The sequence below is a fragment of the Streptomyces sp. NPDC002156 genome, assembly GCF_053593675.1.
Genome location: NZ_JBSFDA010000031.1, coordinates 1 through 56,267, shown reverse-complemented (window position 1 = coordinate 56,267; position 56,267 = coordinate 1). Strand labels below are relative to the sequence as shown.

Here is a 56,267-nt window from a genome sequence, read left to right as displayed (position 1 = left end):
CACCGCGAATCGGCAGAGAAATTCGATGAACTCATCAAGGCCAGAATTCACGATTTCAGCCTGCGGACGATCACCCTGGAAGGAAACAAGAACCACGTATCCCTCGTGAAGGTCAAGGAGGAAGCGCATCCTCTCGTCGCCGGGCGGTCCGCCTAGCGACAGAGCCTCCTTACGGCCGCTCGGAAAGTCGAATTCGGTCACGCTGAAAAGCTCGGACACTCCAGTCGTCTCGGTGGTGAAGAAAACCCCAACCCGCTTGGGCAAACCTACATATGCGAGAATTCCACGATCAACAGGCGGCACACCCAACTCTCCGGCAAGATCATGATCCAGATGGATCACATCCTCCCCGAATGCCTCATTCATTTGCCAGCGTGCAACCACTTGCTTCCTTCTTTCCAGGTAATGGAGTCCGTCGGTTACTCCCAGAAGATTCTCACAGTATAGAGAGTCCCGTACGGCGCCTTCGATTGGTTCAAATGCGGCGAATTCTTCACTTGCTGCCCCATCCTGTTATTCGTCACCGGATCGAGGAGTCGCAGGTTCTTGAAGGTGTCCTTTCCACCGGCCTGCAGGTCGATCACGTGATCCACCTGCATGGAGCCGATCATCTCTTCGATTTCGGCGTCAGTCGTCTTGAACTTCGTGGTCCGCCTGTTTTCCTTGCGCGCCCTGCTGAGCACCGCTTCCTTGAACTTGATCGTTTGATGGGTGACTCGGTCAGCTTCCTCCTCGGTGTACTTCTCACCGTTCGGTTTCTTCGTCCAGGTCGTCTTGTCACTCGGCGTCCGAGCAAGCTGGTCCTTACTTCCGGCCCGCTTGAGTGCCAGCGCTTTCCGGGCGAACTCGACCCGGTCCATGCTCGGGTCCCATTGGAGCGTAATCTGGCGTTGCGGAAGATCGGGATCTTGGGGCCGGGGTTTCTTGTCCTGGATTTCCGATACCCTGCTCACCTCTCTGAGACCCTCAGCCTCCTCCTTGTCCTTCCACTTCTGTTCTTCTCGTTCACCCGGCTTCGCCCGGTCCCCTGACTTCCAAGGGCGAACCCAGTTGGTAAGAGAATTCTGCACATGCGACTCAGCTTTACGGATGATCTGCAGCGTGTCGTTTGCGTTGTTCTTCTCAACTGCCGCGTCCAGATCCCTGAGGAGCTTGTCGAGGGACTTCTTGTCGAGTCCTTCGGCAACGAGCAGCCAGTCGCCCAGTCCCGACACATTCAATGCTTCTTCAAGTCTTTTCCTCCGTTCCGGATCGCTGCCCACGACGTCGAGAACGACCTTCGCCCGGTCCCCTTCATCCACGGTCCCTGACGGGTTGAGGGTTGCCTTGATGGTTACGGGACTGGTGCCGAGCGCATCCAGGCTCGAGAGCCTGTACCACGTACGCATCCCTGAGAGCACGCCCCTGAAGACAGTCGGCCGGACATTCCTGGCGAGCAGGCTGTGGACCCTGGGCCGCAGTCGGGCGATGATCTGGCGCAGGCGGGCTTCCTTGGACTCCTTGGACTTCTCGTCCTTCTTCCGCCGGTCCTGATCCCGCCTCTTCTGTTCCTGCTGGCGCCTCTTGTCGTCGCGCAGCCGGTCCTTCTTCTTCTTGAAGGCGTTCCGGAGTTTCGACGCGGCGTTCTTGAGCGCCTTGCCGACCTTGGTCTTCTTGAGCTTTCTGCCCAGGGTCTTCGCCGCGTTGCCGGCCTTCTTCAGGGCCGACTTGACCGCTCCCTTGGCCTTCGCGAGAGCCTTGCCCGCAGGCGACTTGGGCTTCTTGGGCTTGGCGGGCTTGGGGCCCTCGATCTCTTTCTTCTTCTTGGGCGTGGTCTCCGGGCCCTTGTCCTTGGCGGGAGCCTGGTCCTTCTTCGCCGGGCCCTGATCCCTGTCGGGTGCCCTGTCCTGGGCAGGCCGTTCCGCCACCCCGTCCTTCGGTTTCGCCGCCGCGGGCTCCTGCTTCGCCGGTCCCTTCGGCGTGGCCGTGTCCTTCGGCTTCACCGGGGACTTCGGATCCGGTGAGGCCTCGCCCTTGGGCCTGCGGGGAGTCGCCGGTTCCGCGACCTTCTGCTTCGCGTTGCGCATCGCCCCCCGCGCGCTGTTGACCGCGTTGCCCGCCGCCGACCTCGCGCCCTTCCCCGTCCGCTTCAGACCATCCATGATCTTCTGGGACATCGCCTTGAGCCGTTTGCCCACGCCCTTCGTCGCCGAAGAGAGCCTGATCATCAGGAAGTTGGCGATGAAGTCGAGGAGGGCCACCACGCCCGCCGCGACCGCCTCCGCGAAGAGGCATGCCGCCGGGCCCGCCTTCACCGCCTTCAGGTACGCCCAGAACTTCCCGAAGGCCGCCAGGATCGAGCTGATGGACTGCCAGGCCGCCATCAGGCCCTGGACGATCGTCAGGATCGCGCCGGCCGCCGGGACGATCATCGAGACGACCTTCTCGATGACCAGCGACGCGATCATCATCGGCAGCGACGCGATGATCGCGTCCCACGCCATCCTGCCGATCTGCTTGAGCGAGACGCAGCCCTTCACCAGGACGTTGATCACGGCCTTGCCGAGGCCCAGGATGCCCTCGACCTTGGTGTCGAACCACCGCTTCACGCCCACCTTGATGGCGCCCCACAGGTGGTCGGTGATGCCTGTCTTGGCCGAGCTGCCGGCCTTGCCTATCCAGCCGCCCGGGTCGGGCGCGATGTCGGCGACCAGCGCCGCGAACTTCCCGAGCGCCTCGATCGCCGCCTGCGCGAACTTGATCGCGCCCTCGATGACCGCCTGGTAGACCTTGATGACGCCCTTGATGCCCGCTTCCAGGACGTCGAGGAGCTTGTTCAGGCCCGCGGCGAGCACGTCGAGCAGCGCGTTGACCGCCTTCTTCAGGCCGTCCGCCAGCTCGTTGACCTTGGCGACGGCCGCGTCCCGCAAGCCCTCGATCGCGTTGCGGAACTTGTCCCGCAGTTCCGGGAAGGCGGCCAGGAGGACGTCCCCGATGGCGATCAGGGCATCGGCCAGCGCGTTGATCGCGCTGATCGCCAGATCACGTACGAAGTCGATGGCCTTGTTGGCCCACTCCTTGAACGTGTCGATGATCCCGTTGACCGCCTTGCGGGCGGCGTCGAAGACCGCGGTGACCGCTGCGAGCAGGCCCTCGAAGAAGTCGGCGACCTTGTCGGCGATCCAGCCGAACAGCCCCCCGGAGGGCTTCTCCTCCTCCTTCTTCTTCTCGGCCTCCTTCTCGGCGTTCTCGCGCTCGGTGTCGATCTGCGCGTTGTCCTTGTCCTTGCGCTCGCCGACCTCCTTGTCCTTGTCGTCGCGCGCCTTGACGATCTCCTTGTTCTTGGTGCCGTGCTCCTTCTCGGACTTCGTGTCCGCGTCCTCGACTTTTCTGTCCTGCTCGGCCCGCCACTCCTCGCGCTGCGCCTGCGTCTCGCGGGCGACCCTGCCCCGTTCGGAGGTCTGCTTCTCGGTGTTCTGGGCGACCTCGCGGTCGATCTCGGCCTGTTTCTCCTGCTTGGCCTGCTGCTCGCCCTGCCGGTTCTCCTGCTCCTTGGTGCCGATGTCGCCCTGCGCCTGACCGGCGGCGCCCTGGATCTCGGAGCCCTTCTCCTGCTTCGCGACGGCCCCCACGCCCGCCTTCGGCTTGGACATGGCCCTGATCCGGCCGCCCTTGCCACCCCCGGCACCACCGCCGGAGGCCTTCCCGGAGAGCTGTTCCGCGGGAGCGTCGGGGAAGATCTGGTCCTCGCCCATCGGCTTCGCCGCGTCGGCGCGGCCCGTCGTCTGCAGGTCGGACTGCTTGTCCTTGAGCGCCTTGGCCTGGTCGTCGGTGCGCTTGGGGTCGCTGGCACCTTCGAGCCGGATCTTGGGCGCCGGGCCGACCGTCTTGTTCTGCAGCTCGGGGTCGGTCGTCGGGACGGCGTCCACCGCGGCCTCGACGTTCGCCGCCTCGGCCTCGCTCAGCCCCTTGTCCGGCACGGCGGGCGGAGGCGGCGGCGGAGTGTTGTCCGTGGGCCTCTGCCCCTCGGCCTTCGCACTGCCCTTGGCCTTCTGCTTCTCGCCCTGCTCCTCCGGGCCCAGCTTCTCCACCCTGCCGGAGACCTGGGCCGCGGCGGGGGCCGCCTCGGGCGGCGCCGAACGTGTCTGCGGCGCGCCCGAAGGCCGTTCCCGGGTGGGCGGGTTGGCGTCGAGCCGCTGCTGCTCCTCGCCGATCTTCTTGTCCGCGGCCGCGTCGACTCCGGGCATGGCGGCGGCAGCCTGGTCGGGCGCCAGCTTGCTCACGGTCTGTACAGCGGCCTTGGGATCCTGCCCCGAGACGTCCGGCGGCTCCTGCTCCTTCTCCTCCGGCGCGGCCCCGCCGCCACCCCCGCAACTGCCCGCGCCACCGTCGTCCTTCTCGGCGGCGGGCTCGGGCGGCGCGCAGCCACCACCGTCCTTCTCCAGGGACGCCTCCGGCCTGGGCGTCCCACTCTCGGCGCTCTGCCCCGGTCCGGCGGTCTGTTCCGCGGCCGGGCTCACCGCCGCCTGCGCGGCGGACGGTGCGGCGCCCGGTCCGGCGGCGGTCGTCGGCCCGCTCTTCTCCGCGCCGCCCACCGCTCCACGCGGCGCCGCGCCAGGGCCACTCTCCTTGGGGATCCGGCTCTTGGCCGGGGGCGCCTCACGCTCGGACCTGGGCGGTTCCGCCCCGCGCCGGGCGGCCGGCGAGGGGTCGCGGTCCTCCACGGGCGTACGAGGAGTCTGCGCACCGGCGGGCCGCGACACGGCCGACGCCAACATGCTCGTGGTCGCCGAGGCCGGACCCACCGCGCCCGAAGCCGACCCACGCTCCCTCCCCGTACCCCTGGCCCGCTCCTGTCGTTCGCTCTTCTCGTCCTGCGCGTCCTTGGCGTCGGGCCGCTCGTCGGAACCGTCCGCCCCGGCCTCGCCCGCGTCGTCGGCGTCCTTGGCCTGGTCCTTCTCCTGCGCCTGCTCGGAGTCGGGTTTCTCGGCCTCCGGTTCGGGCCGCTCCTTGTCCTCGGTCGCGGGGTCCGGGCCGACCTCCTGGTCGAGCGGCTTCCCGGTCTCCTGGAGGTCCTTGGTGTTCCGGTCCTGGGCCTGCGCGGCGGGCCCGTTCTCCGGCTGCGGCGCCTCGCCCTCGACGGGCCCCTCGTCCTGACCGGGCGCCTTCGCCTCGGGCCCGGCAGAGTCCTCGTCCTCCTCCTGTTCCCGCTTCTCCCGCTCCTGCTCGATCTTCTCCGCCTTCGTCGGCGGCGGGGTGGGGAAGGTCGGCGGCGACGGTTCGGCGGCGCCCGGCTGGAGCTGGTCCGCGGTCGGTACGGCGGACAGGGCGAGGTCGGCCTCGGGCAGATGGTCCTCGGGCTTGATGGCGGGCTCGCGCTCGGCGTCCGGCGCACGCTCGCCCTCGTCCTCGCCGCCCGCGACCTCCTCGTCGGCGCCCGCTTCGAGGCCGAGCGGCTGCTCTTCCTCACGCGGATCGCCGTCGGCGCCCCCGGCACCCCCGTTTTCGTCCCTCTCGTTCAGCCCGTGCTCGGACAGGGCGGAGTCCGGCTGTTCGGCCCGCTCGTCGACCTTCTCCGGCCGTACGGGTCCGGGCTGACCCTTCTGCTTCGGGTCGAGCTCCTCGCGCCTGGCCCCGGCGGCCGGCTGCGTCTGCTGGTCCTTGCGCCCGCGCTTGTCCGCACCCGGGGCATTGGCCTGCTCGGGGTCGGCCTCCTCGCGTTCGCGCTGTTCCTTGCGCTCCTCCTTGGCCTGTTCGGCGCCCTCCTGCTGCCCCTGGACGCGCTGGTCGGCGGCCTCGTCGGTCCGTTCCCGGTCCGCGCCGGCCTTCTCCTCCTCCTGCTGCTGCTCCTGCGCGGCCTGCTGCCGGGAGGCGTTGCGCTCGTCCTCCTGCTCGGTGCGCCGGGCGGCCTCCTGGTCCTCGGTGGCCGCGTCCGCACGTGCCCGGCTGCGGTCGCTGCCGCTCTTCTCGTCACGGGCCCTGGCGTCCTGCTGCTCCTCACGGGAGTCAGCGGCGCGGCTGTCCTGGGAACCCCGGTCGGACTCCTGCTTCTTCTGCCACTGGGTACGTTCGACACCGAGGGCCTCGAAGAGGTCGATCTCGGGCAGCGGTACGTCGGCGGACTGCAGCTCGACCGGGCCGGGGCCGGCCTGATCCGCGAGGTCCAGGAGGCGTTCGTACTCCGGGGTGAGCAAGCGGGCTTCGAGCCGCTCGATGACGGAGTCCTCCAACTGCTCGGACATCCGGGCCAGTTGGAGACGGACCCGGCCGGAGGCATCGGTGGGGTCACCGCGCAGCGAGCGCAGCACTCCGCCCGCGAGCCGGTCGACGAGGGTCGCGGGGTCGACGGCCTCGGCCCGCATCCGGTCGGCGTCGACGGTCGCGTAGCGCAGCCAGCCCGGGGTGGCCTGCCCCTCCGCCACCTCCGGCGCGGCCTGCTCGTCCCCGCGTACGAGTTCCCGCGCGGCGGACTCCGCCTCCCGCTCGATCGCCTGCTGCGGCACACTCACCGCACCCAGGTCACGCCCGGCCCGCAGTGCGCCAAGACCGTGCGGGTTCTGGACGGTGTGCAGCAACTCGTGGGCGAGCAGGCGCTGTCCGTCCGCCGTACCCGGGCGGAAGGCGCCCTCGCGGAAGAGGATGTCCTGGCCGACGGCCACCGCGTCCGCGCCGAGCAGTTCGGTCAGCTGGGCGGCGTCCCGGCCGGTGTGCAGCCGTACGCGGCTCAGGTCGTGGCCGAGTCGCTCCTCCAACTCCCGTCGTACGCCTGGGTCGAGCGGTTGTCCGGCGCCGCTGACGACGTCCTTCGCGGCCGGGGTACGGGACTTGGCGCCCCGTTCCTTCCGCTTGCGCCGCCGCTGCTCGGCCGCCGACTGTTCCGAACGGGCGTCCTGGGACTGTGCGTTGCCGCTCATCGGGTCACCTCCCCCTGCCCGCTGAGGCCCTGGTGCACGGCGCGCGCCAGTTCCTGGCCGAGGCGGCGCGCGGACAGCCCGGCGGGCAGTGGTGGCAACCCGGTCAGCGCGTCGACGCCCACCGGGCCGTCGGCCGCGAGGGGCACGCCGGATTCCCGTACCAGGCGGGTGAGTTCGTGCTCGAAGGCGGCCGAGACGCGGTCGGGGTCGGCGCGGAAGCCGTCGAGGACGAGTTCCCCGATGTCCACGCGGATCGCCGAAGGCGCGGCCGGACGCCCCCTGTTGACACCGCTCACACCATTCATGCCGTTGACGCCGTTCACACCCATCCGCGGACCTCCGTAGGCGTCAGGGAGCGCTCCAGCTTGAGGTACTCGGTACGGGCAGCGGCGAGCATGTGCCGCATCTGGAGCCGGTCGCCCTCCTCGGCGGCGAGGAACGCGCCGGACAGGGCGATGTTGCGGATCGAGCCGCCCGCGACGGTGAGTTGGGCGAGGAGGGCGGAGTCGATGTCCTTCACGGGGGCCTGCGGGGGCAGTACCCGGCGCCAGATCTCGGCGCGTTCGTGCTCGGCCGGGAAGGGGAAGTCCACGACGAAGCGGATGCGCCGCAGGAAGGCCGTGTCCAGGGCCTTCTTCATGTTGGTGGTGAGGATGGCGAGGCCCCGGTAGGCCTCCATGCGCATCAGCAGATAGCTGACCTCCAGGTTGGCGTACCGGTCGTGGCTGTCCTTGACCTCGCTGCGCTTGCCGAAGAGGGCGTCGGCCTCGTCGAACAGGAGGAGGGCGCCGCCGCGTTCGGCGGCGTCGAAGACCCGGCGCAGGTTCTTCTCGGTCTCGCCGATGTACTTGCTGACGACCTGGGAGAGATCGACGATGAACAGGTCGAGACCCAGCTCGTTCGCCATGACCTCGGCGGCCAGCGTCTTGCCGGTGCCGGACCCACCCGCGAAGAGGGCGGTGACACCGAGCCCGCGTCGCAGGGTGGCGGCAAATCCCCACTCCTGATGGACAGTCGGCCGTTGCCGTACATGCGCGACGATCTCGCGCAGCACGCTCGTCTGCCGCTCGTGCAGCACGAGGTCGTTCCAGCCCGCCTCCGGCTCGATCCGCCGCCCCAGCTCGTCCATGCCGATCCGGGCCTCGTCGAGCCCGGCCCGCCAGGCGAGTTCGGCGGCGTCCAGCTCGTCCTCGCCCGGCAGATCACGCCGTACGACGGCAGCCGCCGAACGCACCACGTGCGGCGGCAGCTGGAACTGGGCGACCAGCGACCGCAGTTCACCTTCATCAAGGTCGGCGACATCCTCGAACGCATCGGCCCAGAGGGCGAGTTGCTCCTCGTCGTCCAGCTTGGGGACGGTCACCCGGGTGCCGTGCGGGCGATCCGTGCGGAGCGGGTCCTCGCTCGACACCACGACGGGTACGGCGGCCCCGGCCAGGAACGCCTCCGTCGCCGCCCGCTGGTCGCGGTCCACCTCGCCCACGTCGACGAGGAGCGCGGCGGGCAGCAGGATCGCCTCGCGCTGCCAGAGCCGGGCGAACCGGTCCCGTTCGGCGGGGTCGCCGGGGATGTCCTCGGCGCTCACCGAGTAGAGCCCGAGCCCGGCGCGGGCCGCGGCGGCGGCGCCGATGTCGGCCCGGCTGCGCAGATCGCCGCCGGTCACCTCGACGAGCAGCGGCGCGTCGGGGCTCGTCCCGGTCGCCCAGCCGGCCGCGACCCGGCTCGCGGCCAGGTCGTACGAGGGCGGGAGCCGGTCCGGCACCGGCGCGCGGCGCAACTGGCCGTGCAGCCGGGCGTCGAGGTAGGGCGAGCCCAGCAGGAAGTGCAGGATGCGTTCGTCGAGGCGGAGCCTGGAGGTCGTCAGCTGTGAGTCGTCGGCCGGCTCGACGATCCGCCAGCGGCGCAGCGGCGCGACCGGGGTGAGCGCGCTCCAGTGCGGCTCGGCGAGCGCGGCCAGGGCGAGCGAGAAGGTCGGGTACGTCCGCTCCGGGTCGCCGCCGGCCGCCGCGCACCGGGCGGCGGTGGTCGGCTCCAACTCCTGGGCGGCGGTGAGGAGTACGAGGTCGCGCTCGAAGGGGGTGAGGCCGAAGCAGGTGACCAGGGCGTCGAGGGGCGCGGTCGCGGGACCGGCGGGCACGGGCATGCCGGCGGACCGGGTGCCCTCGGCGGGCCCGGTCTCCTCGTCGGCGTGCGCCGCGTGGGCGTCGACGCGGGCCAGCACACGCCGGATCTCCGCCGTGAGCGTCGTCGCACCGCCCGTGGCGGGCGTACCCGTCGTGCCCGTCCCCTCGCGCATCCCCATGTGCTAACTGCCCCCGTTCGTCGTGTTCTCGGTGTCGTCGGGCGCGGCGGCGGTGCGCTTGGCCGTTCCGCGCGCGGATTTGCCACCCGCGCCCGGCTCCGTCGCCTTGGCCGGCTGTGCGGCCTTGCGGGAGCGGGCCGGGGTCGCCTTCGCCGGTGCCTTGGCCGCAGCCTTCTTGGCGGGCGCCTTCTCGACGGCCTTGCCTGGCTCGGGCGAGGGCGACGGCACCGCGTCCGCCTGCGAACTCCCGGCCTCCGCACCCTCGTTCACGGGCAGCGCCCGCCCACCAGGCACCGGCGCTCCCGGCGCCCCGAACGGCAGGACGCGCACATCGGAGCGCTGGACCGGCTTCGCCGGGACCGGAGTCTCGCGGCCCTCGATGAGGACGAGGGCGGCCTGGTAGACGACCGACAGCGAGTACGGCGTCTGGTAGAGCATTCCCCAGAGCTTCGACGTCTCGTCGATGTCCATCACCGTCGGCGTGAAGCGGACGCGCTGCGCCGATTCCAGCAGGTCGCTGCCCGCCAAGTACGGTTTCTCACCGGCCTGTTCGATGACGTCCCTGGGCAGGACCGGTATCTCGTGCAGGGTGCGCACGACGGACCCGATCAGCCGCTGCCCGACCAGTTCGTTCTCCTCGCCGTACGCGCTGATCAGGAAGTGCAGGTCCAGTGCGGCGGCGGGCCGCTTGACGAGCGTGCCGTCTCCGGCGCGGGTCGGCAGGTCGTTGTTGCGCTGGGAGGTGTTGGGCGTGACCTGGTACAGGAACACGGAGATGGTCGGTTCGCCGGAGGGTTCCGTCGGAGGTTTGCTGGGCTCGACCTTGACGGCCCGGTCGAACTCCGGGCCCAGGTTGTTCTCGATCAGCAGGGCGAGGGCCTGGGTGACGTGGGCGATGGCAAGTGCGTTGCTCATGACGTCGGTTCCTCGGTCCCTCTCGGCCTGCTGTGTGCTGTGTCGGTCCCGCTGTGCGTGCGGTTCACTCGCGCCCCCGGGCCAGATAGTCCGCGAGGCTCACGGTCGCGCCGGGCCTCTCGGCGGCCGTCGTACGCCGCCGCGCGGCTCCGGCGGGCGCCGCTGCCGTGACTTCGAGCCGCCCGATCCGTACCTCGACCACCTGTTCGGGGGCCCGTCCGGGCCGACGTGCGGCGGCCTGTCGTACGGCCTCGCGGGCCGCCGCCGTGTCCGCGGTGCTGGGGCGCAGGGACGCGGACACGGCGGCGCGGGAAGCGGTGTCCGGGCCCGGGGGGCTGGGCACGGGCACCGCGGTCCGGGTGGAGCCGTCCTCGGGCCGCTGCCCGCCCGCCGTGCGGCGCGCGGGTCCGGCGGCGGGACGCGGGCCGGCCAGCAGGGGCGTGACCGGCCGCAGCCGGGGCCCCTCGGGGTCGGCGGTGCGCGGCGCGGGAGCGGCGGGCCGACCGTCGTACACGCGTTCAATTTCGGGTACGGCGGTCCGCTCGCGTTCCGGGCCCGGGCGCGCCCCGGACACCGCGGGGCGCGGCCGGTCCGGGGTCGATGCGGCGGCCGCCGGTGCGGCGGTGGGCCACAGCGGGGCCTGGGCGTCCGGGTCGGGCGCCGGGGCCCGTACCGCCTCGACACGCTCGAACGGTCCGGGCAGCCGGGGCCGCACCCGGGCCGCGCCCGGGACGGTTCCGGCGGTGTGCCGGGCGATGAGCCGGTCGAAGAAGTCGGGAACCGGCGCCCCGTCAGCGTCAGACATCCGCACACAGCTCCAGGTAGTAGCGGCGCCGCAGCGGGCTGAGCGCCAGGATCTCCGGCTCGCTCCAGCCGTACGCGGTGGCGAGCAGATGGACATCGAGGAGCACGTCCCGTGCCCAGGCGTCCAGTTCGGTCCACAGGTAGGAGGCGATGTCGAGTTCGGCCCGCGTGGCCGCCCCGCACTCCGGGCAGGCCACGTTGAGCGCCAGATCGGCGCCCGGGTCAGCCGCCTCGACGGCATCGGCGATCCGACGCTGCACGGGCCCGGGCAGCTCGTCCGCGGCGACGGCGACCCCGTCATGCACCGCCGACACGAGGCACCGCGCGAGCAGCGCCCCACGCGGGTCGACGGCCCGGGCAGCCGCGGCCAGATCGGCGACCCCGGGCAGCCGGAACTCGACGTCCCAGCCGCCCTGTTGAACCCGAACGACGGAAGCGCCCGACCCGTGCACAACAGCCTGCCCGAGCCCGCCCGACGAACCACCCGGCGCCTCGGCCGAACCGTCAGGCCCGCCCGATCCGTCCGCCGAACCCTCACGCCCACCGTTCAACCCAGCCGCAACAACCCCGCCATGCCCAGCCGCCGAGCCACCCGACCCGCCCGCCGAACCCCCGCGCCCACCAGTCCCGTTCGCTTCGTCCGCCAAGCCCCCGCGCCCGCCCAGCGACCGCGCCAGCTCCCCGGCATCCAACTCGAACTCCATGTCCTCGCCGCACGCCTGGCAGCCGAGCCGTACCTGCATGCGCTCGCCGAACAGGGACCGGCGTAGCGCGAACAGGTCCGACTCCCGTTCGCCGAGTGGGAGTTGGCGCAGGCTCGCGGTGTCGGTGTCCGGGCGGGCCGTGCGGTGCAGCAGCAGTGCGCGGCCGGGCGGCGGCTCCGCGAGGCCCGCCTCCCAGGCGGCCAGCAGTCCGGCCGCCGAGGTGATCGCCATACCGTCCCCCGATTGTTCGCTCAACTACCTTCCGGTTACGCCGGGTTGACGAAGGACGGCTCCTGGGGCTCGGGCACCTCGTAGTCCCGCTCCCAGCCCTCGCACTCCAACTTCAGCGACTGGATGGCCACCGCGTTGGCGTTGGCGTCGAGTTCGCCGAGGACCTGGTACTCGCTCGGCCAGGTCCGGTACAGCTTGTGCGAGACCGCGACCTGGCCGGCCTCGTTGAGGACCTGGATCACGATGTCCTTGCGGAAGTCGGCCAGGGACACTTCGGAGCCGAGGCCCGCGCCCACCTGCCAGACCTTGTTGGCCCAGCGGTCGAACTCGGGGTCGTGGGTGACCCCGCGCTCCAGGGTGATGCCCTCGAACTCGGAGCGTCCCGGCGACTTGCGCGGGGAGGAGGGGTCGCCGCCGTGGCGGTGCTTGACGACCTCCGTGGTCCGCTTGAGCGGACTGATCTTGCTGATGCCGGCGACCGTACGACCGTCCCACAGGACCAGGAACTTGAAGTTCTTGTACGGGTCGAAGCGCTGGGCGTTGACCGTGAACTCAGCCATCGGATTCCTTCAACTCTCCACGATTCTCGGGGTCCTAGAGGGCGGACTGGCCCGACGTCTGCTGGATCCTCACGATCACGAACTCCGCCGGCCGCACCGGCGCGATGCCCACCAGGACGTTCACGACGCCGTTCGCGATGTCCTCGTCGGTCGTGGTCTCGTGGTCGCACTTGACGAAGTAGGCCTCGCGCGGCGTGCTGCCCTTGAACGCGCCCTGGCGGAACAGCGTGTGCAGATACGAGGAGGCGTTCAGCCGGATCTGCTGCCAGAGGCTCTCGTCGTTCGGCTCGAACACGACCCACTGCAGGCCGCGTTGGAGGCTCTCCTCGACATGCAGCGCGAGCCGTCGCACGGGGACGTACTTCCACTCGCTGTCGAGCGCGTCGGAGCCCTCCAGCGTGCGCGCCCCCCACACCAGCGGACCCGTCATCGGGAACGTCCGCAGGCAGTTGACGCCGAGCGGGTTGAGCAGCCCGGTCTCACGGTCGGTCAGGTCGACCGTGAGGGAGTGGACACCGGCCAGGCGCGCCTCTGTGCCCGCCGGTGCCTTCCACACCCCGCGCTCGGAGTCGGTGCGCGCCACCACGCCCGCGACCGCACCCGACGGCGGGAAGGCGCGCAGTCGGCCGGTGAGCGGGTCGGTGAGCTGGAGGTGCGGGAAGTACAGGCCCGCGTGGTTGCCCCGGACCGCGTCGAACGCGGCGAGCCCGGCGCGGGCCGTGTCGACGCTCACCCAGGTGCTGGGCGCGTCGACGAGCAGGAAGATCCGCCGTTCCTCGCACAGCCGCTGGGCCGCCGAGACGACGGTGAGCATGTCCTCGGTCTTCTCGTACGCGGCCAGCTCGGGGAGGGCCAGCAGGTTGACGTCGGCGACGCCGCGCAGGGCCTGGATGCCGGTCTTGGCGGCTTCGGAGCCGATGAGGTCGCGCGGTCCGGGCGCCTCGCCGTCCTCGCCGCCCTCCAGCGGGAAGACGGGCGGGTTGACGGACGCTTCGAGGCCCAGGTCGTTGGCGCACTGGCCGAGGAACCGGACGACGTCCTCAGGGTCTGTCGACCCCGCCACCACCTGCAACCGGCGCCCGAACGCGGTGACTTCGACGCCCGCGAAGGCGTGCTTGCCGGGCGCGTCGGGCAGCGCCCGCAGCTTGCGCTCGAGCAGCAGCGCCAACTCGGCGACGCTGCAAGGGGCTTCGCCGTCGCAGTCGGGGTCGTAGAGGGTGAACTCGCGCTCCACGTCACCGATCTTCACCGTCAGGTCGACGGCCAGATCCGGGAGTTCGGCACCGAAGGGCTTGGACACGGTCCCGGACGGATCCGGCCGCCCCTCGCCGACCGCCTCGACGCGGATGAGGCGCGAGCCGGCGTTGACGACGGTCGGCGCGTACCGCCCGTTGCCCTCGTCCATGGACAGCCCGGTGAAGGACTCGCGGGCGTCGCCCTTCGCGTCGTACACCCGCAGGTTGAAGGTCTCTTCGCAGTTCGGGGTGTCGTAGTCGACGGCGACACGCAGGCCGTTGCCCCACACGCCGGGTTCCTTGGCGTGCACTTCGAGGACACGGGATCCGCTGTGCCCCTCGGTGGACTCCAGGACGACACAGGCGGCCTTGCCGCTGCCCGCCTTCGCGACCCGGACGATCACGGCGACGGAGCCGCCGTTGCCGAAGAACTGGTGCACGGCGTAGGCGACGGCGCTCCGCGAGCCGAGCCCGCCGAACCGCCGCTCGAAGTCGGCGAATCCGGTGACACGCACGGGCTCGTTCAGCGGACCGCGCCGGGTGTGCCCCACGAACGCGGTCACCGACGTGGTCACGGCGGAGATGGTACGAGTGCTGCTGGGAAGTTCTTCGACGTAGACGCCGGGATATGTCGGCCTGGCCGCACCCACTGCTGTCGTCGGCATTCCCCCTCCAATCCCTTCTCGGGCACCGGGTCGGCACCAAGAGGCGGCAGAGGGAGAGACGTTCCGGATCCGGTGCGCACGGAAGTGTCCGGCACGCGAGAAAGCGCGCCGGCCCCGTGACACCGCATCAGATTTCCCCCGTCAGTGCCCCGGACGGACTGCCGCCCGGGCCAAGCAACACGCTTGTGACTCCTGATGCTCAAGTGCGTAATCCACCCTTGGGGGTACGGAGTTGAGCCAGCAAGACGTGTTCACGCCACCCATGAGGGAGGTTTGATGAACTCCGCCGCGCACGACTCGCACGCGATGTGCGCGTGTCGGGTCAGCGACTTCACAGAATGCACACAGGTGATGAGGGAGCCGGTGCAGCAGAATGGCGGTCATGTCCCGACGTACCGCGCAATCCCGGCGCCAGCGCCCTTCCGCCCCTGTTCAGAGCTCCACATGTCCGTGCGGTCTTGCGGAGACGTACGAGAAGTGCTGTGGCCGATTCCACCGGGGTGAGAGCGCACACGCCCCCTGGCGAGCCCGGTCGCGAACGGTCACAGCTTGCCAAACAGTGGGACGTTCGCGTCATCACGCCGATACGCTGTGCGACCAATCGGTCGACGGCAGCAGTGCCGCGGTCACCCATGTACCTGGACGGCGAGATGGTTCGCAGCAACATCACTTGGTGGCAACTCTCTGATCTTCACTGGCCGAGCGCCCCGGAGGCCGAACGCCGACAGTACGTATCGCTGTTGCTCGATCACCTCCGTGACGTACGCGAGGCCGAAGGAACACCGGACTTCGTCATCTTCACCGGCGACATCGCCCAGTCCGGGAAGGCGGAGGAGTACGCATCGGCCTCGGAAGTGCTCTTCGCTCCGCTGCGTGAGCTCGTCGAGGAGGGCACTCCGCTGCTCTTCGTCCCGGGCAATCACGACATGGACCGGGAGGAAGCGGGCATCAAGGCCGCACATCTGGTGACCGAGTTGAGCGACCCGAACGCCGTTGACACCTTCTTGGACCGCAAGCGGCACCGCGAGAACTTCGGGGACCCTTTTCAGAACTACCAGGCGTTCGCCCGGCAGTGGGGCCCCGAAGGCACCGACGATGTCTATCACTGGACGCACGACATAGTCGTCGCGGGCAGGCGCTGTCGCATCCTTGGCATCAACTCGGCGTGGTCCGGGTACTACCACGCGGCCGAGTCGGGCACCGACGACGACCGCGGACGGCTGCTGCTGTCCATCGCGCAGGTCCCTCGGCTGGGCGAAGAAGTCGACTTCGCTCTCTTCGCCCAGCACCACCCGCTCGACTGGCTGGACCAGCAGATCTCTGTCCCGGCCATGCAGCGCCTGCGGCAGGAGTACCAGGCAGGCCTCTTCGGCCACCTGCACGATCCGCGTGAACTGGGCAGGCTCCTCACCTCACACTCCCAGCTGCTGCGGGTACCCTCCATGCTCCTGTTCGGCCGTCCCCACGGAGACGACTCCGCGCAGTTCGTGCGTGGGTACGCACGAGGCGAGCTGATGCCCGAGCAGAACAGCTGCCGTATCCGGTACTTCAAGTACGACCACGTCCACAGCGGGCGCTTCCGCGAGTTCACCGACGTGTATCCGGTGGGCAAGGACGCGCCGCTGGAGTCACTGCAACCACTGCGTCACCGCTCCACGGCGCCAGCCGCACCCCGACCGTCCGGCACCCCGCTCGCCTCGCTCCTTCCCGTGATCAGACACCTGGAGTCACTCGTACCTGACCTCCACAGGCAGGGTCGGGACACGACCCACACGCTCGAGGTCTTCCGCAGACTCGTCGAACTGATCGACTCCCAGTCGCCGCTGACGGACTACGGAGACAGCGGACATGTCGCCCTGGCCTACGTCATGGCCGAACTGACCATCTCGCACGGGAGGGCCGGGACGACTCTGCCGGGGGAGGAGGCAGAGAGCAGGATGCGCGTAACACGTGAGCTGGGCGCGATGGCCGGAGCGGCACACGGCATCACCGAAGAGGACGTCGCCGAACTGTCCGGGCTCCTAGAACATCTCAGTCTCTACGACCCCGGGAAGATCAGGGGCGCGGGAGACCTGCGCAGGTGTCCGGCAGCCGATTGCTTCGCCTTTCTCTGGGGAGTGGCACGCCTGGCCCAGTTGTTGGACAACCCCGGGCTCCTGGACGCCGACACCATGCAGTCCGGCAGGTACTGCCGGAATGTGCTAGACGTGCACGAACGTCAGCCCTCGGACGGCACGCTGGTCTTCGACCTGGCGACGACGGACCGGCTCGCCTTCCGTCTCACCGCCGAAGCCCAGCACACCGTGCATCTGTACTTCATGGAGTTGGAGAACGTCCGACGGAGCTGGCAAGTGGTACGGCCGCCGGTCCGGTTCGAGCTCAACACGCCTCACTGGCGGGACCGTTCCCTGCAAAGCCATGAACTGCGGGTTGACCCGAGGCCCATCACCCGACTCCTGATGGGCTCGGCATTGTACGGAGACAGGCCGCACGTCTGGCTGCGCGAACTGATCCAGAACGCGGTGGACGCCACCGAGATGCGAGCCGCCACACACCCCGACGGCTACGTGCCGCGGATCGACGTGGACCTGGAAGACACCCACCATCTGGTGATTCGTGACAACGGCGTGGGCATGACCTATCAACAGGTGGTCAGCCAGTTGTCGGTGCTCGGTCGTTCCGGGTGGCGTGACACGGTCGACGAGAGCGCTGAGACCACCGCGGATGAGCCCTCGCTCTTCGGACGCTTCGGCATCGGGTTCGCATCGGTGTTCAGCGTCGCAAGCGCCGTGGAGGTGCGCACACGCACGGCAGACAGTAGGCCCGTCGACAGCATCTTCGTGCAGTTCTCCACGCCCGACCGCCCGTTCTACACGGACCACACGACGTGTGCCCCGGGCACGGAAATCAGGATCACGCTCAGCGATTCCCTCACCCACACCGCGTTCAGGGACGCGATGACCGACCTGTTCGCGTATCTGCCCGCCCAGGTTCACGTTTCGCCCGATCTGCAACTGCCAACGTCACTGGCCGAGTTCTCCCCCCTGGACCGCAAGCACAAGGAGCTCAACGGCTGGGAGGTGCTGCGGCGCACGGGCACCACGCACCTGGGCCCGTACCAGGCCCACTTCCAGTTGGAGGTCATTCACGATCCCCGGGCACACCAACGGGACTGGAATCATCTGTCGGACTACCACCGCGGCAGCGACCGTCGCGACAAGCGGCCCAATCACAGCGAACTCGGCCAGACTTCGGTGACGTTCTGCGTCGACGGCATCCGGATCACCGAACACGCGGGCCTGCACCCCTCTGACGGGCACCAGAAGTACCAGCCGGGCAAGAGCGGAGAGCACGGGCACCTCACCGGATGCCACCTGACCGTCGACTTCGGACGGGACAACGCTCCGGTGACGGCCTCCCGGAACGCCCTGGACGGTGCGGAAGAGCTGTACAAGGAGGTGGTGAGCCTGGCCCAGACGACGGTGGCCGACATGCTGGCCGAGCTGGTCCGGGCCGCCCAGACGAATTGCATCAACCCCGCGGCCAAGCGACGCGCGGCCTACCGCGCGCTGTGCGACACCCTCATCGGCTCGGACCCGTACCGCGTCGCGTCCTACAGCCGCTGGAGCGGCTTCCATTCGAGCCAGGAACTCTCCCGGGCCGCCGCCGAGGTCTACCTGAAGCACAGCCCGGCTATGGTGCAATCGGTCGGCGGCAGGTCCGTCTACGTTCCGCTCACCGACCTCAACCCGGTCAAGTGCTCCGTGGCGACGACCGCGAAGCTGGCACAGCACACCGTTTTCCCCGCGTTCGCCCGCGCCAACAAGGTGACCGAGTGGATCGTCGCCCTCGACGGCCGCGAGCTCAACCTCATCAGGGAGGCCTGGCCGCACGACACGCCTCTGCGGGTGGTCGACGCACCGGCGCAGCTCATGGAGGACTTCCAGCAGATCCTGCCCGAGGTTCGCGAGGGACACGCGTGGCAACTGCTGCGCTCGGACTACGCCCTCTCGGAAGGCCAGGTCTTCGGGGACGCTTTGGTAATTCCACTGCCCAACCGTGGCGGCACGGTGAAACGAGCCGAGGGGGTGGCACGACGACGGGCAGGCGCCGCGCCCGGGGAACGTCCCCGCAAGATGCTCAACAAACAGCATCCGGTCATGGAGGCGGTGGAGCGCCACTTGTCACTTGCCACCCCGGCGGGGACGGGCGAAGCCACCACAGTCGCGGCGGAAGTCACTGACTGGCTCGATCGGCTGTGCGATCAGGTTCTGGACGAGGACCGGATCACCGTGCGCCGCGAGCGCTGGAAGCAACTGCGAACAAAGCTCCAGCAGATGACGGGCGAGGATTTCTCCCAGATGTCCTGCGACGCGCTGCATCTCTCCTGGCCGGATTCGGACAGCTGATATGTCACGGCTGATCACCCACTCGCCAAAGACACCACAAGGAGGACTGATGGCGGAGCGAGGCAGGACGCTCCGCAGCGTGCGGACGCTTCTCGGGTTCTTCGCTCTCGCTCTGCTGGCATCCGAAGCGATTCTGCTCAAGCTAGCGCCTGAAGTCACCGACGCCAACCGGGCCTTCCTGGTGTTCAGTGGCATCTTCGTGGCTGTGGCCTGCCTGGCGGCGCTGGTCGCTCTGGTCAGACCGTCGGTTCTGCACGGGCCACCGGGCACTGCGGCACCCGTCGCGGAAGTGGCGGCGGAGACATCGAGCGGCGAATATCGCTACGACGTGTTCATCTCCACGCCGATGTCGTCGTTCCCCACCCAGACTGAGTACAAGAGTCACCGACGCGACATACTGCGGCTCCAGAAGGTTCTCCAGGAGAAGTGCGGATTCCGGGTGTACTTCTCCGGCGATCAGCGTCCCACTCTGAGGGACTTCCAGGTGTCCGACATCGGGTTGCGCAACGACGGCTCAGCCCTGGAGAACAGCCGCTACTTCCTGCTGGTCGTGCCGCGCAGTCTCGTCTCCAGCATCTATGTCGAGGCGGGTATCGCCATCGCGCTTGGCAAACCGTCCGTGTACTTTCAGCACACGGACGCCTCCCTGCCGTTCGTCCTGCGCCATCCAGGGCGGACTTCCGGCAGCCTGCCGCTCGCCAAGGTCTACGAATACGGCGCTTTCCCCGAAGTGATCGACTGCATCAGGTCCAACGGTCGCGAATTGTTCATGTAGCGCACTCGGCGGAATACGGGGTGCTCGGCACGTGCGGAGCCGGGGACAATGTGCTCCATGTCCTCCCGACGCAGCTCAGCTTCCCGGCACCGCCCCGATCGCGCACGCGTCAGGGCAACTGCTCCCGCGATATGCCCGTGCGGACTTGGTCAAGCGTACAAACTCTGCTGCGGGCGGTTCCATCAAGGTGACGCGGCGGCACCGACCGCCGAGACCCTGATGCGTTCGCGCTACAGCGCTTTCGTGAAGCGGGACGAGCCGTACCTGCTGCGCACCTGGCACCCGCGTACCCGCCCCGCCCGCGTCGAATTCGACCCGGGGATGCGGTGGACGGGCCTGGAGATCCTCGAAACGGGCGACGGTACGGCGTTCCACACCACCGGGACCGTGACGTTCCGGGCGTCCTACCAGGGCGGTTCGCTGCACGAGCGAAGCCGGTTCGAGCGGGTCGACGGGGCATGGGTGTACGTCGACGGAGACATCGACCCCGGCGTCTAGATGCAGACTAGGGCGCGAGGATGTCCAGTTCCTGGAGGGCTCCGACCGCGATCTCCCGGGTGAGCCGCTCCGCCCGTTCGGCGTCGCCCTCGCGGACCGCCTCCGCGACCTGGACGTGCAGGGTGACGGCGGCCGGGTCGGGGTCGTCGAACATGACCTCGTGATGGGTACGGCCGGCCAGGACCTCCGCGACGACATCGCCCAGCCGGGCGAACATCTCGTTGCCGGAGGCCTCCAGGATCACCCGGTGGAAGGCCACGTCGTGGACGAGGTAGCCCTCCAGCTGATGGCCGCGCGAGTTGGCCACCATGCCGAGGGCGCACTCGGTGAGCTGCGCGCACTGCTCGGCGGTGGCGAACTTGGCGGCGAGGCCCGCCGCGACCGGCTCGATCGCGGAGCGCAGCATGGTGAGGGAGCGCAGTTGCCCGGGGCGGTCGGCGCCCGCGAGACGCCAGCGGATGACCTGAGGGTCGTACACGTTCCACTCGGCCTTGGGGCGGACCGTGACGCCGACCCGGCGGCGGGACTCGACCAGGTGCATCGACTCGAGGACCCGGACCGCCTCCCGCATCACCGAGCGTGACACGTCGAAGCGCTGGGCCAGCTCGTCCGTGCGCAGAACGCTGCCCGGCGGGTAATCGCCCGCGGTGATCGCGGGTCCGAGGGTTTCCAGTACATGGCCGTGCAGCCCTCGACCCGGTGTGCTCATGCACACAGAGTACGGGGCGCGTCACACCTTCAAAAAGTCAGACTTATTAGTTCCCGGGTCTTGAATTTGTCGTACCTAATGCGTTTCATTGCGTTCATGCAGCAGACGCATACCCCCCACGTCGTCGTGGTCATGGGCGTCGCGGGCACCGGGAAGACCACGATCGGTCCCCTGCTCGCGGCGCGGCTGGGCGTTCCGTACGCCGAGGGCGACGACTTCCACCCCGCGGCCAACATCCACAAGATGACCGCCGGGACCCCGCTGACCGACGAGGACCGGTGGCCGTGGCTGGACGCCATCGGCGAGTGGGCACACGGGCGGGCCGGGCTCGGCGGGGTGGTGAGCAGCTCGGCGCTGAAGCGGTCGTACCGCGACCGGCTGCGGGCCGCCGCGCCCGGCGTGGTCTTCGTGCACCTCGCCGGCGACCGGGCGCTGATCGAGGACCGGATGGCGCACCGCCAGGGCCACTTCATGCCGACGGCGCTGCTCGACTCCCAGTTCGCCACCCTCCAGCCGCTCGAAGCGGACGAGGCGGGCGTCGCCGTGAACGTCTCCGGCACCCCCGAGGAGATCACCGCCCGGGCGGTGGCCGCGCTCTCCTCGCTCCAGAGCGCCTGACTTCCTGAACTCCCGAAACGCTCCGAACCACTCCGATTACAAGGGAACCCCCGTGACCAGACTCAGCGTCGAGATGCTGGCAGCGGACACCGTCGAGCCGATCACCTCAGCCGGCCATGCCCAGCTGGGTGTCGCCGTGCTGGCGGGCATCGCGCTCATCGTCCTGCTGATCACCAAGTTCAAGCTGCACGCCTTCCTGGCCCTGACCATCGGCTCGCTCGCGCTGGGCGCCTTCGCGGGCGCGCCGCTCGACAAGGCCATCGCCAGTTTCACCGCCGGGCTCGGCGCGACGGTGGCCGGCGTGGGCGTCCTGATCGCCCTGGGCGCGATCCTCGGCAAGCTGCTCGCCGACTCCGGCGGCGCCGACCAGATCGTCGACACGATCCTGGCGAAGGCGTCGGGCCGGACGATGCCCTGGGCGATGGTCCTGATCGCCTCGGTGATCGGCCTGCCCCTGTTCTTCGAGGTCGGCGTCGTCCTGCTGATCCCGGTCGTCCTGATGGTTGCCAAGCGCGGCAACTACTCCCTGATGCGCATCGGCATCCCGGCGCTCGCGGGCCTCTCGGTGATGCACGGCCTGGTCCCGCCGCACCCCGGTCCGCTGGTCGCGATCGACGCGGTCGGCGCCAACCTGGGCGTGACGCTGGCGCTCGGCGTCCTGATCGCCATCCCGACGGTGGTCATCGCGGGCCCGCTGTTCTCGCGGTACGCGGCACGCTGGGTCGACGTCCCGGCGCCCGACCGCATGATCCCGCAGCGCCCCTCGGAAGACCTGGAGAAGCGCCCCGGCTTCGGCGCGACCCTGGCCACCATCCTCCTCCCCGTCGTCCTGATGCTGTCCAAGGCCCTGGTCGACATCATCATCGACGACCCGGAGAACATGGTTCAGCGCGTCTTCGACGTGGCCGGTTCCCCGCTGATCGCCCTGCTCGCCGCCGTCCTCGTGGGCATCTTCACGCTGGGCCGTCCGGCGGACTTCTCCAAGGAACGGATCTCCCGGATCGTCGAGACGGGCCTCGCGCCCATCGCGGGCATCCTGCTGATCGTCGGCGCGGGCGGCGGCTTCAAGCAGACGCTGATCGACTCCGGGGTCGGCAAGATGATCCTGGACATATCCGAGGACTGGTCGATCCCGGCCCTGCTCCTGGCCTGGCTGATCGCGGTGGCGATCCGGCTGGCGACGGGTTCGGCGACGGTCGCCACGGTCTCGGCGGCCGGCCTCGTGGCCCCGCTCGCCGCCGACATGTCGACGACCCACGCGGCCCTCCTCGTCCTGGCCATCGGCGCCGGCTCGCTCTTCTTCAGCCATGTCAACGACGCCGGTTTCTGGCTGGTCAAGGAGTACTTCGGCCTGAGCGTCCCACAGACCCTGAAGACCTGGTCGGTCATGGAGACGATCATCTCCGTGGTCGCGGGGGCGCTGGTCCTGCTGCTGTCACTGGTGATCTAGGCGATCCAAGCGATCTGGAAGTACGAGATCTAGGGGTACGAGAATGAGTCATCCTCTCTTCGACATCAGCGGCCGTACGGCCCTGGTCACCGGGTCCAGCCGAGGCATCGGGTTCGCCCTGGCCCGGGGACTGGCCGAGGCAGGCTGCACGGTCGTCCTGAACGGCCGCGACGTCGACCGCCTCACCAAGGCCGCGGCCGAGCTGCCCGGGGACATCCACACCGCCGCCTTCGACGTCACCGACGGCCCCTCGGTCGCCGCCGGTATCGCCGACATCGAGGAGCGGGTCGGCCCGATCGACATCCTGGTGAACAACGCGGGCATGCAACTGCGGGCTCCGCTACTGGAGTTCACGGACAGCGACTGGCACCGGATCCTGAACACCAACCTCACCAGCGCGTTCCTGGTGGGCCGTGAAGCGGCCCGCCGGATGACGGAACGTGGCCACGGCAAGATCATCAACATCTGCTCGGTGCAGAGCGAGGTGGCCCGTCCGGGCATCGCTCCCTACACGGCCACCAAGGGCGCGCTGAAGATGCTCACCAAGGGCATGTGCGCGGACTGGGGCCCGCACGGTGTCCAGGTCAACGGCCTCGGCCCCGGCTACATCGAGACGGAACTGACCCAACCCCTGGTCGACGACCCGGAGTTCAGCGCGTGGGTGCGCCGCCGGACCCCGGCGGGCCGCTGGGGCCGTACGGAGGATCTGATCGGCGGGGTGCTGTTCCTGGCCTCGCCTGCGGCGGACTTCGTCGGTGGGCAGGTGCTGTACGTCGACGGCGGCATGACCAGCGTTCTCTGACCCTCTGAACTCTCTGGCACGGAAGGGATTCTCCCGATGCTCGGTTGTGTGATCCACGGTGAGGGCGACCTGCGGGTCGATGAACTGCCGGTGCCGTCCCCCGGCCCCGGCGAGGCGCTGGTGGCCGTCCGGTACGGCGGGGTCTGCGGCTCGGACCTGCACTACTGGCGGCACGGCGGGGTCGGTGACTTCTGGCTCAAGGAACCGATGGTGCTGGGCCACGAGGTCGTGGGGACGGTCGTCGCCTACGGTGACGGATCGTCAGGTCTCGCTGTGGGTACGGCGGTTGCCGTGCACCCGGCGACTCCGTGCGGGGCGTGTCCGGAGTGCGTGTCCGGGCGGCGGAACATCTGCCGGGACACGCGCTACCTCGGCAGCGCGGCTCGTACGCCGCATGTCCAGGGCGGTTTCGCGGGGCAAGTGGTCGTGCCGGTTGACCAGTTGAGGCCGGTGCCGGATGGCCTGCCGCTGCGCCGGGCGGCACTCGCCGAGCCCTTCTCGGTCGCCCTGCACGCGGTTCGGCGGGCCGGGGACGTGTCCGGTCGGCACGTCCTTGTCACCGGTGCCGGGCCCATCGGGTGCCTGGTCGTCGCGGCGGCGAAGGCGGCGGGGGCGACGCGTGTGACGGTCACGGATCTGCTTCCGCAGGCACTGGGGTACGCGACTGTCGCGGGGGCCGACACGGTCGTACGGGCGGACGATCCCGGGGATCCCGGGTGGCCTGTGGAGGTCGATGTGGCCGTCGAAGCGTCGGGGGTGGCTGCGGGGCTGGACACCTGTCTGCGGCTGGTGCGGCGGGGTGGGGTCGTTGTGCAGCTGGGGCTGCTGCCGCCTGGGCCCAGCCCGTTCGCGGGGAACGTGGTTGTCACGCGTGAGATCGAGCTTCGCGGGGCGTTTCGGTTCGACGCGGAGTTCGATGAGGCGTTGGCTCTGTTGGCGGTGGAGTCGGGGCTGGACGGGTTGGTCAGTGCGGTGATTCCCGTGGGGGAGGCGGAGTCGGCGTTCGCGTTGGCGGCGGACCGGGGGAGGTCTTGCAAGGTGTTGCTCGATTTCGGGGGTGAGTAGGTGGTTCGTTGCCTGCGGGTGCGTTGGGGCTGATCGCGCAGTTCCCCGCGCCCCTGGGTGGGGGGTGTGCGGTCGTTCGTTGACTGCGGGTGCGCTGTGGCTGATCGCGCAGTTCCCCGCGCCCCTAGGTGGGGGGTGTGCGGTCGTTCGTTGACTGCGGGTGCGCTGTGGCTGATCGCGCAGTTCCCCGCGCCCCTGGGTGGGGCCCCGCACCCCTCGCTCTGAGGCGGGCCCCGTGGCCCTTGGCAGGCGGCCCGGGGGCCTACCCAGGGGCGCGGGGAACTGCGCGACCAGCCACGACGGCGCCGCAGACAACACACCATGCGCCCGGGGCCCTACCCAGGGGCGTCGCAGACAACGCACCGCCCTGTCGTAAAGCGGGCCCCGTCGCCCATTGGGGTGCCTCCGGCGTCCCTCCTCTCTCCTCCGTATCTGGGTCATCGCCGCAGGTGAACGATCCGATGACGTGCCTTCCCCCGAGCCCCGGTGCGGACCGATGATGTGAGGAACCCCGGTCGTTGTCGCAGTGGTCGGGGCGACCACGTCGGGGGGCGGCGGTATGGCGGTTTCGCTCGGGGTGCGGGTCTCGGGGCTGTTCGTGATCGGGGCGGTGGCGGTCGCGGCCGCTGCCTTCGGTACGGACGGGGACGGCACGGCGCGCGGCAACGGCAGCGGGGCCAGAAGTGTCTCGCCCGCGTCGCCGTCCAGCAGCCCCGGTGACGGCGGGGAGATCGGCACGGCCACCTCCGCCGCTCCCCCGCGCATCCCCGTCTCCGGGAACGTCGCCTCACCCAGGGGCGCCGACGGGAGCGAGGTCCCCGGCGGTGCCGCAACCCCGGTCCCCTCCCGCACCCCTGTCTCCTCACCCACCCCCAGCCGTACAACTCCCGGCGGCCCCACCCTGCTCACCGCCCCCGACTGGCTGCCGCCCGGTCCGGTCTCCCCCGATTCCGACGGCGCCCCCGACCCCGCCGCCGTCTACGACGATCTCCGCTCCCCCGGCCGCTGCGCGGACGCCGGGAAGCTGATCCCCGCGGCCCCGGGAGACTCCGCGTCGGCCGACGAGTGGCGGGTGCTGCGTGGGCTCGCCGCCGCCTGTCTCGCCGTACAGGGGCGAGGCGGCGGTGACTGGGGAGTGGCCGGTGCGGGCTGGTCCGGGTCCGCCGGCGACGCGCTCAGCTGCAAGGGGCGCGCCGCCCGGCAGATCCTGGGCGGGCTCCTGGACTTCCACCGGCGGCACCCGACCGCCACCGTCCGGCTGGAGGCACCCTCGGGAGGCAAGCCCGCCTGTGTGTACGGGATCGGCGCCGTGGATGTCGGCGGCGACGGCGAGGCCGCACCCGGCGACACGATCTCGGTCGAGCTGCGCGGCGCCTACTTCGACACCGACGAACTGCTGCGCGACGGGGACGTGTTCATCGGCGGGCAACAGGTTGTCCAGCCGCTCAAAATCGTCTCGGTGTCGGGCGAGCGGATCGTCGTCTCCGTTGTCGTCCCCGGGACGGGAACAGACCCAGGGGCAGAGCTGGGAGCAGGCTCAAGTCCCCCTGCCGGCGCCCACCCCGTCGACCTCCTCGTCCGCTACGGCACCGCCGAGGCCGTCAAGAAGGGCGCCTTTCTCCTCGTACCCCCGGAGCAGCAGGAACCGGTCGGGCCCTCGCCCGGTGATGGGACCGGCAGCCCGACACCGCAGCGGCAGCCGGGCCCGGGACGGCCTCGGCGCTGACTCAGGGGCGCCACAGTGGGTGTTCGCGGTCCGCCCACTCCTTGCTCACCGAGCCGGTCCGCAGGCCTCTGCGGGCCTCCGGGTCGCCCAGGGCCATGCCGATGTGGCCGGCCAGGACGATGCCGATGGTGAGCGCCAGCCAGTCGTGGACGAAGGTCGCGCTGGTGCGCCACATCAGCGGGGTGAGGTGGGTGAACCACATGAGCAGACCCGTGCCGAGCATGACCAGGGTGGCGCCCGCGATCCAGGCCGCGTAGATCTTCTGGCCCGCGTTGAACTTCGCCGCCGGGCGCACGGCACGGCGCTTGTCGCGTCGTAGCGCCGCGCGCAGCCAGGTCCTGTCGTGGGGGCCGAAGCGGTTCAGGAAGCCCAGGTCTGCGCGGAAACCGCGGGAGAACAGCCCGAACAGGACAGGTACCGGCAGGGCCAGGCCCGCCCACTCGTGGACGCGGACCACCAGTTCGCGGCGGCCGACCAGTTCGGCGAACTGGGGGATGTAGAGGCAGGCCGCCGTCACCACGCACACGCCCATCAGCGCGGCCGTCGCGCGGTGCACCCACTTCTGGGAGCGGCCGAAGCGGCGTACTTCGGAGGCGGACGTGGAGGGCGCCGGGGCGTCAGCTCGTAGGCTCATCGTCGCGTCCGTTCGAATTGCCGACCCAGGCGTCGATGTCGTAGCCGCGGTTCTCCCAGTAGCCCGGCTGCACGTCCTCGGTGACCGTGATGCCGGAGAGCCACTTGGCGGACTTGTAGAAGTACATGGGGGCGACGTAGAGGCGGACCGGGCCGCCGTGGCTGTGGCCCAGGTTCTTGTCCTGCATGCGCAGGGCGACCAGGACGTCGGCGCGGCGGGCCTGGTCGAGGGTGAGGCTCTCGGTGTAGGCGCCGTCGAAGCAGGTGAAGCGCACCGCCCCGGCCGAGGAGCGCACTCCGGCCGCGTCCAGGAGCTGCGACAGCCGTACCCCTTCGAAGGGTGTGCCTGGCACCCGCCAGCCCGTCACGCACTGCACGTCCTTGACCATCCTGGTCTGGGGCATCGCGCGCAGGTCGGCGAGGGTGTAGGTGGCCGGTCTGTCGACGAGGCCGTCGATCTTCAGCCGGTAGTTCTCCGCGTTCTTGCGGGGTGTGGAGGACGTCACCGAGTAGTAGCGGAAGCCGCCGCCGTTCGGGAGAAGGTCGGTCAGGCCTGTCGGGTCGTTCTCCGCCGCGCCGGCGAGGAAGGACTCCATGCCGCGCTGGAGGGTCGGCGCGGCGACCACGCCGAGGGCACCCAGACCGAGGGTGCCGAGCAGGACCCGGCGGCCGATGGGCGTACCCCGCTCCTGGCCCTCGGACGCGGCGGGCTCGGGGGGTTCTTCCGGTCGTTCGGAGTTCACCCGTCCATTCGAACACCCGCGACCCCTGTCGAGCCAGGAATCGCGGGTGCTCGTCGGACTTCCGTACCGCTTCTCACCCTCTTCTCAGGCGGCCGCCTCCGCGGACTCGGCCGCCTTCTCCAGCTGGAACGCCTCGTTGCCGAGCCCGATCCGTGCGTGCGCCTCGGGGTTGCGGGCCTTCAGGACCAGGCCCTGGACCAGGCCGGCCACCAGCGCGAGCAGGACGATGCCGGGCAGGACCCAGCTCAGGGCGGAGTCCGGACCCGAGCCCACGAGCACGTCGAAGTCCTTGACCGTGTACCCGGCGATGACGATCAGGGCGATCCCGGCGAGCGCGGAGGTGACCATGCGCCAGGCCTGGGCGCCGGCGGCACCGCGGCGGGCGAAGAAGACGATGACCGAGAAGGAGGCGGCGGTCATCAGCACGATCACCCCGAGGGCGCCGATGTTCGCGCCCCAGGTGAACAGGTGCAGGATGGGCTCGGTGGGGTCGCCCGTCGGCTTGTCGTCGGCGATCGCGAAGGCGATGACGATCACGACCGCGACGACCGTCTGGAGCAGCGAGCCGGTGCCGGGGGCGCCGCTGGAGCTCCTTGTACGGCCGAAGGCGGCGGGGAGCAGGCCCTCGCGGCCCATGGCGAAGGAGTAGCGGGCGACGACGTTGTGGAAGCTGAGCATGGCCGCGAACATGCCGGTCACGAACAGCACGTGCAGGATGTCGGTGAAGGTGCCGCCGAGCCGGGACTCGGTGAGAGCGAAGAGCAGGCCGGCGCTCTGTTTCTGCGACTCGCCGACGATCGCCGAGGGCCCGGTGGCGACGGTGAGCGCCCAGCTGCTGAGCGCCAGGAAGATGGCGACCCCGGCGACCGCGCTGAACATCACGCGGGGCACCAGGACGTCCGGGCGGTTGGTCTCCTCGGCGTACACGGGGGCCTGCTCGAAGCCGACGAAGGCGCCGAAGCAGAGGCAGAGCGCGGTGCCGATGCCCGCGCCGGTGAGGGTCTCGGGGTTGAAGGCGTGCAGGGACAGGCCCTCCTTCGCGGGGTCGGCGACGGCGGCGATGTCGAAGATGACGACGAGGGCCACCTCGATCACCAGCAGGACGCCGAGCAGGCGCGCGTTGATGTCGACCTTCAGCCAGCCCAGCGCGCCCACCACCAGCGCGGCCACGAGGGCCGGTATCCACCAGGCGATCTCCAGGTCGGCGTAGGTGGCGAAGAGGCCGGAGACCTCGAAGCCGAAGAGGCCGTAGATGGCGATCTGGAAGCCGTTGTAGGCGACGAGGGCGACCAGGGCCGCTCCGGCACCGGCCGTACCGCCGAGGCCGCGGGAGATGTAGGCGTAGAAGGCGCCCGCGTTGTGGACGTGGCGGCTCATCTCGGCGTAGCCGAAGCTGAAGAGGATCAGGACCGCGCCGAGGATGACGTAGAGAATCGGCTGTCCGACGATGCCGACCACCGCGAATGTGGTGGGCATGACACCCGCGACGACCAGGAGGGGGGCGGTCGAGGCGAGGACGGAGAGCAGCAGGCCCCCGGTGCCGAGGCGGTCGGCGCGCAGGGCCCGTTCCTGCCCCTTGAACGTACTGATACTGCCGCTGCTGCTGTCGGCGGTGGGTCTGCTCTTGCTCGAACTGCCCGTCGTCATCGCGGGGTTGTCCTTTCGGGCGTACGGAAATTTCAGTTGTGCTGCGTTACGCCGTGCCGAGCGCGCTGTCGCGGGCGGCACGGAAGGCGGTGTGCGGGTCGCGGTCCGGGTAGGACCAGGGGATCGGGGTCTGGTGTGTGCCGATCCGGTGGAACAGGGCGGCGGCCTCGGCCGTCCGGCCCTCGCAGGACTTGGCGTGGGCAAGGAAGTTGAGGTCGATCAGCCGGCGCGGATGGTCGTCGCGCTCCCACTCCAGCCACCAGTCGAAGGCGGCCTTCATGACCTGGCGGGCCCGGCGGCCGACCCAGTGCCCGGAGGAGGCGGGGTCGGCGGACTCCAGCCCGGCGCCGGCGAGAACGCGGTAGCGCTCGGCGTGCGCGACGACCGGGAGCATCGCCAACGGCGAGTCGGCGGGCGCCTGTTCGACGGCCCAGCCGGCGAAGTCGTACACCTCGTGCAGCGGGTCCTGCCCGGCGGCCGTACGGCGTTCGGCGAGGCGCGCGACCATCAGATGGTGGGCGTGGTGGTGGTCCGGGTAGCGGTGCCGGACCTCGTCGAAGAGCTGTACGACGGTCTCCTCGGCGCCCACGTTCCGCTCCAGCTGCAGCAGCCCGAGCCAGGGGGTGGGGTCGGCCGGGGCGAGCGCGGCGGCGGCGTGGCAGGCGTCGCGGGCCTTGACGGGCTTGTCCTTGCCCGCGAGGGCGCGCTGGACGGTGGCCGCGGCGAGCAGGACGGCGGCGTCGGCGGAGTCCGGTTCGGCCAGCAGCCAGTCGCGGGCCCAGGCGGCGGTGCCGGACTCCAGGGCGAGGACGGTGACCCGGTGCCCCCGGCGGTCCCAGTCGTCGCCGGTCTCGGCGAGCAGCGTACGGACGGCCTGCCAGCGCCCCTGGGCCAGCGCCGAGCGCGCGACGACGAGCTCGGCGTCGTCGAGCGCCGCGTCGAAGGCCTGGGCAGCACGCCTACGGCCCCGGCCCAGAGGTGGTGGAGGTGGAGACACCGCGGGGAACTTCCTCACACGACGCGGTCTGCTGATGGCCATCGACCGATTGCCACCGCCGATTGCCATCGATTGATCACGGACAGCAAACCCTCCACGAATGCTTCACGTCAAGGCCGGATTCGCCCACTACACGTGTCAATTACCCACGTGTATAGGACAGTTGACCTGACGGTCGACAAGCCTCTGGTACGCACCACCGCGCCACAGCACCGCAAAGATGACGTTAAGTCGCGACAAGACCACCGTCCGGGGCGGAGACGTGACTCTCGCTACGCCACGATTCCGTCACATCCCCGGGGCAGGACCGCGCGCGGGCGGCTACAGTCGGCCTTTACCACACCCCGCCGTCCGCCCCGTCATCGAGGTACCCGCGTGTCCGTCCTGGTTCTGATTCTCGCCGTGAGCGCCGCGTGCTGCCTGGGCCTCGGATTCGTGCTCCAGCAGAACGTGGCCCGGCAGGCGCCCCTGAGCGACTTCCTCTCCCCGCGGCTGCTCCTGGACCTGATGCGGGTCCCTCGCTGGCTCGGCGGCATCGGTCTGATGGTGGCGGGCATGGTGCTGGGCGCGATCGCGCTGAGCCAGGGCGAGGTGTCCCTGGTGGAGCCGCTGCTCGCGACGAACCTGCTCTTCGCGCTCGCCCTCTCCCGCAAGCAGACGAAGCAGCCACTGGGCCGCCAGGGCTGGGCGGGCCTGCTGCTCCTCGCGGGCGGCGTGACGGCGTTCATCGTGGCGGGCGAACCACGCGGCGGCACCGCCATCACGGACCCGTTCCGGCACTGGCTGATCATCGGCGCGATGCTGGGCGCCGCCCTGCTCCTCACGACGTACGCGAAACGCTCCCGCCTCAGCGCGGGCCCGGTCCTGCTGGCCCTGGCCGCGGGCCTGCTGTACGGCGTCCAGGACGCCCTGACCCGGGTCAGCGGCCAGCGCTTCTCGGAGGGCGGCCTGACCCACCTCCTCACCGGCTGGCAGCCGTACGGCGTGCTGCTGCTCGGCCTCACCGGCCTGATCCTGGTCCAGAGCGCCTTCGAGACCGCACCCCTGCGCATGTCGCTGCCCGCCCTCACGGCGGCCCAGCCCCTGGCCGGCATCATCTGCGGCGTCGGCTTCCTCGGCGACCAGCTGCGCACCGACCCCGGAGCACTGGCGTGGGAGGCGGCGGGCCTCGCGGCGGTGGTCGTGGGCATCGTCCTCCTCGGCCTCCACCCGGCCATGCCGAGCGGCTGCGCGCAGGAGGCGATGGGCTTGGATGGCAGACATGAGCACTCCCCCCGAGAAGAGCCCTCGCTCAGCCGAGAGCACTCCCGCTGACGAGATCCTCGACATCGTCGACGAGAACGACGAGGTCGTCGGCCAGTACCCCCGAGGCGAGGCATACGCGCGCGGTCTGCGTCACCGCTGCGTGTTCATCCAGGCCAAGGATGCCCAGGGCCGGATCTTCGTCCACCGCCGCACCCCCACCAAGCTGGTCTTCCCCTCCCTGTACGACATGTTCGTCGGCGGGGTCGTGGGCGCGGGCGAGTCGTACGACGGCGCGGCCCTGAGGGAGGCCGAGGAGGAACTCGGCGTCACGGGCCTGCCCCGCCCCGAGCCCCTCTTCAAGTTCCTGTACGACAACGGCGCCGGCCAGAGCTGGTGGTCGGCGGTCTACGAGGTCCGCTGCGACCTGCCCGTCCACCCCCAGGTGGAGGAGGTCGCCTGGCACGCGTTCCTGCCGGAGGACGAGGTGGAGCGGCGGCTGGGCGAGGGCCAGTGGGAGTGGGTGCCGGACGGTCTCGCGGCGTACGAGCGCCTCAAGGCGTTCCGGTCACCGGACACCCCGTAAGGTCGTGCACGTGATCGATTTCGCACGGAACGTCCGCCTGTGGTTCGCCCCCCAGGAGATCGCCGAGGAGGGCCGCACCCCCGACTACCGCTTCTCCCTGGCCAACGAACGCACCTTCCTGGCCTGGCTGCGCACCGCGCTCGCCCTGATCGGCGGCGGCTTCGCCGTGGACCAGTTCCTGCCCGACCTGCGCTGGGCCTGGCGCGTGGGGCTTGCGCTCGCCCTGCTGGCGGCCGGTGTGCTGTGCTCGCTGCGGGCCGTCAACCACTGGGTGCGGTGCGAACGGGCGATGCGCCGCGGCGACGACCTCCCGGTGTCCCGCTTCCCGGCACTCCTGAGCCTCGCGGTGGCCGTGGTCGCCCTCGCGATGGTGGTCGTGGTGCTGGTCAGGGGCGACGGGTGAGCGAGGCAGGGGCGAGCGCGGTACGGGATCCCGGGCTGCAACCGGAGCGGACCCGCCTGGCCTGGCGCCGTACGACCCTGTCGAGCACCGTCGCGGCCGTACTGGCCGGAAAGACGGCACTGCACGGCGGCCCGTCGGCGGCCGGAATCGCCGTGTGCGCGGTGTGCGGAGCGCTGTGGCTGGGCTTCCTGGCGATCGCCCACCGCCGCATCGGCTCACTCTCGACGAGGGACCCCGCCGGTCCACCCCTGCTCGCTGCCCGCCATGCGACGGCTGCGACGCTGTGCGCGATCGCTTTGGCCGTGTGCGGAGCGGCCCTGCTCCTATAACTGGGGCCACTACCGCGCCCCCTAAGGGGCGCGGGGAACTGCGCGACAAGCCCCCACCGACCCGCGCCCAAAGAACTACCCCCAGTCGACAGTCACAACAATCTTCCCCTTCGTACGCCCCTCCGCGTTCAACCGATGCGCCTCCGCCGCCCGCTCCAGCGGAAACGTGTCGGACACATGCAGCGAGAACACACGATGCTCGGCCAGTTCGGACAGATGCTGAAGATCCACCGTGTCCGGGCGCACGAAGTAGTACGTGCCGCCGAGCCCGACAACCTCCGGGTCCGCGATCGACACCAGCCGCCCCCCGGGCACCAACAACGACACCGAGTCCCGCAACGTGTCCCCGCCGACCGTGTCGAACACCGCGTCGACACCCCCCGGAGCCAGCTTCCGCACCCGCTCGGCCATGCCCTCGCCGTACGTCACCGGGTCGCCGCCCAGCTCCCGCACGAAGTCGTGGTTGTGCACGCTCGCCGTGCCGATGACATGGGCCGCGCCCAGGTGGCGGCGGGCCAGCTGGACGGCGACGGAGCCGACCCCGCCCGCCGCCGCGTGCACGAGGACGGTCTCGCCGGTGCGGACGCGGAGCACCTTGGAGAGCACCTGATAGGCGGTGAGCCCGACCAGCGGCAGCCCGGCCGCCTCCTCGAAGGAGAGGTTGCGGGGCTTGCGGGCGAGGGTGCGCACCGGGGCGGCCACGTACTCGGCGAAGGTGCCGCGCGAGAGGAAGTCCTCGCGTACGTAGCCGATGACCTCGTCACCGACGGCGTACTCGGAGACGGCGGCACCCGGACGGACCACGACTCCGGAGACGTCCCAGCCCGGGACCACCGGGAACACGGCGTCGAAGAGGCCGTCGAGGTACCCCTCGCGACACTTCCAGTCCACGGGGTTGACCGACGCCGCCCGCACCTTGATCAGCACGGAGTCGGGCCCGACCTTGGGGTCCGGGGCGTCTTCGGTGTACTCCAGGACGTCTGGACCGCCGTACCGGCTGTAGGTAATGGCTTTCATATGTCTGACCCTCCGCTTTCCTAATGTTCGACATTCCGGCGTGCGCGGACGCGACGCAAGTCGAATGGCCGGATATATATGGATTCCATGAGCACTCCCACCCTTCACCAGGAACACCGGACCCACGAGCACCGCCACGGCCCCGACTGCGGCCACACCGAGGTACCGCACGGCGACCACGTCGACTACGCGCACGACGGTCATCTGCACCGCGCGCACAGCGGCCACTGGGACGAGTGCGAGCCCGGCGCACATGTGGAGCACGACGGCCACCACCATGTGCACGGGGACGGCTGCGGGCACCCCACCGTCCAGCACGGCGACCACATCGACTACCTGCACGACGGCCACCGGCACGCGGCGCACCAGGACCACTGGGACGATCACTGACGGTTTCCGGCCACCCGCAGCCCGACCCCGCCCTACCCGGCCGGCGTCTTCTTCCCCACACTGGAAGCGAGACGCCGGTCACTTTTCGTCCACCCACTGGACGACATACCGACCGGTCGGCATCATGATTCAGGTCCCGTTCCCGTACGCGTAGGAGCAATGATGCCCTCGGACGACCTGCCAGGTCTCGATCTCGGCCGGCTGCGCGGCCTGCTCGACAGCGAGCGCCCCGGACTCGTGCACGGCCCCCTGACCGGCCGGCTGATCGAGGGCGGCCGTTCGAACCTCACCTACGCGGTCACCGACGGCACCTCCCGCTGGGTCGTACGCCGGCCCCCGCTGGGCCATGTGCTGGCCACCGCGCACGACATGCGGCGCGAGCACCGGGTGATCAGCGCCCTGCATCCGACCGCCGTGCCGGTACCGCGTCCGGTGCTGCTGTGCGAGGACCCCGAGAACGGGGCGGCGCCCGGAGCGCCGTTCTACGTCATGGAGTTCGTGCCGGGCACGCCGTACCGCACGGCCGAGCAGCTCGCCCCGATCGGTCCCGGGCGGACCCGGGACGTGGTGCTGTCGCTGGTGGACACCCTCGTCGAACTGCACGCGGTGGAACCCGCCGAGGTGGGTCTCGCCGACTTCGGCCGCCCCGAGGGCTTCCTCGACCGCCAACTGCGGCGCTGGGGCAAGCAGTTGGACGCCTCCCGCAACCGCGAGCTGGCCGGCATCGACGAGTTGCAGGCAGCCCTCGGCCGCGCGCTGCCCCGCTCCCCCGCCCCGGCGATCGTGCACGGCGACTACCGCCTGGACAACGTCCTGATCGGCGGTGAGGACGACAGGATCACGGCGATCCTCGACTGGGAGATGTCGACGCTCGGCGACCCGCTCACCGACCTGGGCCTGCTGGTGATGTACAGCATCCCGCTGGGCTCGCCCGACTCCCCCGTCTCCACGACCGCCGAGGCCGCCGGGCACCCGTCCCCGGCCGAGCTGATCGAACGGTACGCGGCGCGCTCGGGCCGGGACGTGTCGCAGGTGTCCTGGTACACGGCGTTCGCCTGGTTCAAGCTCGCCGTGATCCTGGAGGGCATCCACTACCGCTACACCCTGGGCCAGACGGTCGGCGCGGGCTTCGACCGCATCGGCGACCTCGTCCCCGTCTTCATCTCGCACGGCCTGACCACCCTTCAGGAAGGCTGATCCGCCATGGACTTCGCGTTCGACGCACGCACCGAGGAACTGCGTGCCAAGCTGCTCGCCTTCATGGACGAGTACGTCTACCCGGCCGAGGCCGTCGCGGAGGAGCAGCGCGCGCGGCTGGCCTCCCCGTGGGACACCCCGGCCGTGGTCGAGGAGTTGAAGGCCGAGGCACGCAGGCAGGGCCTGTGGAACCTCTTCCTGCCCGACTCCGCGTACGGTGCCGGGCTGACCAACCTCCAGTACGCTCCGCTCGCCGAGATCACCGGCCGCTCCCCGCAGTTGGCGCCCACCGCGCTGAACTGCGCGGCGCCGGACACCGGCAACATGGAGGTGCTCACCCAGTTCGGGGACGAGCAACAGAAGAAGCAGTGGCTGGAGCCGCTCCTCGCCGGTGAGATCCGCTCGGCGTTCGCGATGACCGAGCCGGAGGTGGCCTCCTCGGACGCCACGAACGTCACCACGCTCATCGAGAAGGACGGCGACGAATATGTCGTCACCGGCCGCAAGTGGTACATCTCCGGGGCGATGAACCCGGACTGCAGGATCTTCATCGTGATGGGCAAGACGGACCCGGACGGCGCGGACATCCGCCGCCAGCAGTCGATGATCCTGGTCCCCCGCGACACCCCGGGTGTCACGGTCAAGCGCGCGATGCGGGTCTTCGGCTACGAGGACCACTACCACGGCGGCCACGCCGAGGTGATCTTCGACCACGCGCGCGTGCCGGCGGCGAACCTGATCGGCGAGGAGGGCAGCGGCTTCGCCATCGCGCAGGCCCGGCTCGGCCCCGGCCGGATCCACCACTGCATGCGGCTGATCGGCATGGCGGAACGGGCGATCGAGCTGATGTGCCGCCGGGCGGTGTCCCGTACGGCGTTCGGCAAGGCCTTGGCCCAGCAGGGCGTGGTGCACAACTGGATCGCCGACGCGCGCGTGACCGTCGAGCAGCTGCGGCTGCTGGTCCTGAAGACGGCCTGGATGATGGACACCGTCGGCAACAGGGGCGCCCACACCGAGATCCAGTCCATCAAGATCGCCACACCGCGTGCGGTCGTCGACATCATCGACCGGGCGATCCAGCTGCACGGCGCGGGCGGCGTCAGCCAGGACTTCCCGCTGGCCGAGCTGTACGCCGGCGCCCGGACGCTGATGATCGCCGACGGGCCCGACGAGGTGCACCAGCGGTCGCTGGCACGGCGGGAGTTGAAGAAGTACCTGTAGACCGGGGCATGTTCGAGGGCCGGTACGGGCGTCCCCCACGCCCGTACCGGCCCTCGTCCCCCGAGGCGGTGGTCATCCGTGGCTGGGTGCGGTGAGCGTCCAGCCCTGGCGGCAGGTCAGTCCGAAGGTGCCGTCGTCGCAGCCCTCGACCTTGAACTTGTAGGCACCGGTGGTCTCCCGGAGCACACGGATCTGCCCCGAGGTGCCCCCGCTGGTCTGGCGCTGCTCACCCTGGGCGTCGGCGGGGCTGGTCCAGCGGTAGAGGAAGACGTCGTAGTGGTACGGCGAGGTGGTGCCCCAGTTGAAGTACGCGTACCCGCGCCGCTCCCACGCGGAGACCACCATGTCAGGACCCTGGGCGGGCGAGTGGGTCATGCTGCCGTACTGGAAGAACTGCCGCTCCCCCCGCTTCACGCCGCCGACGTAGACGTCGTAGAGGTCGCCGACCGGGCAGCCGAGCGCGCTGTTCTGGCCGCCCAGTGCGGTCCAGCGCGCCTGGATGTGCGACTCGTCCACCGGGCCGCAGGCGGCTGCCCGGGACTCTCCGGCCGCCGTGGCGGGCACGGCCGCGGTGCCGCCGAGTGCGAGCAACGAGCCCAGTAGGGCGCCGGTCACGCGCCGGTTCAGTGCAGACATGGTTCTTCTCCCCCGTCGGTGCTCGGTCCGGCGGCACTTCCGCCGTTCCGCTGCCACGAGCATCGCCGGTGCGGGGGCCGGGAGTTGAGGGGTGCCGGCCGGGCGGCGCCCGGAAGTTCTCCCGGGTGGACCGGGAACGGTTCCCATGACACCCGGGTGCGCGAACCGGGACGATGGCTGTCATGAAGGACGGGAACGGGCGAACCCGGCGGCGCACCATGGTGGCGTACGCCCTGCTGGGGCTGGCGCTGGCCCAAGTCGCCGTGGGCGCCACCGCGTTGGCGGTGGCCAGGGTCTCGCCGTCCGACGTGCTTCGGTACGACATGGTCGTCGACCTGGCGGTCGGCATCGCCTACCCCGTCTGCGGCGTGGTGATCGCGCTGCACCGCCCGCGCAACCCCATCGGCTGGCTGCTCATCGGGTACGGCCTGGGCCACGCGTTCACGGGGCTGTCGATCGGTCTCGGTGTCGAGGGGCTGCGGCTGGGCTGGCCCCCCGAGGTGCTGCACGCGCTCACCACCATCGGGCGGCACACCTGGATCATCGGGAGCTCTTGGGCGTTCGTCTTCGTGTTCTTCCTGTTCCCCGACGGACGGCTGCCCGACCGCCGCTGGCGCTGGGCACTCATCCTCCAACTGCTCTCCTCGCCCTTCGACTTCGCCATCTGGGCGCGGCAGGACCTGGGGTTGTTCCGGAACACCGCGGCCCAGCCGTCGTACCTGCCGGTGCCGGACGGCTGGCTGCCCCTGCTCAGACAGGTCGAGACCGTCAAGGCTTTCCTCGTCCTGGCCGGCGTGTTCGCCGTCATGTCCGTGCGCTACCGGCGCGGCGGGGAACAGGACCGGCGTCGGCTGCTGTGGTTGATCGCCGGGATGACTCCCCTGGTGCTGAGCGTGCTGCTGCAGCTCTTCGGCTTCCCCGCGGTCTACGCCTCGTGCTGCACCTTGTTCCTGCCGGTCGCCGTCATGATCGCCGTGGTGCGCCACGAGCTGCTCGACATCCGCCTCGTCGTCTCACGGAGTCTGCTGTACGGCGCGCTCACAATCGGCGTGATCTCCGCCTACGTCGGCCTCGTCACCTTCGTCCAGTCCCTGCTCGACCCGCTCCCCGAACTCCTCGGCCCCGCGCTGGTCACTGTCACTCTCGCGGTCGCCTTCGAACCCGCCCGGCGGCTGCTGCAGCGCATGGTCGACCGGACGCTGTACGGCGACCGGCACGACCCCGTGCGGGCGGTCTCCCGTATCGGCGAGCGGCTGGCCGGGACCGGGATGGCGGCGGTGCCGGAGGCGGTGGGCGAGGCGCTGCGGCTGCCGTACGTCCAGGTCGTCCCGAAGTCCGGGGAGGCGGGTGCGGACTGGGGCGCCCCGGACCGGCACACGCACACCGTGCCCCTCGACTACGACGGGCGGTGCGTGGGCGAGCTGGTGGTCGGGCTGCGCCCCGGCGAGCAGCAGCCGGCGCCCGCGGATCTGGCCGTGCTGGAGCTGCTCGCCGTACCGCTGGCGGCAGCGTTGCACGCGACCGATCTGTCACGGCAGTTGCAGCAGTCGCGGGAGCGGATCGTCGCCGCGCGCGAGGAGGAGCGGCGGCGGATCCGCCGGGATCTGCACGACGGGCTCGGTCCGACGCTCGCCGGGGTCGCCTTCCAGGCCGACGCGGTGGGCAACCTGTGGGACTTCGACCCGGAACGGGCGGCCGGGCTGCTCGCCGGGCTGCGCACGGAGATCGGCGGGGCGGTCGTGGAGGTACGGCGGCTGGTGGACGGGCTGCGTCCGCCGGACCTGGACCAGCTGGGGCTCCTCGGTGCGCTGCGGGAGCGTTCGGCGCGGCTGTCGTGGCGGGCCGACGGCAGCCGGGTGAGCGTTCGTGTGCAGGCCCCGGAGCGGCTGCCCCCGCTGCCGGCCGCCGTCGAGGTCGCGGCGTACCGGATCGCCACCGAGGCGCTCACCAACGCGGCCCGGCACGCGCGGGCCTCGAACGTGGACCTGCGCATCGAGATCGGCGACGGGCTGCGCCTGGAGGTGTGCGACGACGGCTCCCCGGTCGGGGAGGAGACGGCCTGGCAGCCCGGGGTGGGCATCACCTCCATGCAGGAGCGGGCGGCCGAGCTGGGGGGCAACTGCGTGGCGGGGCACGGGCGGGTGGTGGCGCTGCTGCCGCTGGGAGGGACGACATGACGACGAACGCACCGGGCCCGCGGGACCCGCACGAGGTGGGTGACGGGCTGCGGGTCGTCCTCGCCGACGACCACCCCGTCGTACGCACCGGGCTCTCGGCGCTGCTGGAGTCCGTCCGGGAGGGCAGCCCCGCCGTGCGGGTCGTCGGGGTCGCGGCGAGCGGGCGGGAGGCGGTGCGTGCCGCGGTGACGCTGCGGCCGCACGTCGTGGTGATGGACATCCGCATGCCGGATCTCAACGGCATCGACGCGACCCGGGAGATCGGCCGCGCGGCGCCCTCCGTGGCCGTGCTGATGCTCACGATGGTCGAGGACGACGACTCGGTGTTCGCGGCGATGCGGGCCGGTGCCCGGGGCTATGTGCTCAAGGGCGCCGGGCAGGACGAGATCGTCCGGGCCATCCGGGCGGTGGCCGCCGGTGAGGCGATCTTCGGTCCCGGGGTGGCACGGAGGGTCCTCGGGCAGCTCGGCCGGCCGCTGCCGCAGCCCGATCCGTGCCCGACGCTCACCCCGCGCGAGCGCGACGTGCTGACACTGATCGCCGACGGCCAGCCCAACGGGGTGGTGGCCACCCGGCTCGGGCTCTCCCCCAAGACGGTCAGCAACCACATGTCGGCGGTCCTGGCGAAGCTGGGCGTCACCGACCGCGCCCAGGCGGCGGCCTGGGCACGGGAGGCAGGGCTCGGCCCCGCTGCGGAGGCCTAGGGCCGCAGGGCTCTCAGCAGGAGGTCGGCCAAGTGGTCGGCGACCTCCTGCGGGCTCATGGGGCCGTCGGGGCGGTACCAGGTGGACAGGTGGTGGACCGAGCCGAAGTGGTAGTCCACGACCAGGTCCGCCGGGGTGGCCGCCGAGAAGACGCCGCTCTCCTGGCCCTCCTCTACGAGCGCGCGGAACTGCTCGTGGTAGCGCCGGCGCTCGGCGCGCACCTGCTTGTTCTTCTCCGGGCTCAGGTGGTGCATGGAACGGAAGAAGATCATCGCGTCGTCGAGGTTCTCGATCGTCGTGACGACGACGTCCGCGGCAGCGCCCCGCAGCCGCTTCTCGATCGGTTCGTCGGAGCTGGAGAAGGCGTCCAGCCGCTCCTGCTGCACCCGCAGCACGCGCGCGTACACCTCGTGCAGGAGGTCGTCCTTGGACCCGAAGTAGTGGTACAGCGCCCCTTTGGTGACGCCGGCCGCCTCGACGATCTCCTGCACGGAGGTGCGGTCGTAGCCCTGCTCGGCGAAGAGCCGAGTAGCGGCGGCCAGCAGCCGCTGCGGGACGGGCGTACCGTCTCCGTCGGTCGTCCTGGGCACTGTGCCGCCTCCTGCTTTTCCGTTCGTCACTGCTCGTTCTGCCTACGGGAACGCAGTTCCCGACGGAGAATCTTTCCAGTCGCCGTCTTCGGCAGGTCGGGCAGGATCTCCACCTGCCGCGGGTATTTGTAGGCGGCCAGTCTCTCCTTGCAGTACGCGGCCAGCGCGTCGGGGTCCCCCTCGCTGCCCGGACGGAGGCTGATGTATGCCTTCACGGTCTCCCCGCGGTACCCGTCGGGCACCCCGACGACCGCCGCCTCGCGTACCGCCGGATGGGTGTACAGCACGTCCTCGACCTCACGCGGCCACACCTTGAAGCCGGACGCGTTGATCATGTCCTTCTTCCGGTCGACGACGTACAGCCACCCCTGCTCGTCCATGAACCCGATGTCACCGGTCCGCAGCTCCCCCTCCGGGAAGGTCTCCGCGGTGGCCTCAGGGAGCCGCCAGTAGCCGGGGACGACCTGCGGACCCCGTACGAGGATCTCGCCCTGTTCCCCGAAGGGAACCTCGGCGCCCCGGTCGTCGACGATGCGTACGACGGTGTCGGGGCCCGGCACGCCCACGGCGAGGGTGCCGGAGACCGGGTCGACGGGGGCCTCGTGGGCGGGCGGTACGGAGGCGCAGGGCGCGGTGCACTCGGTGAGGCCGTAGCCGTTGCGGATGTACGGGCCGAAGCCGGCCCGGAACTTCTCCACGAGGGCGGGCGGCAGCGGGGCGCCGCCGGAGGAGATGTTCCGGAAGGAGGCGAAGTGGTCCGGGGTGACGTCCGGGTGCGCGGCCAGGGCCATGAAGGCCGTGGACGGGCCGACCGTGTAGTGGGGGCGGTGCTCGGCGAACGCGTCCAGGACGACCCCGGGCTCGAAGCGGTAGGCGAGCACGAGCGTGCCCGCGCTGTTCAGACTGGCGCCGAGCTGACAGACCATGCCGGTGATGTGGAACAGGGGCGCCATCGCGAAGTAGACGGGCGCCTCGGGCAGCGCGAGACCCGTCCGCTGCCGTTCCGCGTTGTACATGATGTTGCCGTGCGTGTTGGTGGCCCCCTTGGGGGTGCCACTCGTGCCGGAGGTGTAGCTGATCAGCGCGATGTCGGCGGGGAGCGGGTCACGGCCGACAGGGGCGCTGTGCCCGTACTGGGCGACAGCGGCCAGATCCTCGGCGTCCGGGGCCTGCGGCAGCCGATCGAAGGCGAGCACGCGCGCGTCCCCACGGCTCTGGAAGTCCAGCTCGCACCCGGTGAGCACGATCCGCACCGGGGAGTCCGCGGCCGTCTCCCGCAGATACGACTCCCAGGCCCGGTCGGAGCAGATCAGCGCGGCCACGTCACCGTCCCGCAGGACGTGCGTCACCTCCCCCGACTTGTACATCGGGTTGACGGGGACGACGGTCGCGCCCGCCTTCCAGGCCCCCAGCACGGCGAGCACGAACAGCGGAGAGTTCTGCAGCAGAACGGCGACCCGGTCCCCGCGCTCCAGCCCCCGGGTGACGAGATACCCGGCGACGGAGTCGCTCAGCTCGTCGACCTCACGATGACTGAGCCGCCCGTCGAAGTAGGCGAGGAGGGTACGGTCCGGGACCTCGGCGGCGGTCCGGCGCAACGCGTGCACGAGCGAGTCGTCGGGACTGATGGGCCCGCGCTGGACGTCGTCGAGGAGCCCCAGCCAGGGCTGAGCCGCATAGTGGGAGCCGGATTCGGTCATCGGGTGGCCTCCCACTTCTGCTGGATGTGGTTCATGTTCGTCAGCCAGCGGTCGGGATCGGCGGCCCGTGCCTGGTAGTACTCGGCGACCTCGGGATGCGGCAGGATCAGGAACCGGTCCTCGTCGATCCCCTTGAACAGCGCGTCCGCGACCGTCTCGGGCTCGATCGCGGTCGGCGCGAGCACCAGATCGCCCGCACTGCCGGTCCCGGCCAGCATGTCCGTACGGACGCCCTGCGGGCAGATGGCGTGTACTTTGAGCCCACGGTGGCGGTACGTCAGGGACAGCCACTCGGCGAAGGCGTACGCACCGTGCTTGGTCACGCTGTAGGGCGCCGCGCCGATCATGGTGAGCAGCCCGGCGGCGGACACGGTGGACACGAACCGCCCACTCCCCCGCTCCAGCCACTCCGGCAACAGCTCGTGGCCCGCCCGCACATGCGCCATCACGTTCACGTCCCAGGCAAGCGCCCAGACCTTCTCGTCAGCCGCCTCGGACCCACCCGAGGCAAGCCCGGCGTTGGCGCAGTAGATGTCGACGGTTCCGCCGAGAGCGGCACGGGCTTCGGTAACGATCCCGGAGGCGTCCCCTGGAACCGCGATCCCGCCTATCTCATCGGCGACGGCCCCCGCCTTGTCGGCGTCCAGGTCATTGACGACAACCCGGGCCCCTTCAGCAGCGAACCGCCGGGCCAGAGCGGCCCCGATCCCGCCTCCAGCCCCGGTGACAACCACTCCGGCACCCTGAACGACACCCACAATCGGTCTCCCTTGACACGACACGGCTCCAAGCAAGCCCAGACTAACCAGTCGGTATGTAACAGGGAAGGGCGACTGGACCCACACAGGGGCGCGGGGAACTGCGCGACAAGCCACAACGAGCCCGCACCCTACGAACGACAGGCGGTAGCACATACGGTGCCAACACCAGCCGTACCGCTTCACGGAGGGAACCCCCATGCCCCTGTCCAGACGCGGCCTACTCACCACAGCCACCGCAGCCTCCCTACCCGCATGCAGCGCCGCCGCACCTCCCCAACACCGCCCAAAACAACTCCGCACCGGCTTCGAAAACCTGACCGCAAACGACTACACCCCCCTCAAGGGCAGAAAAGTCGGCCTGGTCACCAACCCCACCGGCGTAACCAGAGACGTACACCACATCGTCGACGTCATGCACGCAGACGCCCGCGTCAACCTGACCGCCGTCTTCGGCCCCGAGCACGGCTTCCGCGGCACCGCCCAGGCAGGCGGCTCCGAGGGCCGCTACGACGACCCCGCGACCGGGCTCCCCGTCTACGACACGTACCTCAAGAGCGGCCAACCGCTCGCCGACATCTTCACCGCCTCCGGCGTGGACACCGTCGTCTTCGACATCCAGGACGTGGGCGCCCGCTTCTACACGTACATCTGGACGCTGTACGACTGCATGGAGGCGGCCCAACTCGCCGGCAAGCCCTTCCTCGTGCTGGACCGGCCGAACCCGGTGACCGGGCGGGCAGCCCAGGGGCCCGTGCTGCACAAGGAGTTCGCGACGTTCGTCGGGCGGCAGCCGATCGCACAGGCGCACGGGATGACGGTGGCGGAGCTGGCGCGGCTGTTCAACAAGGAGTTCCTGGTCGCGCCGGTGGAGCTGGACACCGTACTGATGTCGGGGTGGAAGCGGTCGGAGTTCTACGACGCGTCCGGGCTGCCCTGGGTGCCGCCCAGCCCGAACATGCCGACGCCCGACACCGCCCTCGTCTACTCGGGGACATGTCTCTTCGAGGGGACGAACCTCTCGGAGGGACGGGGCACGACCCGGCCGTTCGAGCTGCTCGGCGCCGAGGGCATCGACCGGCGGTGGGCCCTCGCGGCGGAGCGACTCGGCCTGCCCGGGGTGCACTTCAGGGAGGCGTACTTCGCACCGACCTTCTCCAAGTTCCAGGGGAAGACCATCGGGGGCGTACAGATCCATGTGCACGACCGGGCGGCGTACGACCCGGTGCGCACCGGAGTCGCGTTGCTGGTGACCGCCAAGAAGGTCTGGAGCGGCTTCACCTGGCGCTCCGACAACTGGATCGACAAGCTCACCGGATCCACTCTGGTGCGCACGATGATCGACGCGGGCGCCGATACCGACGAGGTCGTGGCGGGCTGGCAGGAGGAGCTGGCGGCCTTCCGGAACGTGCGTAGGAAATACCTTGCTTATAAGTGAGCCGTGACGTATGGCCAACAACCCCTGTTAGCGGGACGATACGCCCCACATCACGACACACCACGGGGGACAGGGACTGCCATGGCGGATCCGGAAATGAGCGTTTCTCCCTACTGGGAGCTGACCTTCGACGCGGACGGCGACACCGACGGGCGCAAACGGGACCGGCTGATCGCGGGGGTGAACCCGCTTCAGGTGCGTGACCTCGTCGTCTTCGCGCACGGCTGGAACAACGACCGGTCCATGGCGACCGAGCTGTACAGCAGGTTCTTCGCACCGATCCCCACACTCGCGCCCGCGACGGCCAGGATCGGCTACGTGGGCGTGGTCTGGCCATCGATGCGCTTCACGGACGAGCCGATCCCCGACTTCCCGCGGTCCATGACCGCCACCGCCACCGCCACCGCCACGGCTGCCGCCACGGCGGCGACCGGCCGGCCCGGTCTCGACAAGGACACCCGGCACGCCCTGCTCGAAACCTTCCCGGGGCGGGCCACGGTCGTCGAGCAGATCGCCCGCCTGCTGGACCAACAGCCCGACGACGAGCGGGCCTTGGAGGAGTTCGGCGGGCTGGTGCGGCTGCTCGTGGAGGTGCCGCCGGACGCACCGCAGGCGGGGTTCGCGGCGGATCTCCTCGGGGACGGCGAGCCGGAGGGCGTCCCCGAGATGTTCGCGGGGAGCACGGCGGCGGTCTGCGAGGAGTTCGCCCGGACTCTCGCGGGTCACGAATCCCCGGGCGCCGTCGCCGAGTTCGCGCTGCCCAACCCGTGGAAGGGCGCACAGGAGCTGTTGCGGCAGGCCACCTATTACGCGATGAAACGGCGGGCCGGAACCGTCGGTGAACGGGGCCTCGGACCGCTGCTCGGGCGGCTCGCCAAGGCGGCGCCCGGAGTGCGGGTGCATCTCGTCGGGCACAGTTTCGGCGCCCGGCTGGTGTCGTTCGCGCTGCGCGGGCTGCCCGAGGAGGTCGGCACGGTGAAGTCGGTGACGCTTCTCCAAGGGGCCTTCTCGCACTACGCGTTCGCGGAGAAGCTGCCCCATGACACGGGCGCCGGGGGCGCGTTGCGGGGCAGGCAGAGCCGTATCGACGGTCCCCTGGTGTGCTGCTACTCCCAGCACGACGGGGCGCTCAGCACGTTCTATCCGCTGGCCTCGCGCATGGCGGGCGAGAGCCAGGGGTTGCTCGGCGCCGACCGGTCGTTCGCGGGGTTCAGTGTCGCGAAGACGCTGGGCCCCAAGTGGGGCGCGTTGGGCCACGACGGTGTCCAGGCGGTGCCGGGCACGGTCAGGCTGACGCTCGCCGAGGCGCTCCAGCCCGCGAAGCTGCCGGTGAGCGGGTGCGTGAGCGTCGACGCGGCGGCGGTGGTCAAGAACGGTGGGGGTCCGGTGGGGGCCCACAGCGACATCTGCCACGCGGAGTTGGCGCGGGTGGTGCTGGCGGCGGGCCGTATCAAGTGAATGCGACCCGCCGCCTGCACCGGAGCAGCTGTTACCGGTGTGAAGTGAACTCGACGACCTGCTGATAGGTCGGCCGGTTCTGCCAGCTGATGTTGTAGTGCTTGATGCCTCCCAGGGTGCGCTGGACGATCGAGTCGGCGCACCACTGGTTGCCCGCCGCGCAGAGATCGTCGCCGGGGTAGACCTGGGCGGCCGTCTTGCCCGCCGCGGTCTTCAGGGTGCTGATCAGGATGTCCCGGCAGCCGGTGAGCGTGCCGCCGCCGCAGTACTTCTGTGCGAGGCCGCCCTGTACCGAGTCACCGAGAACCGCCCGGATGTCCTTGTCGACATAGCTCCACCAGCCGTACTGGAAGGAGCTTCCGGCGTGTGCGCCGGTCGGACCGTGTGCGGCCGAAGGGGCCTCGTCGACGGGGAGGTTGGTGGTGATGGCGGTGTAGAGGTCGGTGCCGAGGCCCGGTTCGAACTCGGCCTGCACCAGCAGCGGCCACCAGGCGTCCAGGATGCGGATCGCGTCGGCGTTGGCGTACGCCTTCGAACCGGCGGACGTCTCCGTGCGTTTGGCGCCCGCCGTCACCCATGCCGACAGCTTGCTGACGGCCGCCGCTGCCGTGGAGTCCGTGACCGTCGAGCTGTTGATGACCCGCAGCAGCTTCGGCAGCACGTCCTCGGCCCGGAGATCGGCGAGCGCGGCGTCGGCCATCGCCTTCACGAGTTGGGCCCGGGTCACGCCGCCCGCCGTGACGAGTTTCTTGACCCGGTCCTCCAGGAGGTTGCCGCGGTGGACGGAGCCGTTGCCCCAGGGGGCGGTGGTGTAGTCCTTGGCCTGTTTGTTGTTCCAGGAGATGTAGTAGTCCTGGTCGACCGAGTTGGGGTGCGCGGAGGCCGGTGTGTAGGTGGCGGTGTTCGTGGTCGGGTTCCAGCCCTGCCACTCGTACGCTGCCTGCGCCCAGACCGGGAACTCGGCGTCGACTCCGCTCGCGCGCACCGGGTTGTCGCCGCTGTTGTAGTACGCGGTGTGCGTGGAGTCGGCGTAGAACCAGTTGAAGGTGAAGTTGATGTGCTGCACCGCCGACTGGAAGGTCGCCGGGCCCTTCACGTAGTCGGGGTCGTTGAGCATCTGGAAGCCGATGATCGAGTCGGCCTCGTGCATGTAGGAGGAGCGCAGGGTGGTGTAGGCGACCTTCTTCCCGCCGACCGTCGCCCGATGGCTCACCGGGCCGTATTTCGTCCGGTAGACCTGCATGCGGTAGGAGCCGGCGGCCGTGTCGTCGGCCGTGGTCGGCTTCCAGGCGTTGGTCTGCTCGATCTTCTCCATGGCCGTGCAGGTGCCGTGGTAGAGGTAGTGGACGTCGTCCTGGCACAGCTCGACCGCGTACGAGTCGATGATGTCCTGCCCGGAGGTCGTCGCGCTCCACGCGTAGTCCTGGCCGCGGCCGAGTTCGACGTACATGCTCAGCCCCGCGAAGGAGGCGCCGCGCGCGCTGAGGCCCGGGCCCTGGATCTCCTGAAGCATGAGCAGCTGGGGTGCGAAGTAGCCGGTCTGCGGGCCGAAGACGGCGATCGGGTGGCCGCTGGCGGTCTTCGCCCCGCTCACCACCAGGGCGTTGGACATCCCGCGCTTGGCGGAGGTGAGGGCGGTGGCCGTCGCCGTGGTGGAGGCCGTCGTCGCGGTCGTGGTGGCGGCGCTGCCCGTACGGTCGTACACCAGCGGTTCCGTGACGACCGTGCCGGCGTCGGGCAGGGCCTCGCCCTGCGGGTCGGCGGGCGCGGTCGCGTACGGGAAACTCTCGCCGTTGTGGACGGTGAGGACGGCCTCGGGGTCGTTGCGCTCGCGGAAGGACTCCCAGACCTTGGTGCCCTCGACGACGCCGTACTTGTTCTGGGCCGCCATGAGGGAGATCGCGTTGTTGACCTCACCGCCGCCGCCGGAGCCGAAGAGGGCGCCGATCACGGAGGCCAGTGCGACCAGGTCGGTGGCCTTGAACTTCTGGATGGTGCCCGCGTTGGTGACGGAGTCCTTCCAGCCGGTCAGGACGTACTCGCCGGGGAAGTAACGGCCGCTGTCGGAGGCGTCGATGTACGCGTTGATGCCGGCGACGTAGGCGTTGACGTCGGCGAGGGCCTGCTGGCCGCGGGCGCCGTTGGTGGCGACCGCGTTGTCTATCTGGGCCTGGAGGTCGGCCTCGGTGTAGGGGGCGTGGCGCCAGAACTCCTGTTCAAGGCCCTGGTTGGAGGGGTCGCCGCCCGCGAAGGGCGTGAGCTGGCCGCGTCCGACGTGCCGGAAGACGTCCATCAGCCAGAGGCGGTCCTGGGCTGCGGCGTAACCGGCGCCGAACTCGGTGCCGTAACGGGTGGTGCCTGTGATGTGCGGCACACCCGTCTTCTTGTCGCGGACGATCGTCACGTCGGTGCGGCCGGCCGGGGCCAGGGTCGAGGCGACCTGGTCGGCGGCGACCCCGAACGAGGCGTCGTTGAAGAAGTTGTTGATGGTGGCGTTGGTGAGTCCCGAGTACCCCGTGGCCAGGTTGGCATAGGGCCCGAGCTGGTCTTCCGCGTGTTCGGGCTGGGTGCCGAAGGCCTGGTTGAGGAGGATCTGGGCGAGGGTCGCGTTGCCGTTCTGGCCGGGCGGCAGGATGTCGGAACACTGGGCTCCGCAGTAGTCGTTCGCGGCTGCCGCGTGGGCCTCGGTCGCCGGGGAGATCGGGGAAAGCGGCGACAAAAGACCGGCAATGAGCGTGCATACAGCTGCGGTCTTCAGGAACCCGAAGACTCCGCGGGGAGTTCTCAGTCTGTCGAGGGACCTCGATGACCTGAAGGGTCTGAGGGTCCCGGTGGTCCTGTCGACGGTGGTGCCTGGGGTGCGCCGTGACATGGCAGCTCCTCCGGACGGGGGGTGGCCGACTCCGGACGGGGTGGGCCGGACGTTACCGCCGGTATCCCCGGGTTCGAAGATGAACATGCGTCACTTTTGAACAACGTGGTACGGCAAATGCGTTGGGAGGAGTGCGGGGGCACTTCGGGGGCGCTGGGCGCGACTTGGGTCCGGCGCGATGTTCAACAGGTGTTCCACAGGCGGCCGACAGCTGCGGGAGGTAACCGTGAGGGGTGGTCCGGCGGACGGCTTAGGGCCGTTGACGTCGGTCCCATGGGGGCCGACGAACGGCTTATGGCCGTCATCGGAAAACGGATGGAGCCGAATCGCTTGTCGATACGTCTATTCGGCGACGTCCGTTCGACGACGCCGAAGTGACCGAAGTACAGGTGCAGGTGTGACGGAGGTGCAAGGCGATGGCCGGTTTCCGGAGTCTGGCGAGACAGGTGCGGGATCCGCGGAGCGATCTGGCACTGCGGCGTTACTCGCTCCGCAAGTGCCTTGAGAGGTTCGCCCCTTACGGGCACAGGGCGACCTGGGACCATCTGTGCTCCCGGGCCGGGTTCGGTCCCGAGGACCGGTCCCCCGATCCAGCGCGGCTCGTGGCCGCACTGGACGAGCTGGAGGAAGCGCGCTCGGTCTGGCTGGCCTACGAGGTGGAGTTCGCGAAGCGCCGCAAGAAGGAGAAGTTCGACGGGCTGCGCCGGCCCGGAAGCGTGGACGACTGGCATCGGCTGACCTGGGGTGGGTTCGGGGTGGCCTGGTGCGACGACCCGGGGGTACATCCCCATGAACCGCTGGCCGAGGTGCTGCGACGGCTGATCGCCGCCCTGGAGCGCGAACCGGGCTCGGTGTGCCCGGTCTGCGTCGGGGAGCGCCTCACCTGGAAGTACGACCTGGCCCATGAGCCGTCGTCGGGTCCCGTCTGCACGGAGTGCGGCATCGTGGTGCCGCGGCCCGTACTGACCCCCGAGGCCCTGGCGGAGTCCAGGCGCGGACGGCTGCTGCTTGCGTCGGCCTGAGCACGACGGGGGTGCGCCGGGGATGCCGCACCCCCTGTTTTTAGGGGCGCGGGGAACTGCGCGACCAGCCCCCACCGGCCCGCGGCCGACAACGATCAGTCCGGCACGTCCGACGTGCAAGGCCGAGACGGAGTACGAGTAACCGCCTTGGCGCCGCCCCTCTCCACCATCAGCCGCGACCCCGCCCGGCTCTCGCCGAACACATCATCCGGGTTGGACAGCACACACCCCTCCAGTGACAGACAGCCACAGCCGATGCAGTCGGTGAGGTGATCCCGCAACCGATTCAACTGCTTGATGCGCTCGTCCAGTTCGGAACGCCAGTTCTCGGAGAGCCGGGCCCAGTCGTCCCGCGTGGGCGTCCGCTCCTCGGGGAGTTCGGCGAGCGCCTCGCGGATCGTGGCGAGCGGGATACCGACCCGCTGCGCGGCCCTGACGAAGGCGACCCTGCGCAGCGCGTCACGGCTGTAGCGGCGCTGGTTGCCCGAGGTGCGACGGCTGCTGATGAGGCCCTTGGACTCGTAGAAGTGCAGGGCGGAGACGGCGGCGCCGCTGCGGGCGGCGAGCTGGCCGACCGTGAGTTCATGGATCTTCTCGGGAATCTGGGGCACTCCCCGAACCCTACCCAAGACGGCTTGCCGCAGTCCGTTGACAGGGAAACCGCGGCCGACCATGCTAAGCAGTTGCTTAGACAAGTGGCGAGGAGGCCGGGACATGGCAGAGCCGAGGATCTTCACGGGCGCGGACGACCTGAAGGCGGCGGTCGGTGAGCAGTTGGGGTACACCGACTGGCTGGAGGTCGACCAGAAGCGCATCGACCTGTTCGCGGACGCCACCGGCGACCACCAGTGGATCCACGTCGACCCGGAGAAGGCGGCCACCGGCCCCTTCGGGACGACCATCGCGCACGGCTATCTGACCCTCTCCCTGCTGCCGCTCTTCGGGCCGCAGCTGATCAAGGTCGAGAACGTGAAGATGGGCGTCAACTACGGGACGAACAAGGTGCGTTTCCCCGCGCCCGTCCCGGTCGGCTCCCGGCTGCGCGCCACCGCCACGATCAACGGCGTCGAAGACGTCCCCGGGGGCGTCCAGGTCACCGTCGGGTTCAGCGTGGAGCGCGAGGGCGGCGACAAGCCGGTGTGCGTGGCGGAGTCCGTGTCGCGCTACTACCTCTAGGACCCGCCGACCCTCCAGGACCTGCTAGGCCCCACTCACTTTCAGGACCTGCTCGGCCGCCACCATCCGCAGCACGAGGTCGGCGTAGAGCGCGCCGACCTCGTCGGGCGTGCGCGAACCGTTGACGTTGAACCAGCGGGCCACGTCGACGCAGAGCGAGAGCACGGCGAGCGTCGTGCCCGGTACGTCGGGGACGTCGAACTCGCCCGCCTCCACACCGTCCTCGATGATCCCGCGCACCTCGGCGTCGCACTGGCGGCGCAGCGCGAGGATCTCGGCGCGGGCCTCGGGGCCGAGCGAGTCCAGTTCGTACTGCACGACCCGTGCCGTGGTGCGCCCTCCGGCGTGCCAGCGGACGAAGGAGCTGACGGCCTCGGCCAGCCGCTCGGTCGAGGTGCCCTCGGTCCGGGCCGCCGTCCGCAGGATGTCGACGGCCTTCTCGTGGCCGATCCTGCTGATCCGGTGGAGCAGCTCTTCCTTGGTCTTGTAGTGGATGTAGAGCGCGGCCGGGCTCATGCCCGCGCGGCCCGCGATGTCACGGGTCGTCGTCGCGTGGTAGCCGCGCTCGGCGAAGGCCTCCACGGCGGCGACGAGCAGCCGCCTGGCCGCGTCGGGGGTCACCTCACCCCACGGCGCCGCCTCGCCGCCGGCAATCTCCTCCGCCGTACTCATCGCCCGTTCGCCCCTTCCACCGACAGTGACCCCCCACTGTACCGCCGTGGGTGAGCGGGCGCTTAGCCTGCCCGCACAGAGCGGCTCTCAGCGCCCCGACTCCTGGCGGTCGCGGATGACCTTGGCCAGGGTGAAGGAGGAGGTCACCAGGTAGAGGACGGCGATGGCGAGGAAGCCGCGCACCCAGGCGTCGGCGTTCAGCCGGAAGATGCCGATGGCCGTCGCGCCCATGGCGACGGCGAAGGACGCGACGGCCTGGCCGTAGAAGGCCGCCGTGTTCTGCTGCTTGACCGGTCTCTCGTTCATGTCCATGGGGACAAGGGTCGGCGGAGGTGGCCGACGCCACATCCGCCGAAGTACTCAGACGGATACTCAGGAACAGCGGGACTCAGAAGGCGGATACGCCGGTCAGCGCCCGCCCGATCAGCAGTTTCTGGATCTGGCTCGTGCCCTCGTAGAGGGTCATCACGCGGGCGTCGCGCAGAAGTTTGCCCGCCGGGTACTCGTCGATGTAGCCGTAGCCGCCGAAGACCTGGAGGGCGTTGTTGGCGGCGCGGACGGCGGCCTCGGAGGCGAAGAGCTTGGCCTTGGAGGACTCGGTGGCGAAGGGCAGACCCCGGTCGACGAGATCGGCGACCCGCCAGGTCAGCAGCCGTGCCGCGTCGACATCGACGGCGATGTCGCTGATCAGCTCCTGCACCAGCTGGTGCCGGGCGATCGGCCCGCCGAACTGCTCGCGCTCGCCCGCGTACCGCACGGCCGCGTCCAGGGCGGCCTGGGCTATCCCGACGCACCCGGCGGCGACCGACATCCGCCCCTTCGCGAGCGCCGACATGGCCACGGAGAAGCCCTTGCCCTCGGGGCCCAGCATCGCCGAGGCGGGCACACGCACGTCCTCGAAGACCAGTTCGGCGGTGGCCTGACCGCGCAGCCCGAGCTTGCCGTGGAGGGGACGGCGGGTCAGTCCGGGGGTGTCGGCAGGCACAAGGAAGGCAGAGACGCCCTTGTGCCCGGGAGCGTCGGTGGACCGGGCGAAGAGAAGAACAACATCGGCCCAAGTCCCGTTCGTGATGAACATCTTGGTGCCGTTGACGACGTACTCGTCCCCCTCCGGCACGGCCCGCGTGGTGAGGTTGCCCGCGTCGGACCCGGTGCCAGGCTCGGTCAGCCCGAAGCAGCCGACGTACGCGCCGGAGGTGAGCCCGGGCAGCCAGCGGCGCTTCTGCTCCTCGCTCCCCCAGTGCGCGATGCTCTTGGCGACCAGCCCCAGGGACACCGAGACGATCCCGCGCACGGACGAGTCACCACGCCCCAGCTCCTCGGTCACCAGGCAGTACGAGAGATGGTCGCCGCCCGAGCCGCCGTACCCCTCATCGATGGTCAGCCCCAGGAAGCCGACTTCGCCCAGCTTCTTCACGATCGACCGGTCGACGCTCTCGGCGCGGTCCCACTCGACGACATTGGGGGTGATCTCACGCTCGACGAAGTCCCGGGCGAGCCGCTGGACGGCCTCCTGCTCGTCACTGAGCCCCAGATTCACCAAGACCCCACCACCCTCCACCGGACCCATTAAATTAGCACTGCTAGTTTCCGTGACCCAGCCCTACTATGTGCGCCATGGCCCGACCACGCAAGCCCCTCCTCAGCACCGGCCTGATCGTCGAGACGGCGCGGGCGCTCGTGGACGCGGAGGGGCTGGCGGCCGTCTCCACGCGTCGGCTCGCCGCCGAACTGGGGGTCAGCGGGCCGTCCCTCTACAACCACTTCCGGACGAAGGACCAGATCCTGGAGGCGGTCGCGGACTCGGTGAGTGTGCTGGTCGACCTGTCGATGTTCGAGGACGGCCGCGACTGGCGCACGGCACTCCACGACTGGGCGGTCTCCTACCGGGCCGCCCTGCGCGACCACCCGAACATCGTCCCGGTCATGGTCCGTGGCCCCGGCCGCCGCCCGGCGGGCCTGCGCCTCGCCGACGCGGTCTACGGCGGGATGGTCGGCGCGGGCTGGCCCCCCGCCCAGGCGACGTCGATCGGCGCGCTGATGCGGTACTTCATCATGGGCTCCGCGCTCGGCTCCTTCGCCGGGGGCTTCGTGAACGACGAGAGCGCGTACGACCCGGCCGACTATCCCCACCTCGGCCAGGCGCACCTCCTCGCCGAGCAACAGGAGAAGATCGACGAGCGCGCCTTCGAAACCGGCCTGACGGCCCTGCTGGACGGGTTGGCACAGCAGTACGAGCGACTGAAGCGAACCTCCTGAGCAGGTCGGGGGCTCGACAAGCGCCCTGAAGGGGCGCGGGGAACTGCGCGACCAGCCACGACGGCGCCGCAGACAACCGACGACACCGACCCGTCACGGCACCCCCAGCGGAGCGCTCCGCACTGTTCGGCGGGCGCCGAAGTGTCCGTGGCCCATGCTGGGCTCATGAAGACCAGGAAGCCGGGCCGGGCGTCCGGGCTCGCCGCGCTGGCCGGGCTGCTGGCCGACGAGACGCGGGCCGGATTTCTGCTCGCGCTGCTGGACGGGCGGGCGTGGACCGCCGGGGAGCTGGCGCGGTACGCCGGGGTCGCGCCGTCGACCGCCAGCGAGCACCTGGGGAAGCTGGTCGGCGGTGGGCTGCTCGCCGAGGAGCGTCAGGGGCGGCACCGTTACGTGCGGCTGGCCGACGCCCGCGTGGCCCAGCTCGTCGAGGACCTCGCCGCCCAGGTCGGCCCCTCCGAGGCCCAACGCCCGCGCACACTGCGGGAGTCCGGCGCCGGGTCAGCCATGGCACGTGGCCGTACCTGCTACGACCACCTCGCCGGACGGCTCGGTATCGCCCTCACCGACGCCCTGACCGTACGGGGGCTGCTGCGCCAGGACACCGGGTTCGCGCTCACGGACGCCGGGCTGCGCTGGTTCGCCGACGCGGGCATCGACCTCGACCGCACCGGCCGCCGCCCCCTCACCCGCGCCTGCCTCGACTGGACCGAACGCCGCGCCCACCTCGCGGGTACGGCCGGCGCGGCCCTGTGCAGGCACGCCCTGGACGCCCGCTGGTGCGTACGCATCGGCTCGGAACGGGCGGTCAGGGTGACCCCGGAGGGGGAACGCCGTTTCGCCGAGTTGCTCGGCATCGAGCCGAGGGCGCTGCACTGAGCGACCGACGACCGTACGTCTCTCGGGGAGCCGCACGTCCGAAAATCGCGAGCCCTCCCAGCCCGTTCTCCCTAGCCTCTGGAGCATGATGGCTTCCTCCCCGTCCTCCTCTCCGCCCTCCCGTACGGCCCCTCGTGCGGAGGTGCTCGCCACTGTCGCGGCCTGTGTGACCGTGGTGCTGTGGGCCTCCGCGTTCGTGTCGATCCGCAGTGCGGGGGCCTCGTACTCGCCGGGGGCGCTGGCCCTCGGGCGGATGCTCGCCGGGTTCCTGGCGCTGGGAGCGATCTGTCTCGTACGGCGGGAGGGGCTGCCGCCCCGGTCGGCCTGGCGGGGGATCGCGATCTCGGGCGTGCTGTGGTTCGGGGTCTACATGGTCGTCCTCAACTGGGGCGAGCAGCAGGTGGACGCCGGGACGGCCGCCCTCGTCGTGAACGTCGGCCCGATCCTCATAGCCCTGCTCGGCACCCGGCTCCTCGGCGATCCGATGCCGCCCAGGCTGCTCGCGGGCATGGCGGTGTCGTTCGCGGGCGCGGTGACCGTCGGGCTGTCGATGTCGGACGGGGGCGGTACGTCCGTGCTCGGGGTGGCGCTGTGTCTGCTCGCGGCGGCGTGGGCCACGGGTGTCGTCGCGCAGAAGCCTGCCCTCGGCACGGCGAGCGCCCTCCAGGTGACGACGTTCGGCTGTCTGGTCGGGGCCCTGACCTGTCTGCCGTTCGCCGGGCAACTGGTCGGTGAGGCGGCCGACGCACCGTTCTCGGCCACCCTCAACATGATCTACCTGGGCGTCTTCCCGACCGCCCTGGCCTTCACGACCTGGGCCTACGCCCTGGCCCGGACGACGGCCAGCCGTATGGGCGCGACCACGTACGCGGTCCCCGCCCTGGTCGTCCTGATGTCCTGGCTGGCCTTGGGCGAGGTCCCGGGGCTTCTCACCCTGGCGGGCGGGGGGTTGTGTCTGGCGGGGGTGGCGGTGTCGCGGTCGCGGCGACGGATCGCGAAGCGAGTGCCCGCGGCGGCTGGGGAGACTCCTTAGCTTTCTTCGCCCCCGCCGCCCCTACCCGTCCCATCCTTCTGGGGGCTGCGCCCCCAGACCCCCCTTTCGCGCTGAACGCGCTCGTCCTCAAACGCCGGACGGGCTGAAAGATCAAGCCCCGGCCGGC

48 protein-coding genes and 1 pseudogene (1 of these 49 running past the window's edge) are annotated in these 56,267 nt (G+C 70.3%); 25 read left to right on the top strand and 24 right to left on the bottom strand.

Annotation, left to right across the window (positions count from 1 at the left end):
- From ACWCRB_RS15855 to ACWCRB_RS15815, 9 genes are all read right to left on the bottom strand, one after another.
- Positions 1–384: the 5' portion of an SUKH-4 family immunity protein gene (locus ACWCRB_RS15855; protein ID WP_450996602.1), read on the bottom strand. 162 nt of this gene lie to the left of the window's left edge; only the first 384 of its 546 coding nucleotides appear in the window; the start codon lies at positions 382–384; its stop codon lies off the left edge, out of view.
- Positions 385–419: 35 nt separating this feature from the next.
- Positions 420–6,893, bottom strand: coding sequence for an eCIS core domain-containing protein (locus ACWCRB_RS15850; protein WP_450996601.1), 6,474 nt, complete (start codon positions 6,891–6,893; stop codon positions 420–422).
- Positions 6,890–7,222, bottom strand: a complete 333-nt coding sequence (locus tag ACWCRB_RS15845) for a hypothetical protein (RefSeq protein WP_450996600.1) — start codon at positions 7,220–7,222, stop codon at positions 6,890–6,892. Before ACWCRB_RS15845 ends, ACWCRB_RS15850 begins: the two co-directional genes overlap by 4 nt.
- Positions 7,213–9,189: an ATP-binding protein gene (locus ACWCRB_RS15840; RefSeq protein WP_450996599.1), complete on the bottom strand. Its 1,977-nt coding sequence runs from the start codon at positions 9,187–9,189 to the stop codon at positions 7,213–7,215. Before ACWCRB_RS15840 ends, ACWCRB_RS15845 begins: the two co-directional genes overlap by 10 nt.
- 9 nt (positions 9,190–9,198) lie before the next feature.
- Positions 9,199–10,110 (bottom strand): DUF4255 domain-containing protein, encoded by a 912-nt coding sequence (locus tag ACWCRB_RS15835; protein WP_450996598.1) that lies wholly within the window; start codon positions 10,108–10,110, stop codon positions 9,199–9,201.
- Positions 10,111–10,174: 64 nt separating this feature from the next.
- The gene (locus ACWCRB_RS15830) at positions 10,175–10,915 is read right to left on the bottom strand and encodes a hypothetical protein (protein ID WP_450996597.1); all 741 of its coding nucleotides are present in this window, start codon (positions 10,913–10,915) and stop codon (positions 10,175–10,177) included.
- A complete protein-coding gene (locus ACWCRB_RS15825) occupies positions 10,908–11,849 on the bottom strand; it encodes a hypothetical protein (protein ID WP_450996596.1) in 942 nt (313 codons plus the stop codon). Before ACWCRB_RS15825 ends, ACWCRB_RS15830 begins: the two co-directional genes overlap by 8 nt.
- A gap of 35 nt (positions 11,850–11,884) precedes the next feature.
- On the bottom strand, positions 11,885–12,409 hold the full coding sequence (locus ACWCRB_RS15820) for a phage tail protein (protein ID WP_369034725.1): 525 nt from the start codon (positions 12,407–12,409) through the stop codon (positions 11,885–11,887).
- A 34-nt stretch (positions 12,410–12,443) separates the two neighbouring features.
- Complete coding sequence (locus ACWCRB_RS15815) at positions 12,444–14,309, bottom strand: phage tail sheath subtilisin-like domain-containing protein (RefSeq protein ID WP_450996595.1); 1,866 nt, start codon at positions 14,307–14,309, stop codon at positions 12,444–12,446.
- Positions 14,310–14,682: 373 nt separating this feature from the next.
- Between ACWCRB_RS15815 and ACWCRB_RS15810 the strand changes: the two genes are divergently transcribed.
- From ACWCRB_RS15810 to ACWCRB_RS15795, 4 genes are read left to right on the top strand one after another with little or no spacing between them, the layout of a single operon-like run.
- Positions 14,683–14,997, top strand: a complete 315-nt coding sequence (locus ACWCRB_RS15810; RefSeq protein ID WP_450996594.1) for an SEC-C metal-binding domain-containing protein — start codon at positions 14,683–14,685, stop codon at positions 14,995–14,997.
- Positions 14,942–18,718 carry a metallophosphoesterase gene (locus tag ACWCRB_RS15805; protein WP_450996593.1) on the top strand — a complete coding sequence of 1,259 codons (3,777 nt, stop codon included), beginning with the start codon at positions 14,942–14,944 and terminating at the stop codon, positions 18,716–18,718. The genes ACWCRB_RS15810 and ACWCRB_RS15805 overlap by 56 nt, the downstream gene beginning before the upstream one ends.
- A 49-nt stretch (positions 18,719–18,767) precedes the next feature.
- A complete protein-coding gene (locus ACWCRB_RS15800; RefSeq protein ID WP_450996592.1) occupies positions 18,768–19,493 on the top strand; it encodes a hypothetical protein in 726 nt (241 codons plus the stop codon).
- Positions 19,494–19,541: 48 nt separating this feature from the next.
- A complete protein-coding gene (locus ACWCRB_RS15795; protein ID WP_450996591.1) occupies positions 19,542–19,991 on the top strand; it encodes a YchJ family protein in 450 nt (149 codons plus the stop codon).
- 7 nt (positions 19,992–19,998) lie between these two features.
- Here ACWCRB_RS15795 and ACWCRB_RS15790 read toward each other — a convergent pair whose 3' ends face one another.
- Positions 19,999–20,700 carry a FadR/GntR family transcriptional regulator gene (locus tag ACWCRB_RS15790; RefSeq protein WP_450996590.1) on the bottom strand — a complete coding sequence of 234 codons (702 nt, stop codon included), beginning with the start codon at positions 20,698–20,700 and terminating at the stop codon, positions 19,999–20,001.
- A gap of 96 nt (positions 20,701–20,796) precedes the next feature.
- Between ACWCRB_RS15790 and ACWCRB_RS15785 the strand changes: the two genes are divergently transcribed.
- The 5 genes from ACWCRB_RS15785 (at position 20,797) to ACWCRB_RS15765 (ending at position 26,361) form a co-directional block, all read left to right on the top strand.
- Entirely contained in the window at positions 20,797–21,318 is a 522-nt protein-coding gene (locus ACWCRB_RS15785; protein WP_450996589.1) for a gluconokinase, read from the top strand.
- Positions 21,319–21,370: 52 nt separating this feature from the next.
- Positions 21,371–22,768, top strand: a complete 1,398-nt coding sequence (locus tag ACWCRB_RS15780; RefSeq protein ID WP_369034730.1) for a GntT/GntP/DsdX family permease — start codon at positions 21,371–21,373, stop codon at positions 22,766–22,768.
- Between the two features lie 43 nt (positions 22,769–22,811).
- Positions 22,812–23,570 carry an SDR family oxidoreductase gene (locus tag ACWCRB_RS15775; RefSeq protein ID WP_450996588.1) on the top strand — a complete coding sequence of 253 codons (759 nt, stop codon included), beginning with the start codon at positions 22,812–22,814 and terminating at the stop codon, positions 23,568–23,570.
- 36 nt (positions 23,571–23,606) lie between these two features.
- The gene (locus tag ACWCRB_RS15770) at positions 23,607–24,635 is read left to right on the top strand and encodes an L-idonate 5-dehydrogenase (protein ID WP_450996587.1); all 1,029 of its coding nucleotides are present in this window, start codon (positions 23,607–23,609) and stop codon (positions 24,633–24,635) included.
- Positions 24,636–25,194: 559 nt separating this feature from the next.
- Positions 25,195–26,361, top strand: a complete 1,167-nt coding sequence (locus ACWCRB_RS15765) for a hypothetical protein (RefSeq protein WP_450996586.1) — start codon at positions 25,195–25,197, stop codon at positions 26,359–26,361.
- A gap of 1 nt (position 26,362) precedes the next feature.
- Here ACWCRB_RS15765 and ACWCRB_RS15760 read toward each other — a convergent pair whose 3' ends face one another.
- The 4 genes from ACWCRB_RS15760 to ACWCRB_RS15745 form a co-directional block, all read right to left on the bottom strand.
- Positions 26,363–26,995 (bottom strand): cytochrome b/b6 domain-containing protein, encoded by a 633-nt coding sequence (locus ACWCRB_RS15760; RefSeq protein WP_450996585.1) that lies wholly within the window; start codon positions 26,993–26,995, stop codon positions 26,363–26,365.
- On the bottom strand, positions 26,979–27,737 hold the full coding sequence (locus ACWCRB_RS15755; protein WP_450996584.1) for a molybdopterin-dependent oxidoreductase: 759 nt from the start codon (positions 27,735–27,737) through the stop codon (positions 26,979–26,981). Before ACWCRB_RS15755 ends, ACWCRB_RS15760 begins: the two co-directional genes overlap by 17 nt.
- Positions 27,738–27,821: 84 nt before the next feature.
- Positions 27,822–29,384: an APC family permease gene (locus tag ACWCRB_RS15750; protein WP_450996583.1), complete on the bottom strand. Its 1,563-nt coding sequence runs from the start codon at positions 29,382–29,384 to the stop codon at positions 27,822–27,824.
- Between the two features lie 46 nt (positions 29,385–29,430).
- Complete coding sequence (locus tag ACWCRB_RS15745) at positions 29,431–30,381, bottom strand: hypothetical protein (RefSeq protein ID WP_450996582.1); 951 nt, start codon at positions 30,379–30,381, stop codon at positions 29,431–29,433.
- 375 nt (positions 30,382–30,756) lie between these two features.
- Here ACWCRB_RS15745 and ACWCRB_RS15740 point away from each other — a divergent pair, with 375 nt between their 5' ends.
- From ACWCRB_RS15740 to ACWCRB_RS15725, 4 genes are read left to right on the top strand one after another with little or no spacing between them, the layout of a single operon-like run.
- Positions 30,757–31,695, top strand: a complete 939-nt coding sequence (locus ACWCRB_RS15740; protein ID WP_450996581.1) for a DMT family transporter — start codon at positions 30,757–30,759, stop codon at positions 31,693–31,695.
- Positions 31,634–32,209, top strand: a complete 576-nt coding sequence (locus ACWCRB_RS15735; protein ID WP_450996580.1) for an NUDIX hydrolase — start codon at positions 31,634–31,636, stop codon at positions 32,207–32,209. The genes ACWCRB_RS15740 and ACWCRB_RS15735 overlap by 62 nt, the downstream gene beginning before the upstream one ends.
- Before the next feature lie 10 nt (positions 32,210–32,219).
- The gene (locus ACWCRB_RS15730) at positions 32,220–32,612 is read left to right on the top strand and encodes a YidH family protein (protein ID WP_450996579.1); all 393 of its coding nucleotides are present in this window, start codon (positions 32,220–32,222) and stop codon (positions 32,610–32,612) included.
- Positions 32,609–32,941, top strand: a complete 333-nt coding sequence (locus ACWCRB_RS15725) for a DUF202 domain-containing protein (RefSeq protein WP_450996578.1) — start codon at positions 32,609–32,611, stop codon at positions 32,939–32,941. Before ACWCRB_RS15730 ends, ACWCRB_RS15725 begins: the two co-directional genes overlap by 4 nt.
- 75 nt (positions 32,942–33,016) lie before the next feature.
- Here the strand turns inward: ACWCRB_RS15725 and ACWCRB_RS15720 are convergent, their stop codons facing one another.
- On the bottom strand, positions 33,017–33,958 hold the full coding sequence (locus tag ACWCRB_RS15720; RefSeq protein WP_450996577.1) for an NADP-dependent oxidoreductase: 942 nt from the start codon (positions 33,956–33,958) through the stop codon (positions 33,017–33,019).
- Between the two features lie 87 nt (positions 33,959–34,045).
- Between ACWCRB_RS15720 and ACWCRB_RS15715 the strand changes: the two genes are divergently transcribed.
- The 3 genes from ACWCRB_RS15715 to ACWCRB_RS15705 all read left to right on the top strand — a co-directional run bounded on the left by ACWCRB_RS15715 (position 34,046) and on the right by ACWCRB_RS15705 (position 36,766).
- Positions 34,046–34,348 carry a hypothetical protein gene (locus ACWCRB_RS15715; protein ID WP_450996576.1) on the top strand — a complete coding sequence of 101 codons (303 nt, stop codon included), beginning with the start codon at positions 34,046–34,048 and terminating at the stop codon, positions 34,346–34,348.
- Between the two features lie 162 nt (positions 34,349–34,510).
- Positions 34,511–35,545 carry a phosphotransferase family protein gene (locus ACWCRB_RS15710; protein WP_450996575.1) on the top strand — a complete coding sequence of 345 codons (1,035 nt, stop codon included), beginning with the start codon at positions 34,511–34,513 and terminating at the stop codon, positions 35,543–35,545.
- Positions 35,546–35,551: 6 nt separating this feature from the next.
- A complete protein-coding gene (locus ACWCRB_RS15705; RefSeq protein ID WP_450996574.1) occupies positions 35,552–36,766 on the top strand; it encodes an acyl-CoA dehydrogenase family protein in 1,215 nt (404 codons plus the stop codon).
- Positions 36,767–36,838: 72 nt separating this feature from the next.
- On the opposite strand, the gene ACWCRB_RS15700 is transcribed toward ACWCRB_RS15705, so the two are convergent.
- The gene (locus ACWCRB_RS15700; protein ID WP_450996573.1) at positions 36,839–37,402 is read right to left on the bottom strand and encodes a hypothetical protein; all 564 of its coding nucleotides are present in this window, start codon (positions 37,400–37,402) and stop codon (positions 36,839–36,841) included.
- Between the two features lie 182 nt (positions 37,403–37,584).
- Between ACWCRB_RS15700 and ACWCRB_RS15695 the strand changes: the two genes are divergently transcribed.
- Both ACWCRB_RS15695 and ACWCRB_RS15690 read left to right on the top strand, forming a co-directional pair.
- On the top strand, positions 37,585–39,579 hold the full coding sequence (locus ACWCRB_RS15695; protein WP_450996572.1) for a sensor histidine kinase: 1,995 nt from the start codon (positions 37,585–37,587) through the stop codon (positions 39,577–39,579).
- Positions 39,576–40,283, top strand: a complete 708-nt coding sequence (locus tag ACWCRB_RS15690; protein ID WP_450996571.1) for a response regulator transcription factor — start codon at positions 39,576–39,578, stop codon at positions 40,281–40,283. Before ACWCRB_RS15695 ends, ACWCRB_RS15690 begins: the two co-directional genes overlap by 4 nt.
- Here ACWCRB_RS15690 and ACWCRB_RS15685 read toward each other — a convergent pair.
- Genes ACWCRB_RS15685 through ACWCRB_RS15675 form a run of 3 tightly spaced genes read right to left on the bottom strand, consistent with a single transcriptional unit; the run spans position 40,280 to position 43,334 of the window.
- Complete coding sequence (locus tag ACWCRB_RS15685; protein ID WP_450996570.1) at positions 40,280–40,873, bottom strand: TetR/AcrR family transcriptional regulator; 594 nt, start codon at positions 40,871–40,873, stop codon at positions 40,280–40,282. The two genes, ACWCRB_RS15690 and ACWCRB_RS15685, sit on opposite strands and share 4 nt — an antisense overlap.
- 26 nt (positions 40,874–40,899) lie before the next feature.
- Positions 40,900–42,573, bottom strand: a complete 1,674-nt coding sequence (locus tag ACWCRB_RS15680) for a class I adenylate-forming enzyme family protein (protein WP_450996569.1) — start codon at positions 42,571–42,573, stop codon at positions 40,900–40,902.
- Positions 42,570–43,334 carry an SDR family oxidoreductase gene (locus ACWCRB_RS15675; RefSeq protein ID WP_450996617.1) on the bottom strand — a complete coding sequence of 255 codons (765 nt, stop codon included), beginning with the start codon at positions 43,332–43,334 and terminating at the stop codon, positions 42,570–42,572. Before ACWCRB_RS15675 ends, ACWCRB_RS15680 begins: the two co-directional genes overlap by 4 nt.
- A gap of 196 nt (positions 43,335–43,530) precedes the next feature.
- On the opposite strand from ACWCRB_RS15675, the gene ACWCRB_RS15670 reads away from it, so the two are divergent.
- Both ACWCRB_RS15670 and ACWCRB_RS15665 read left to right on the top strand, forming a co-directional pair.
- Positions 43,531–44,769 carry an exo-beta-N-acetylmuramidase NamZ family protein gene (locus tag ACWCRB_RS15670; RefSeq protein WP_450996568.1) on the top strand — a complete coding sequence of 413 codons (1,239 nt, stop codon included), beginning with the start codon at positions 43,531–43,533 and terminating at the stop codon, positions 44,767–44,769.
- 81 nt (positions 44,770–44,850) lie between these two features.
- Positions 44,851–46,227, top strand: a complete 1,377-nt coding sequence (locus ACWCRB_RS15665; RefSeq protein WP_450996567.1) for a serine-threonine protein kinase — start codon at positions 44,851–44,853, stop codon at positions 46,225–46,227.
- Between the two features lie 31 nt (positions 46,228–46,258).
- Here ACWCRB_RS15665 and ACWCRB_RS15660 read toward each other — a convergent pair whose 3' ends face one another.
- Positions 46,259–49,099: a penicillin acylase family protein gene (locus ACWCRB_RS15660; protein WP_450996566.1), complete on the bottom strand. Its 2,841-nt coding sequence runs from the start codon at positions 49,097–49,099 to the stop codon at positions 46,259–46,261.
- Between the two features lie 416 nt (positions 49,100–49,515).
- Between ACWCRB_RS15660 and ACWCRB_RS15655 the strand changes: the two genes are divergently transcribed.
- Positions 49,516–50,121, top strand: a complete 606-nt coding sequence (locus ACWCRB_RS15655; protein ID WP_369034754.1) for a hypothetical protein — start codon at positions 49,516–49,518, stop codon at positions 50,119–50,121.
- 95 nt (positions 50,122–50,216) lie between these two features.
- Here the strand turns inward: ACWCRB_RS15655 and soxR are convergent, their stop codons facing one another.
- On the bottom strand, positions 50,217–50,732 hold the full coding sequence (soxR, locus tag ACWCRB_RS15650) for a redox-sensitive transcriptional activator SoxR (RefSeq protein WP_450996565.1): 516 nt from the start codon (positions 50,730–50,732) through the stop codon (positions 50,217–50,219).
- 103 nt (positions 50,733–50,835) lie between these two features.
- Between soxR and ACWCRB_RS15645 the strand changes: the two genes are divergently transcribed.
- A complete protein-coding gene (locus tag ACWCRB_RS15645) occupies positions 50,836–51,297 on the top strand; it encodes a MaoC family dehydratase (protein ID WP_369034756.1) in 462 nt (153 codons plus the stop codon).
- Positions 51,298–51,321: 24 nt separating this feature from the next.
- Here ACWCRB_RS15645 and ACWCRB_RS15640 read toward each other — a convergent pair whose 3' ends face one another.
- The 3 genes and pseudogenes from ACWCRB_RS15640 to ACWCRB_RS15630 form a co-directional block, all read right to left on the bottom strand.
- Positions 51,322–51,969, bottom strand: a complete 648-nt coding sequence (locus ACWCRB_RS15640; RefSeq protein WP_450996564.1) for a TetR/AcrR family transcriptional regulator — start codon at positions 51,967–51,969, stop codon at positions 51,322–51,324.
- 90 nt (positions 51,970–52,059) lie between these two features.
- Positions 52,060–52,275 (bottom strand): annotated as a pseudogene (locus tag ACWCRB_RS15635) (YiaA/YiaB family inner membrane protein); the annotation flags it as partial.
- Between the two features lie 82 nt (positions 52,276–52,357).
- On the bottom strand, positions 52,358–53,509 hold the full coding sequence (locus tag ACWCRB_RS15630) for an acyl-CoA dehydrogenase family protein (RefSeq protein ID WP_450996616.1): 1,152 nt from the start codon (positions 53,507–53,509) through the stop codon (positions 52,358–52,360).
- A 77-nt stretch (positions 53,510–53,586) separates the two neighbouring features.
- Here ACWCRB_RS15630 and ACWCRB_RS15625 point away from each other — a divergent pair, with 77 nt between their 5' ends.
- The 3 genes from ACWCRB_RS15625 (at position 53,587) to ACWCRB_RS15615 (ending at position 56,140) form a co-directional block, all read left to right on the top strand.
- Complete coding sequence (locus ACWCRB_RS15625) at positions 53,587–54,228, top strand: TetR/AcrR family transcriptional regulator (RefSeq protein ID WP_450996563.1); 642 nt, start codon at positions 53,587–53,589, stop codon at positions 54,226–54,228.
- A gap of 165 nt (positions 54,229–54,393) precedes the next feature.
- A complete protein-coding gene (locus ACWCRB_RS15620) occupies positions 54,394–55,107 on the top strand; it encodes an ArsR/SmtB family transcription factor (RefSeq protein WP_450996562.1) in 714 nt (237 codons plus the stop codon).
- Positions 55,108–55,195: 88 nt separating this feature from the next.
- Positions 55,196–56,140: a DMT family transporter gene (locus ACWCRB_RS15615; RefSeq protein ID WP_450996615.1), complete on the top strand. Its 945-nt coding sequence runs from the start codon at positions 55,196–55,198 to the stop codon at positions 56,138–56,140.
- The last annotated feature ends 127 nt before the right edge of the window (positions 56,141–56,267 follow it).

What these genes read in the sequence shown, in the direction of transcription:
- ACWCRB_RS15835 (WP_450996598.1), bottom strand. Translation starts at nt 10,110, where the DNA reads ATGAGCAACGCACTTGCCATCGCCCACGTCACCCAGGCCCTCGCCCTG.
- ACWCRB_RS15615 (WP_450996615.1), top strand. Translation starts at nt 55,196, where the DNA reads ATGGCTTCCTCCCCGTCCTCCTCTCCGCCCTCCCGTACGGCCCCTCGT.
- ACWCRB_RS15850 (WP_450996601.1), bottom strand. Translation starts at nt 6,893, where the DNA reads ATGAGCGGCAACGCACAGTCCCAGGACGCCCGTTCGGAACAGTCGGCG.
- ACWCRB_RS15840 (WP_450996599.1), bottom strand. Translation starts at nt 9,189, where the DNA reads ATGCGCGAGGGGACGGGCACGACGGGTACGCCCGCCACGGGCGGTGCG.
- ACWCRB_RS15715 (WP_450996576.1), top strand. Translation starts at nt 34,046, where the DNA reads ATGAGCACTCCCACCCTTCACCAGGAACACCGGACCCACGAGCACCGC.
- ACWCRB_RS15760 (WP_450996585.1), bottom strand. Translation starts at nt 26,995, where the DNA reads ATGAGCCTACGAGCTGACGCCCCGGCGCCCTCCACGTCCGCCTCCGAA.
- ACWCRB_RS15765 (WP_450996586.1), top strand. Translation starts at nt 25,195, where the DNA reads ATGGCGGTTTCGCTCGGGGTGCGGGTCTCGGGGCTGTTCGTGATCGGG.
- ACWCRB_RS15655 (WP_369034754.1), top strand. Translation starts at nt 49,516, where the DNA reads ATGGCCGGTTTCCGGAGTCTGGCGAGACAGGTGCGGGATCCGCGGAGC.
- ACWCRB_RS15810 (WP_450996594.1), top strand. Translation starts at nt 14,683, where the DNA reads ATGGCGGTCATGTCCCGACGTACCGCGCAATCCCGGCGCCAGCGCCCT.
- ACWCRB_RS15710 (WP_450996575.1), top strand. Translation starts at nt 34,511, where the DNA reads ATGCCCTCGGACGACCTGCCAGGTCTCGATCTCGGCCGGCTGCGCGGC.
- ACWCRB_RS15625 (WP_450996563.1), top strand. Translation starts at nt 53,587, where the DNA reads ATGGCCCGACCACGCAAGCCCCTCCTCAGCACCGGCCTGATCGTCGAG.
- ACWCRB_RS15660 (WP_450996566.1), bottom strand. Translation starts at nt 49,099, where the DNA reads ATGTCACGGCGCACCCCAGGCACCACCGTCGACAGGACCACCGGGACC.
- ACWCRB_RS15800 (WP_450996592.1), top strand. Translation starts at nt 18,768, where the DNA reads ATGGCGGAGCGAGGCAGGACGCTCCGCAGCGTGCGGACGCTTCTCGGG.
- ACWCRB_RS15645 (WP_369034756.1), top strand. Translation starts at nt 50,836, where the DNA reads ATGGCAGAGCCGAGGATCTTCACGGGCGCGGACGACCTGAAGGCGGCG.
- ACWCRB_RS15735 (WP_450996580.1), top strand. Translation starts at nt 31,634, where the DNA reads ATGGCAGACATGAGCACTCCCCCCGAGAAGAGCCCTCGCTCAGCCGAG.
- ACWCRB_RS15690 (WP_450996571.1), top strand. Translation starts at nt 39,576, where the DNA reads ATGACGACGAACGCACCGGGCCCGCGGGACCCGCACGAGGTGGGTGAC.
- ACWCRB_RS15815 (WP_450996595.1), bottom strand. Translation starts at nt 14,309, where the DNA reads ATGCCGACGACAGCAGTGGGTGCGGCCAGGCCGACATATCCCGGCGTC.
- ACWCRB_RS15770 (WP_450996587.1), top strand. Translation starts at nt 23,607, where the DNA reads ATGCTCGGTTGTGTGATCCACGGTGAGGGCGACCTGCGGGTCGATGAA.
- ACWCRB_RS15640 (WP_450996564.1), bottom strand. Translation starts at nt 51,969, where the DNA reads ATGAGTACGGCGGAGGAGATTGCCGGCGGCGAGGCGGCGCCGTGGGGT.
- ACWCRB_RS15750 (WP_450996583.1), bottom strand. Translation starts at nt 29,384, where the DNA reads ATGACGACGGGCAGTTCGAGCAAGAGCAGACCCACCGCCGACAGCAGC.
- ACWCRB_RS15785 (WP_450996589.1), top strand. Translation starts at nt 20,797, where the DNA reads ATGCAGCAGACGCATACCCCCCACGTCGTCGTGGTCATGGGCGTCGCG.
- ACWCRB_RS15695 (WP_450996572.1), top strand. Translation starts at nt 37,585, where the DNA reads ATGAAGGACGGGAACGGGCGAACCCGGCGGCGCACCATGGTGGCGTAC.
- ACWCRB_RS15820 (WP_369034725.1), bottom strand. Translation starts at nt 12,409, where the DNA reads ATGGCTGAGTTCACGGTCAACGCCCAGCGCTTCGACCCGTACAAGAAC.
- ACWCRB_RS15795 (WP_450996591.1), top strand. Translation starts at nt 19,542, where the DNA reads ATGTGCTCCATGTCCTCCCGACGCAGCTCAGCTTCCCGGCACCGCCCC.
- ACWCRB_RS15680 (WP_450996569.1), bottom strand. Translation starts at nt 42,573, where the DNA reads ATGACCGAATCCGGCTCCCACTATGCGGCTCAGCCCTGGCTGGGGCTC.
- ACWCRB_RS15700 (WP_450996573.1), bottom strand. Translation starts at nt 37,402, where the DNA reads ATGTCTGCACTGAACCGGCGCGTGACCGGCGCCCTACTGGGCTCGTTG.
- ACWCRB_RS15620 (WP_450996562.1), top strand. Translation starts at nt 54,394, where the DNA reads ATGAAGACCAGGAAGCCGGGCCGGGCGTCCGGGCTCGCCGCGCTGGCC.
- ACWCRB_RS15665 (WP_450996567.1), top strand. Translation starts at nt 44,851, where the DNA reads ATGGCGGATCCGGAAATGAGCGTTTCTCCCTACTGGGAGCTGACCTTC.
- ACWCRB_RS15845 (WP_450996600.1), bottom strand. Translation starts at nt 7,222, where the DNA reads ATGGGTGTGAACGGCGTCAACGGCATGAATGGTGTGAGCGGTGTCAAC.
- ACWCRB_RS15790 (WP_450996590.1), bottom strand. Translation starts at nt 20,700, where the DNA reads ATGAGCACACCGGGTCGAGGGCTGCACGGCCATGTACTGGAAACCCTC.
- ACWCRB_RS15825 (WP_450996596.1), bottom strand. Translation starts at nt 11,849, where the DNA reads ATGGCGATCACCTCGGCGGCCGGACTGCTGGCCGCCTGGGAGGCGGGC.
- ACWCRB_RS15670 (WP_450996568.1), top strand. Translation starts at nt 43,531, where the DNA reads ATGCCCCTGTCCAGACGCGGCCTACTCACCACAGCCACCGCAGCCTCC.
- ACWCRB_RS15705 (WP_450996574.1), top strand. Translation starts at nt 35,552, where the DNA reads ATGGACTTCGCGTTCGACGCACGCACCGAGGAACTGCGTGCCAAGCTG.
- ACWCRB_RS15830 (WP_450996597.1), bottom strand. Translation starts at nt 10,915, where the DNA reads ATGTCTGACGCTGACGGGGCGCCGGTTCCCGACTTCTTCGACCGGCTC.
- ACWCRB_RS15720 (WP_450996577.1), bottom strand. Translation starts at nt 33,958, where the DNA reads ATGAAAGCCATTACCTACAGCCGGTACGGCGGTCCAGACGTCCTGGAG.
- ACWCRB_RS15775 (WP_450996588.1), top strand. Translation starts at nt 22,812, where the DNA reads ATGAGTCATCCTCTCTTCGACATCAGCGGCCGTACGGCCCTGGTCACC.
- ACWCRB_RS15805 (WP_450996593.1), top strand. Translation starts at nt 14,942, where the DNA reads ATGTACCTGGACGGCGAGATGGTTCGCAGCAACATCACTTGGTGGCAA.